The organism is Amycolatopsis samaneae (genome assembly GCF_039541975.1).
Taxonomy (GTDB): Bacteria; Actinomycetota; Actinomycetes; order Mycobacteriales; family Pseudonocardiaceae; genus Amycolatopsis; species Amycolatopsis samaneae.
Genome location: NZ_BAABHG010000028.1, coordinates 1 through 57,671, shown reverse-complemented (window position 1 = coordinate 57,671; position 57,671 = coordinate 1). Strand labels below are relative to the sequence as shown.

The following is a 57,671-nucleotide window of genomic DNA, read 5'->3' as shown; positions in this document are numbered from 1 at the left end:
GCAGCCTGCTGTCGGGGCTTTCGGACCAGAAGAAGGACCTCGGCAAACAGGTTTCCGACCTCGAGGCGCAGCGCAACGCGCTCAACGCGCGGCTGGCCGACGCGGACGCGTTCGCGGGCGCGACCGGCGCGAAGGTCGTCGCCGGCGCGCTGGACAAGCGGTCGGTCGTCCTGGTGACCACAGAGGACGCTCGCCCCGCCGACCGTGACGCGCTCAAGAAGCTCGTCGGGGAGTCCGGTGCCTCGGTCACCGGTGAGGTGCAGCTGACCGGCACGTTCACCGATCCGGCGAAGGCCGACCAGCTGCGGGACGTGGTGACCCGGTTGCAGCCCGCCGGCTCGAAGTTCCCGACCGCGGGCGACTCCGGCACGCTCGCCGGCGCGCTGCTCGGCTCGACATTGCTGCTCGACAAGGCCAGCGCCAAACCGCAGTCGACCCCGGCGGAACTGGCGGCCGCGCTCGGCGGGCTCACCGATGGCGGTTTCGTCAAGCCCAGCCAGGACGTCAAGCCGGCCCAGCTCGCCGTGGTGCTCACCGGGTCGCAGTCCACAGGGGACGGTGCGGGGGACCGGGCGGCCACCATCGCCCGCTTCGCCGCGCAGCTGGACCGCTCCGGCGCGGGCACGGTGCTCGCCGGTGACCCGGGGTCGGCACAGGGCGCGGGCGCACTCGGCGTCGCCAGGGCCGACACCGCCATCACGTCCATCCTGTCCACAGTAGACAACGTGGACGCGGCGGCGGGCCGGATCAGCACCATCCTCGCGCTGAAGGAACAGCTCGACGGCGGTTCCGGCCGCTACGGCATCGGGGGCAACGCCCAGGCGCCCGCGCCCGGCGTCGGCAACGGCAACGCCGCCGCGGGCGGGAACTGACCTTGCTCGTCCGCCCGGTTACTTCGCGGGCAGGTTGAGCGAGACGCAGGCCGGGCGCACCGGCCACAGGTCGCCGCCCGGGGGCGCGGGCACCTGCTTCAGCGCCTCGGCGGCCAGGGGGTCGTGGCCCTGCTCGGCTGCGGCGTGCAGGATGTCCACCGCGATCCACTGGTCGAACGGGCCGATGTCCTCGTGTGGCCAGGCGTTCTTCCCGTGGATCGCGGCGGGGACGAGGTAGTCGACGGCCTTGCGCAGGCTGCCACCGCCCGGCGCCTGGTAGGACCACAGGTCCACCCCGACATGCCTGCCGATCTCGGCGAGCCTGCCCAGCGCGGTCAGGTTGAAGTTCGAGTAGTGCCACGGTTTCGTGCGGGACAGCTCCAGCGGCTGGCGGCCGCCGGCGTCGATCTGCCGGTCGATCCGCTCGGTCCTCGCGGTGACCACAATGGACTTCGCGAGCCTTCGTTCGCCGAGATACAGCGCGATCGCGGCGTTCTGCATGTCGAGGAACGTGCCGTGGTTGTTGGTGGCGGCGAGCTCCTGCACCGCCTGCGGGCTGGTCCGCATCCAGTCGAGGTAGCGGCCGAGCCACCGGGTCAGGCCCGCGCGGTCCCGGCCGGTCCAGCCGGGCGCCCCGGCGTCGAGGACGGCGAAGGCGTCGACGACGGACGTGAACGACTGCGTCGAGTCGATGATGCCGGTGCCACGGACATCGGTGCGGCACGGGATCAGCTGCGCGTAGGTGAGGTTCGGGTTCATCCGGGTGGCCGGGTCGAGGAACCAGGCCCGCACCGCCGCCACCGCGTGCTCGGCGTACTTCCGTTCGCCGGTGTAGTACCAGGCCAGTGCCAGCGACGGGATGGCCTCGAAGACCCGGCCGCGCTCGGTGTGGTCGCTGATCGCGTCGGCCTCGGGATTGCGCTCGCCGTCGCGCTGGACGTACGGGCAGCCCAGCGGGTTGTCCGGCGTGGACGGCTTACTCGCCCACCAGTACGGCGCCTGGCTCAGGTAGTCGTGCTTGTCACCGCTGGGCGGGGTCCGGTTCTTGTGCGTCACCGCCCACGGGGCCTCGCCGAGAAAACCGTCCGCTTTGGACACCAGGCCACGAAGGGCGTCCCGCTGAGCGGGAGTCGCCGTGCCGGTCCTCAGGCTGGATCTGACCTTGGCGAGCTGCCCGCCGTCCAGCACCACCGTGTGGGGTACCGGTCCCGCCTCCGCCGTTCCGCTCAACGGTGTCAGCGCGAGGCTCGCGGTGACCACCGCCGCCCCCAGTACGCGTAGCTGCTTTCGCACCTGTGATCGCCCTTTCGCAACTTCCGGGGACGCCGAATCCCCACGAGCAGCCGGGCGGCGAGCGGCTGTGGCGGAAGGAATTCTGCGGTGCGCGGAACCCAGATGTCAACGAGGCGAGGACGGCGACCACGCCACGGGCGAACTCGCGTGATTGGACGCGGAACTCGCGTGATTGGACGGAGACCTCGCGTGATCAGCCGAGCATGGTGGTCCAGGTGCTGGTGAACTCGGGGAAGGTTTTCCCGACGGTGGCGGGGTTTTCCACGCCGACGCCCTCGACGCGCAGGCCGAGCACCGCGGCCGCCATCACCAGGCGGTGGTCCTCGTAGGTGTGGAAGAGCCCGCCGTGCAGGGGCGCCGGAGTGATCCGCAGGCCGTCGTCCGTTTCGGACACCGACGCGCCCAGCGCGGACAGTTCGGTGGCGAGCGCGGTCAGCCGGTCGGTCTCGTGCCCGCGCAGGTGGGCGACGCCGGAGATCGCCGAGGGGCCCTCGGCGAAGCACAGCAGCGCCGCGATCACCGGGGTCAGCTCGCCGACCTCGTGCAGATCCAGTTCGACGCCGGGAATCGCGCCGCCGCCGGTGACGGTGAGGCCGGCGGCGTCGAGCCGCACGGTCGCGCCGAGCGCGGGCAGCAGGGTGCGCAGCCAGTCGCCGGGCTGCGTCGTCCGCTCGGGCCAGCCCGTCAGCGTCACGGTGCCGCCGGTCAGCAGCGGCGCGAGCACGAACGGTGCCGCCGTCGACAGGTCCGGTTCCACCACGTACCCCGGGCACGAGAGCTTCGTCGGCTCCACCCGGAACTCGGTGCCGTCGCGCTCGACCACCGCGCCGAAGCGGCGCAGCATGTCCATCGTCATGGCGATGTGCGGCTCGCTCGGCGGGGTGCCGCCGACGAGCCGGACCGTGACGCCCTGCTCGAAGGCGGGCGCCGCGAGCAGCAGCGCGGACAGGAACTGGCTCGACGCCGAGGAGTCGAGGTTCACCGCCCCGCCCCGCAGCCCGCCCTCGCCGTGCACGGTGAACGGCGGCGCGCCGCGGCCGTCGTCGTCGATGCGGGCGCCGAGCGAACGCAGCGCGTCCAGCAGCGGCCCGATCGGACGTCGCCGGATGGCCTCGTCGCCGTCGAAGAGCACGGGGGCGAACCCCAGGGACGCCAGCGCCGGGGTGAACCGCGCGACCGTGCCCGCGTTGCCCAGCGTGACGGTGACCGGCTCGCCGCGGCCCGAGCCGCCCGCCGACATCGGGTGCACGAGGACGCCGTCGGTGGTCGCCTGCGAACGGGCGCCGAGCGCGGACAGCGCGCCGAGCATGAGCCGCGCGTCCCGCGAGTCCAGTGGCTGCCGGATGCGGGTCGGGGCTCCGGCCAGCGCGGCGAGCACGTAGGCCCGGTTGGTGATCGACTTCGAGCCGGGGACGCGCACCTCGGCGTCCAGCGGGCCCGTGGCGACCGGGGCGATCCAGCGGTCTTCGGCTGCGTTCACGTCTGTCACGGAAGCGAGCTTAGTAGGCCCGACACGCGCGGTGACGACGCGATCCGGGCGGTTCGCGCATGGCTGCCGAGCGGATCCGCGGGCGTGAGATAAGGTGGAGGCCCGTGGGACTTCAGTCGCGGGCAACCAAGTATGTCTTTGTCACCGGAGGCGTCGCCTCCTCTCTGGGTAAGGGACTCACGGCTTCCAGCCTGGGTCAGCTCCTTACCGCACGTGGGCTCCGGGTCACGATGCAGAAGCTGGATCCATACCTCAACGTGGATCCCGGCACGATGAACCCGTTCCAGCACGGTGAGGTGTTCGTCACTGACGACGGCGCCGAGACCGACCTGGACATCGGGCACTACGAACGTTTTCTCGACCGCGACCTCGACGGCAAGGCCAACGTCACGACCGGTCAGGTGTACTCCGAGGTGATCGCGAAGGAGCGCCGTGGCGAATACCTCGGCGACACGGTGCAGGTCATCCCGCACATCACCGACGAGATCAAGTCCCGGATCACCGCGGCCGCGCAGGCCGACGAGTCCGGCCAGGCGCCGGACGTGGTGATCACCGAGGTCGGCGGGACGGTCGGCGACATCGAGTCGCTGCCGTTCCTGGAGGCCTGCCGTCAGGTCCGCCACGACGTCGGTCGTGACCAGTGCTTCTTCCTGCACGTTTCGCTGGTGCCGTACCTGGCGCCCTCGGGCGAGCTGAAGACGAAGCCGACCCAGCACTCGGTCGCGGCGCTGCGCAACATCGGCATCCAGCCCGACGCGCTGGTCTGCCGGGCCGACCGGGAGATCCCCGAGGACCTCAAGCGCAAGATCGGCCTGATGTGCGATGTGGACACCGAGGCCGTCATCGCCTGCCCGGACGCCCCGTCGATCTACGACATCCCGAAGGTGCTGCACCGCGAGGCGCTCGACGCCTACGTGGTGCGCCGGCTGGGCCTGCCGTTCCGCGACGTCGACTGGACGGTGTGGGGCGATCTGCTCGACCGCGTGCACAACCCGTCCGAGACGGTGCGGATCGCGGTGGTGGGCAAGTACATCGACCTGCCGGACGCGTACCTGTCGGTCACCGAGGCGCTGCGCGCGGGCGGATTCGCCCACCGCGCCAAGGTGGAGATCGTCTGGGTCGCCTCCGACGACGCGCAGACCGCGTCCGGCGCGGCGTCCGTGCTGTCCGATGTGGACGGTGTGCTGATCCCCGGCGGGTTCGGCATCCGCGGCATCGAGGGCAAGGTCGGCGCGGTCGAGTACGCGCGCACGCACGGTCTCCCGCTGCTCGGGCTGTGCCTCGGGCTGCAGTGCATCGTGATCGAGGCCGCGCGGAACCTGGCCGGGATCGAGGGCGCGAACTCCGCCGAGTTCGACGAGAACACCACGCACCCGGTGATCTCGACCATGGCCGACCAGCGTGACGTCGTCGCGGGGGAGCGGGACATGGGCGGCACGATGCGGCTCGGCGCGTACCCGGCGAAGCTGAAGGCGGGCTCGCAGGTCGCGAAGGCGTACGGCGGCACCGAGGTCTCCGAACGGCACCGGCACCGCTACGAGGTCAACAACGCCTACCGCAAGCGGCTTTCCGACGCGGGACTGGTGTTCTCCGGCACCTCGCCCGACGACCGGCTCGTCGAGTTCGTCGAACTGCCCGCCGACACACACCCGTTCTTCGTCGGCACGCAGGCACACCCCGAGCTGAAGAGCCGCCCGACCCGGCCGCACCCGCTGTTCGGCGCGTTCGTCAAGGCCGTGGTGGACCGCAAGGTCGCCGAGCGGCTGCCGGTCGAGCTGCCGGAGACCCCGGTGGCGGCCCGGTGACCGAGCCGGGGACGCACGAGTTCACCGTCGCGGGCACCCGCGACGTCCACATCGGACGCGTCGTCGGCCTGCGGATCGACGAGGTCGTGATGCCGGACGGGACCTCCGCGACGCGCGAGGTGATCGAGCACCTCGGCGCGGTCGCGGTGGTCGCGCTCGACGACGACGGTCAGGTGACGCTGATCCACCAGTACCGCCACCCGATCGGGCGGCGGTTGTGGGAACTGCCCGCCGGGCTCATCGACCACGAGGGCGAGGACCCGGTCGGGACCGCGCGGCGCGAACTGGTCGAGGAGGCCGGGCTCGCGGCAGCGGACTGGTCGACGCTCGTGGACGTCGCGGCCTCGCCGGGGTTCACCGACGAGGTGGTGCGGGTCTTCCTGGCGCGCGGTCTGTCCGAAGTGGATCGTGAGGTGCTCGGCGAGGAGGAGGCGGATCTGGTGATCCGCCGCTTCCCGCTCGCGGAGGCGGTGCGGATGGCACTGGCCGGCGAGCTGGTCAACGGCGCGACGGTGGGCGGGGTGCTGGCCGCGCACGCCGTCGTCACCGGCGCCGCGGCGTCCCGCCCCGCCGACGCGCCGTGGCGGGACCGCCCGGCCCGTTTCGCCGCCCGTAAGGAGTCGTGAGCGGGATCAGTCGCGGAGGCGGCGGCCGTAGCTGTCGAAACCGCCGTTGGCGAGCAGGACGATGCCGTCGATGATCGGCCAGAGCGCGCCGATCCCGGCGGTGATGAGGACCACGAAGAACTGGAGCACCGCGATTCCGACGTGCCCGGTGTAGAGGCGGCCGCAGCCGAACGGGAGCACGATCTGCAGGATCCCGGCGACCGTCCGGGACTTCGGCGAGTACATCATCGGCGGTGGCTGCCACGGGACGGCGGCGGGCGGACCGCCCGCCGCCATCGGCGCGTACGGCAGCGGATGGTCCATGCGCAGCGGCGGGGCCAGGAAGGCCGGGTGCGGCATGGGCAGATCGGCGAACAGCGGGCGCAGATCGGCCCGTGTCGTGGCCTCGTACGCGCCGGCCACCCTGGTCTCGTACTCGCCGGAGGTCATCCTGCCCTCGCTGAAGTGCTCGGCGAGCAGCCGCGCCGACTCCTCCCGCTCGGCCGTGCCGATCCGCAGGTCGTCGTGGTCCATTCTTCACGGTACCTCGGGACGCGCCCGGCCGGTCGGGGCCGGAAGCGGCCTCCGGAGTCCTAGAGTGTCCCCGTGGCAGGCGCGGGCAGCAGAGCAGTGGCCGACGCGATCGCCGCGTACCTCGACCACCTGACCGTCGAGCGCGGCACCGCGCGCAACACGCTGGACAGCTACGCCCGCGACCTCCGCCGCTACGCCGATCACCTCGACCGCGCGGGCGTGTCGGGCTTCACCGACGTCACCTCGGCGCACATCACCGCGTTCGGCGCCGCGTTGCGGGAGGGCGACGCGGAGCACCGCCCGCTGGCGGCGTCCTCGGCCGCGCGGGCGCTCGTCGCCGTCCGTGGCCTGCACAGGTTCGCCTACGCCGACGGCATCAGCGAGCACGACCCGGCCCGCGAGGTCCGGCCGCCGACACCCGCGAAGCGGCTGCCCAAGGCGCTGCCGGTCGCGGATGTGCTGCGGTTGCTGGAAACCCCGCCGCCGGACGGGGAGCGCCCGCTGCGGGACCGGGCTCTGCTGGAGCTGCTGTACTCCACCGGTGCCCGGATCTCCGAGGCGGTCGGGCTCGACGTCGACGACATCGACGTGGCCGAGCGCACCGTGCTGCTCGACGGCAAGGGCGGAAAACAGCGGCTGGTGCCGATCGGCCGCCCCGCGCTCGCCGCCCTCGACGCCTACCTCGTCCGGGCCCGGCCCGCGCTGGCCGCGCACGGCCGCGGCACCCCGGCGATGTTCCTCAACGCGCGCGGGAGCAGGCTGTCACGGCAGAGCGCGTGGCAGGTGCTCAAGGACACCGCGGAGCGCGCCGGTATCACGGCGGTCGTCTCGCCGCACACGCTGCGCCACTCGTTCGCCACCCACCTGCTGGAGGGCGGCGCGGACGTCCGGGTGGTCCAGGAACTGCTCGGCCACGCCTCGGTGACCACGACGCAGGTGTACACGCTCGTCACGGTGAACACGCTTCGCGAGGTCTACGCCACCGCGCATCCGCGCGCGCTGGGCTGATCGGCCGAGAACGCGCGGGGCGCGGACGAAACCCGGCAGAGATCGCCCGTCGCGGTCGGCGAGCCGCTTTGGCAGCGCCGCGAATTCCCGCATAGGCTGCCGAGGACTCTGCCGAACGAGGAGCTTTTTCGCTATGTCGACACCGAACCAGCCGGAGCGCCCGGCCGCGTCCGCCGGTTCGGTCGCGGCGAACCTCACCCAGGTCAGCATCGCGACCCCTGCCGAGCACGAGGGCGACGAGGCCGCCGAGACCGAGGCCCCGGCCCGGCCGCGCGGCCGCAAGGCCCGCGCCAAGAACCGGGTGAAACCGCGCCAGGACGACGGGCTCGGCCCGACCGGCCGCCCGCGCCGCGAGATCCCGGAACCGCCACCGCTGGACAAGCACGGCCCGGCACAGGTCATGGCCATGTGCAACCAGAAGGGTGGCGTCGGCAAGACGACCTCGACCATCAACCTCGGCGCCGCGCTCGCCGAATGCGGGCGCCGGGTGCTGCTGGTCGACTTCGACCCGCAGGGTGCGCTCTCGGTTGGTCTCGGCATCCAGCCGCACGAACTGGACCAAACGGTCTACAACGTCATCATGGAGCGCTCGGTGGTGATCACCGACGTGATCCGCAAGACCCGCGTCGACGGCGTTGACCTGCTGCCGAGCAACATCGACCTGTCGGCGGCGGAGGTCCAGCTTGTCGCTGAGGTAGGGCGCGAACACACGTTGTTACGGGTCCTTCGTCCGGTCATGAACGACTACGACTATGTTCTTGTCGACTGCCAGCCCTCGCTCGGCCTGCTCACGGTGAACGCACTGACCGCCGCGGACGGTGTGATCATCCCGCTGGAGTGCGAGTTCTTCAGTCTGCGAGGCGTAGCGCTCTTGATCGACACCATCGAGAAGGTGCAGGAACGCCTCAACCCCAAACTGGACATAACGGGGATTCTCGCCACCATGTACGACCCGAGAACCCTGCACTCGAAGGAGGTCATGGCTCGCGTGGTGGAGGCATTCGGTGACGTCGTGTTCGACACGGTGATCAACCGCACCGTGCGGTTCCCGGAGACCACTGTGGCCGGGGAGCCGATCACGAGCTGGGCTCCCAAGTCCGCGGGCGCGGCGGCCTATCGCGCGCTGGCCCGCGAGGTGATCGCTCGGTGAGCAGGCGAGCTTCCCTGCCCGGAGCGTCGGAACTGTTCCGCATCACGACCAGCACCCCCAACCCCGCCCTCGACCCTCCCGCCAAGCCCGCCGCCGGGAACGGCAACGGCGCGGGCACCGGGAACGGGAGTGGCACCGGGAACGGCAGGACGAGCGGGAACGGGGACCAGGGACGGCTGTCCCGTGGCGGCGCCGCGCCGCGCGGGTCCGGGCGGACCAAGCACGACGCGAAGATCACCGTGTACGTCTCCGGCGACGAACTGCTGGCGATGGAGCAGGCCCGGCTGAACCTGCGGGCGAAACACGGCCTCGTGCTCGACCGCGGCAGGCTGGTGCGGGAGGCCGTCGCGGTGCTGCTCGCCGATCTCGACCAGAACGGCGAGGAGTCGGTACTGGTCCAGCGGTTGCGGGCGGCGGGCGACGAGAGCGAAGCCGAGGGCTGATGGACGAACCGGCATCGGCAGAACAGGCGCCGGAGCCGGACGATCAGGCCCCGCAGCCCGGTACGGACGACACCGAAGCGCCCGTGCACGAGACCGTGCACGGCGGCATGGTCCCCGAGGGGATGGCAGCCGAGGAACTGAGCACCTCGAAGTTCAAGGTGCGGCTGGCGAACTTCGAGGGCCCGTTCGACCTGTTGCTGCAACTGATCTCCCAGCACCAGCTCGACGTCACCGAGGTGGCGCTGCACCAGGTCACCGACGACTTCATCGCCTACACGCGGGAACTGGGCGACGAGTGGAACCTCGACGAGACGACCGAGTTCCTGGTCATCGCGGCGACCCTGCTCGACCTCAAGGCGGCGCGGCTGCTGCCCGCGGCCGAGGTGGAGAGTGAGGACGACCTCGCGCTGCTGGAGGCCAGGGACCTGCTGTTCGCGCGGGTGCTGCAGTACCGCGCGTACAAACAGGTGGCGGCGTTGTTCGGCGAGCTGGAGGCGGGCGCGCTGCGGCGCTACCCGCGGTCGGTCGCGCTGGAGGACCGTTTCCTCGGGCTCCTGCCCGAGGTGATGATCGGCGTCGACCCGGCGAAGTTCGCGGAGATCGCGGTCGCGGTGTTCCGGCCCAAGCCGCCGCCGACGGTGTCGATCGCGCACATCCACATGGGCCGGGTGTCGGTGCGCGAGCACGCGGCGCTGCTGCGGGTGAAGCTCGCCGAGCGCGGGCAGGCGACGTTCGGCGAGCTGGTCGAGGACTGCGAGCACACGGTCGAGATCGTCGCCCGGTTCCTCGCGCTGCTCGAGCTGTACCGCGAGTCGTCGGTGCAGTTCGAACAGCTGGAGGCGCTGGCGGAGCTGCACGTGCGGTGGACCGGCGGCAGTGTCGAGGAGGCGGCCGTCGCGGCCGAGCACGACCGGGCCGTGGCGGAGGACGAGGAGTACGGGTGAGCAACGAGGAGCACGAACCGGACGTCGCCGAGGCCGGTCCCGAACCGGTCGACTCGCGTACCCAGGCGGACGACTCGCCGTCCGACCCTCCAGGTACGCGAGACGACGTTCCGGGTACGCCGTCCGACCCTCCGGGTACGGCGGAAGAGGGGGAGGACGCCGAGTCGGGGCTGGTGGCGGCGGGGGACGCGAGCGATCTGCCCGACGTCACCTCGGACGAGACCCTCGAAGCGGCGCTGGAGGCGCTGTTGCTGGTCATCGACTCCCCGGCGAGCGAGGCGAGCCTCGCCGAGACCGTCGAACAGCCGGTCTCGCGGGTGACCGTCGCGCTGCGCACGATGGCGCAGAAGTTCACCGACCGCGGCAGCGGGATCGACCTGCGGCGCGTGGGCGAGGGGTGGCGGTTCTACACTAGGGACGTCTATGCCCCGTTCGTGGAGAAGCTCCTGCTGGACGGCCAGCGGTCGAAGCTGACCAGGGCCGCGCTGGAGAGCCTCGCCGTGATCGCGTACCGGCAGCCGGTGACCAGGGCCAGGGTCGCCGCGGTGCGTGGTGTGAACGTGGACGGCGTGATCCGGACGTTGCTCGCGCGCGGCCTCATCGAGGAGATGGGGACCGATCCCGAGACCACCGGCACGCTGTACGTGACGACCGAGTTGTTCCTGGAGCGGCTGGGGCTGTCGTCGCTGGCCGACCTGCCCCCCATCGCTCCTTTGCTACCCGAAGTGGACACGATCGATGACATCTAGCGAGCACCCCGATGGTGTCCGCCTCCAGAAGGTGCTTTCCCAGGCCGGGGTCGCCTCGCGGCGCGCGGCCGAGAACCTGATCGTCGAGGGGCGGGTGGAGGTGAACGGCGAGGTCGTCACCGAGCTCGGCCGCCGGGTCGATCCGCTCGAAGCGGTGATCCACGTGGACGGCACGCGCGTGAACCTGCGTGACGATCTGGTGTACCTGGCGTTCAACAAGCCCAAGGGCGTGCACTCGACGATGTCCGACGACCGGGGCCGCCCGTGCGTCGGCGACTACCTCCGCGGCCGGTACGAGGAGACACCCGGCGTCGTGCACGTCGGCAGGCTCGACGAGAACACCGAGGGCCTGCTGCTGCTCACCAACGACGGCGATCTCGGGCACCGCCTGATGCACCCGTCGTTCAGCGTGTTGAAGACCTACCTGGCCGAGGTCGACGGCCTCGTGCCGCGTGGGCTGGGCAAGGAACTGCGCAAGGGCTGGGAGCTGCCGGACGGCATCGTCAAGGTCGACCAGTTCCGGGTCAAGGACATGCATTCCGGCAAGACACTGGTCGAGCTGGTGATCCACGAGGGCCGCAAGCACATCGTCCGGCGGCTGCTGAAGGACACCGGTCACCCGGTGCTCAAGCTCGTCCGCACGGCCGTCGGCGAGGTCCAGCTGGGCAACCAGCGGCCGGGCTCGATCCGCAGGCTGACCCGCGGCGAGGTCGGCTCGCTCTACCGCTCGGTCGATCTCTAGGCCGTTCGGGCGGCGCCCGCCCGAATACCCACTTTCCGCTCTACCAAGCGGTGTCCCGCCTCTCCTAGCTTGAGCGGCCACGGATCCCGGGAGGGCGGACATGCGGTTCGGTGCGGCGGGTGTGCTCGCGACGGTCGTGGCGGTGACGGCGGCGCTGCTGGCGCCGGGTGGGGCGGGCGCGGCGCCCCGCCCGCGGGGCACCGAGCCGGTGTACGACTTCGCGGGCGCGATCCGCGAGACCGTCTGGGTGGACACCGGCCGCGACGGTGACGGCGACGGGCGGACCGACCGGGTGGCCGCGGATATCGTGCGTCCGAAGGAAACCGAGGCCAAGGGCGTCAAGATCCCGGTGATCATGGACGCCAGCCCGTACTACTCGTGCTGCGGCCGCGGCAACGAGAGCGAGCGGAAGACCTACGACGCGAACGGCCGTCCGGTCGGGTTCCCGCTCTACTACGACAACTACTTCGTGCCGCGCGGGTACGCCGTCGTGCTGGTCGACCTCGCCGGGACGAACCGCGCGCAGGGCTGCGCCGACGTCGGCGGCGTCTCGGACGTGCAGTCGGCGAAGGCGGTCGTGGACTGGCTCAACGGCCGGGCCGCCGGCTACCGCGCGAAAACCGGTGGCAGCGCGGTGCCGGCGAACTGGAGCACCGGGAACGTCGGCATGATCGGCAAGTCCTACGACGGCACGATCGCCAACGGCGTCGCCGCGACCGGGGTCGGCGGGCTCAGGACCATCGTGCCGATCGCGGCGATCAGCTCCTGGTACGACTACTACCGGTCCGACGGCGCGACGTTCGGGTTCGACCCGGTCGGCCTGGCGCGGACCGTCGAACAGCGCAACAGCGGCCAGGACTGCTCGGCACAGAACCGGAAACTGACCCAGGGCCCGCCCGCGAACGGCGACTACGGGCCGTTCTGGGCCGACCGCGACTACGTGGCGAAGGCGAAGAACGTCCGCGCCAGCGTGCTACTTTCCCACGGGGTGAACGACCTCAACGTCAAAACCATCCACTTCGGACAGTGGTGGGACGCGCTCGCGAAGAACGGTGTCGAACGGAAGATCTGGCTGTCGCAGACCGGCCACGTCGATCCGTTCGACTACCGGCGCGCGGACTGGGTCGACCTGCTGCACCGCTGGTTCGACCACTACCTGATGGGTCTCGACAACGGCGTCGAACGCGGCCCGATGGCGAGTGTCGAACGCCGGCCCGACCAGTGGGCCGACCAGTCCGCGTGGCCCGCGGCGGCCGCGTCCCCGACGGTGCTGCGGGGCAGGCCGGGCACCGAGCCGGGGCTCGGGTCGCTGACCACGGGCGCGTCCTCGGGTACCGCCGCGTTCACCGACGACCCGTCGCGGGGCGAGAACGACTGGGCGGCCGATCCCGGCACCGCGTCGGGTTCGCGGCTGCTCTACAGCACCGGGGAACTCGCGAACGACCTCCAGGTGTCCGGCACCGGTTCGATCACCGTGACCGCGACGCCGAGCACCTCCTCGGCCCGGCTGTCCGCGATGCTCGTCGACTACGGGCCCGCGACGATCCGGAACTTCGCGGGCCGGGGCGAGGGCATCACGACCGGCACCGAACGGACCTGCTGGGGCGCGAACGCGCCGGGGGACAGCGCCTGCTACAAGGTGACCACGGCCGACACGGCGAACGTGGACTACACGATCATCAGCAGGGGCTGGGCCGATCTGGCGAACTACCGCTCCCTGACGAAGGAAGAGCCACTCGTGCCCGGCAGGGCGTACACGATGACGTTCCGGCTGGCCAGCACGGACCACGTGGTGCCGCGCGGGCACACGCTGGCGCTGATCATCGGTGGCACCGACGGCGGGGTCGTTTCGCCCCCGGCCAGGACCCCCGAGCTGACGGTCGACCTCGCGAAGACGACGGTCACCGTGCCGCTGGCCGGTACGCCGCCGGAGTTCCGCGGTTCCGGCGTCCCGGCCGGTCGCGGGCCGCTCGCGCACGTCGACGCGGTTCCGCAGGCCCGGCTCGACCGGCCCTGAGCACTACCCTGGGCGCCATGACGGACAGCACGGACAGTACTGCCGCGCCCGCCGGGTTCGGGGAGCGCTACGCCCTGCGCGGCGGGGTGTCCAGCGTCCGGTTGTCCGACGGGAGGACGAGCCTGTTCTGCGACCGGTACGCGGAAACGCTCGGCGTGCTCGGCGAAGCCGATCTCGCGATCCTGACGGCGCTGTCGGATCGTCCGTACACGCCCGCGGAACTGGCGGAGATCGCGGGCCCCGGGGCCGGGTGGTTGCTCCGGGCACTGCGCGAGGGCGGGTGGCTGGTGCTTACCGTCACCCGGGACGGGACGGACCTGTACCGGATGCAGCCGTTGCGTCCGCCGCCCTCGCCCCCGCCCGGCGACGACGGCGGAGAGCCGCGGTTGTCCCGGTTCGCGGTGCTCAGGGCGGGCGGGACCGGGATGGTCGCGGAGTCCCCGCTGGCCTGGTGTGACGTCGAGGTCCTCGACCCGGCGGTGCTCGCGGAAATCGGCGGGTACGCGGGGCGGGCCGGCGGGTCCGCCTTCCCGGACGAGCTGCGGGCCCGCGTCCGGCGGGACCTGCGCTGGGCCGGGCTGCTGGTGGACGCCGGGGCGGAGGAGGACCTGAGGTCCCGGCAGTGGAGCCCGCACGAGCTGTGGTTCCACACGCGCAGTACCCGCGACGAACGGGCGCACCTCGGCGAGGGGTTCGCCGGGACGCACTGGGCGAAGGGCGTCCACGATCCGCTCCCGGCGCGTCCGGAGCCCTACCCCGGGCCCGCGGTCGCGTTGCCGGAGCCGGACACGGAGCGCATGGCCGACCCCGGGCTGACCGCGGTGCTGGCGCGCCGCCGCAGCGTCCGCGAGCACGACAACGAGCGTCCGCTGACCGCGGCGCGGCTGGGGGAGTTCCTGCACCGCGGCGTCCGGGTCACGGGGGAGACGGAGCTGGACGGGATCGGGTACGCGCGCAGGCCGTATCCGAGCGGGGGCGGCGCGCACGAGCTGGAGCTGTACCCGATTGTGTCCACTGTGGACGGTGTGGCGCCCGGGATGTACCACTACGACGCGCATGAGCACGTCCTGCGCCCGGTGTCGCCGATCGGCGCGCCGCCGGTACGGCGGCTCCTCCGGCACGTGCGGCGGGCGACGGGGGAGCCGCCGACCGAACCGCAGGTGGTGTTCGTGGTCGCGGCGCGGGTGGGCAGGGTGATGTGGAAGTACGAGCGGATGGCGTACGCGCTCACGCTCAAGCACGTCGGTGTGCTCTACCAGACCCTGTACTGCGTGGCGACGGCGATGGAACTCGCGCCGTGCGGGCTCGGCACCGCGGAGCCCGCGGCGTTCGCCGAGGCCAGCGGGCGGGACCCGCTGATCGAAACGATGGTCGGCGGCTTCCTGCTCGGGACCCGGCGCTAGGCCGAGCCGGATGTGGCGGCCCGCGCGGCCGCCTTGCGCCCCACGGCTTTCGCGACCGGTTCGACGACCCTGGCGGCGATCGGGCCGAGGATCGCCATGAGCAGCACGTAGGCCGTGGCGAGGGCGGCGAGGTCGCCGGTGACGGCGCCCGCGGTCACCGCGAGGCCCGCGATGACGATCGAGAACTCGCCCCGCGCGACCAGCGCGGCCCCCGCCCTGGCCCGGCCGAGCTTCCCGACGCCCTGCCTGCGCGCGGCCCACCAGCCGGTGCCGACCTTCGTCAGTGTCGTCACCACCGCGAGCACCACCGCCCAGCCGAGCACCGGCGGGATCGCCGCGGGGTTGGTGTTGAGCCCGAACACCACGAAGAACACCGCGGCGAACAGGTCCCGCAGGGGTTCGAGCATGTGCGTCGCGTTCTCCGCGGTGGAGCCGGAGATCGCGATGCCGAGCAGGAACGCGCCGACCGCCGCCGAGACCTGCATGGCCGAGGCGAGCCCGGCCACCAGCAGCGCGGCGCCGAGCACCTTGAGCAGGAACACCTCGCGGTCCGGGCTGTCCACCGCGGCGGAGACGTACCGGCCGAACTTCAGCGCGATCACCAGCACCACGGTGATCACCAGCAGCGAGATCCCGACGGCCTTCATACCGCCGAGCAGGCTGACGCCGCCGAGCACCGCCGTGAGGATCGGCAGGTAGAGCGCCATCACGAGGTCCTCGAACACGAGGATCGACAGCACCACCGGCGTTTCCCGGTTACCGAGCCTACCGAGGTCGCCCAGTACCTTCGCGATGATCCCGGAGGAGGAGATGTAGGTGACGCCGGCGAGCACGATCGCGCCGATCGGGCCCCAGCCGAGGATCAGCGCGACGATCGCGCCCGGCGCCGCGTTGAGCACGATGTCGAGCAGTCCCGCCATCCAGGACCGGCGCAGCCCGGTGAACAGCTCGGCCGCGGAGTACTCCAGGCCCAGCAGGAGCAGCAGCAGGACGACGCCCATCTCGCTGGCCAGGTGGGTGAAGTCGCCGATGTCGCCGAGCGGGATGAGCCCGCCCTGGCCGAAGCACAGGCCGCCGAGCAGGTACAGCGGGATGGGGGACATGCCGATCTTCCCGGCGAGGCGCCCGAGCGCGCCCAGCCCGAAGAAGACCGCCCCGAGTTCGATCAGGGACAGCGCGGTGTGATCCATACCGGGATCAGCCGAACTTGAGTATCTTCGCGGCGGCCTCGAGTCCCTCGGAGGTGCCGACCGCGACGAGCAGATCGCCCGCGGTGAAGGTGAAGTCCGGTGTCGGCGAGGGGTGCACCTGCCCGGCGCGCATCACCGCGACGACGGAAACGCCGGTGCGGGTGCGCATCGCGGTGTCGCCGAGCGTCCGGCCGTCGAACGGGGACACCGCCTTGATCGGCAGCTGCTTGGTGTTGATGCCCGGCAGATCCCGGTGCTCCTCGGTGAGCTGCGCGACCAGCTGCGGCGCGCCGAGCAGGTTGGCCAGCGCGCCCGCTTCCTCCGCGGTGAGCGGGAGCGAGGCGAGGCAGGCGTCCGGATCGTCGGTCTTGGACACGATCAGCTCGATGTGCCCGTCCCGCTGGGTGACGACACCGATGCGGCGGCCGTTGCGGGTGGCGAAATCCTTGCGGACGCCGATTCCGGGCAGGGGGGTCACTTCGACGTTCACCTCTCCACCGTAACCCCACTGTCCGGTTCGTGTTCGATCACCCGACCAGAAGCAGGACCGACGCGAGCACCATCACCACCGCGGTCGCGCCGTGGACGCCGAACGCGACGGCCTTCTTTCCCTTGTGCCGCAAGATGATCAGCATGTCACCGAACGGGATGAACGCTTCGGCGAGGATGACGAGGGCGAGCGCGTGCGGGTCGCCGTAGAGCATGAGCGCGATCGGCACGAGGCTGGTCCCGATGTCGCGGACGCCCTTGATGTTGTAGAAGGCGTCGCCGTTTTGGGGGAGCGTGCGCAGCCCGAAGCCCTCGGCGATCTTGGCGGGCGCGAACACGTAGTTCAGCCCGATGTAGATGATCCCGGCCGCGACGAGTCCGACGAGGACGTATCCGGTGACGAGCATGGCTTCCTCCAGTAATTTCTAGCGTCGCTAGGATTGCTAGCAACGCTAATCTATCAACGCTAGTTTGTCTAGCGGTGCTAGCCTGTGAGTCATGACGCAACAGCTGCGCCGGGAGCGCGACCGTGCCGAGCGGGAGCGGCGGATCGTCGCCGCCGCCCGCGAACTCGCCGAGGCCGAAGGATGGGACGCGGTCACCACCCGGCGACTCGCGGCCAAGATCGAGTACAGCCAGCCGGTGCTCTACAGCCACTTCTCCGGCAAGGGCGCGATCATGGCGGCGGCCGCGGTCGAGGGATGCGCCGAACTCGCCGAGCGGCTCGGCGCCGCCGCGTTCGACCCGTCCCCGCTGGCCGCGGTCGCCGAGGCCTACGTCGCGTTCGCCGACGCCAACCCCGCGCTCTACGACGCGATCTTCACCCTCGCCACGGAGCTGCCGTTCGCCACCGCCGAGGCGCCGCCCGCGCTGAAGAACGCGTTCGGGGCGATCGCCGCGGCGGTGGCACCGGTCGCCGGGGGAGACGGCGTCGGGATCCTCGCCGAGACGTTCTGGGCCGCGCTGCACGGCCTCGTCACCCTCGATCGCGGGCGGCGGCTGAGCCCCGGGTACCGCGCGGAACGGCTCGCGATCCTCGTCGCGCGTTTCGGCGACGGGGTCCCGGGACCGGCCGACTGATCGGCGTCGCGGGCCGCCGGGCAGAATGTGAGGCGGCCGATCGAGGACGAAAACGCGAGGAGAGTGCCGGTGTCGGGAGCCCTACGTGGTGTGGTCGCGCTGGACGGCCCGTCCGGGACCGGGAAGAGCACCGTCGCGCGCAAGCTCGCCGACCGGCTCGGCGCCGGCTACCTCGACACCGGCGCGATGTACCGGATGGTGACCCTCGCCGCGCTGCGCGCCGGGACGGACCCGGCCGACGCCGACGCGCTGGCCGCCCTCGCCGCCGGAGTCGAGCTGGAGATCGGGAGCAGCCCTCGGCAGCCGGAGTTCCGGCTCGGCGGCGCGGACGTGGCCGCCGACATCCGCGGGCCCGAGGTGACCGGCGCGGTGTCCGCGGTCTCCGCGGTGCCCCGGGTGCGGGAGCTGATCGTCGCCCGCCAGCGCCGGATCATCGCCGAGGTGGTCGAGCGGGTCGGCGGGATCGTGGTGGAGGGCCGCGACATCGGCACCGTCGTGGCGCCCGACGCGCCGCTCAAGGTGTACCTCACCGCCTCGGCCGAGGTCCGCGCCGCGCGCCGCAACAGCCAGGACACCGCCGCCGGGCGGCAGTCCACGGTGGCCGACGCGCGCGAGTCCGTCGAACGCCGCGACCGGCTCGACTCGAGCCGGGCCGTTTCGCCGCTGCGCGCGGCCGAGGACGCGGTGCCGGTCGACACCTCCGAGCTGTCCATCGACCAGGTGGTCGTCGCGCTCTGCGAGCTGGCCAGCCGGCGCGGCCTGCTGGCCGGGTGCTCCGCCGAGGCGTTCCGGTGAGCGCTGCCGGGCTGCCCGAGGGGGCCCGCGGTGGCCTGCACGACGCCGGGCGGGTGTTCGCCCGGTATCATCTGCGGTCGGCGTTCCGCATCCGGGTGCACGGGCGGGAGCGGATGCCCGCCACCGGTCCGGTGGTGGTGATCGCCAACCACAGCTCGTACATCGAGCCGCAGCTGCTCTTCGGAATGCTGCCGAGGCGGTCGGCGTTCCTCGTCAAGGAGGAGCTGTTCCACGCGGTGGGCGGCTGGGCTGGCCGCTTCCTCACCGCGATCGGGCAGATCCCGGTCAAGCGCGGGGAGGTCGACCGCAAACCGCTGATGACCGCGTCGTCGGTGCTGAAGGCGGGCGGTGTCGTCGGGATCTTCCCCGAGGGCACCCGCGGCGACGGTGACGTCGGGGCGGCCGAACGCGGCGCGGCCTGGCTGGTCCGGGCGTCCGGTGCCACGGTGCTGCCGATCGCGACGCGGGGGACGTTGAAGCCCGCCGACGGGCGGCGACGCTGGCGGCCACGGGTGGACATCCTGGTGGGCGAGCCGTTCACGCCGGGGATCGGCAAGGGACGGACCGGCCTCGACGAGGGCACCGAGCACCTGCGCGGCGAGCTGGCGGCGCTGGTGAAGACTTTGGACGAATGGCGTGCGGAACACGGGTTCTGAACGCGTACGGGAATGAGAACTGATGAGTGAGATCGAGACGTCGGCCGGGCTGGGCGAGGTCGACGGCACCTGGTCCGACGAGGCGGAGTTCGCCGCGCTCGACGCGCGGATCGAGGCCGAGGAAGCCGGTGCCGAGGCCGATCTCGCGCAGCCGGTGCTCGCCGTGGTGGGCAGGCCGAACGTGGGTAAGTCCACTTTGGTCAACCGCATCCTCGGCCGCCGCGAGGCCGTGGTGCAGGACGTGCCGGGCGTGACGCGGGACCGGATCGCCTACGACGCGTTCTGGAGCGGGCGCCGGTTCACCCTGCTCGACACCGGCGGCTGGGAGCCCGGCGCCAGCGGGCTGCAGGCGTCGATCACGGCGCAGGCGGAGCTGGCGATGGCCGCCGCCGACGCGGTGCTGCTCGTCGTCGATGCGTCGGTGGGCGCCACGACCACCGACGAGGCCGTCGCGCGGGTGCTGCGCCGCTCGAAGAAGCCGGTGCTGCTGGCCGCGAACAAGGTCGACGACGAGCGCCTGCTCGCCGACACCGCGTCGCTGTGGTCGCTCGGGCTGGGCGAGCCGTACCCGGTGAGCGCGCTGCACGGCCGCAACTCCGGCGACCTGCTCGACGCGGTCATCAAGGCGCTGCCCGCCGCTCCGCGCGAGCGCGAGGCGATCACCGCGGGCCCGCGCCGGGTGGCGCTGGTCGGCAAGCCGAACGTCGGGAAGTCCAGCCTGCTCAACAAGTTGTCCGGGGAGCAACGGTCCGTTGTGGACTCGGTGGCCGGGACCACGGTGGACCCGGTCGACTCGCTGGTCGAGCTGGACGGCGAGGTCTGGCGGTTCGTCGACACCGCCGGCCTGCGCAAGCGCGTCAACTCCGCCAACGGCGCGGAGTACTACGCCTCGCTGCGCACCAAAACCGCGATCGACGCGGCCGAGGTCGCGATCGTGCTGCTGGACGCGGCGGAGCCGATGTCCGAACAGGACCTCCGGGTGCTGACGATGGTGGTCGAGGCCGGGCGCGCCTGCGTGCTGGCGTTCAACAAGTGGGACCTCGTCGACGAGGACCGCAGGCTCGCCATGGTGCGGGAACTCGAACGCGGCCTGGTCCGGGTGCCGTGGGCGGAGAAGGTGAACATCTCGGCGCTGACCGGGCGTTCGGTGCGCAAACTCGCGCCCGCGCTGCGGACCGCGTTGCAGTCGTGGGACCAGCGGGTGCCGACCGGGCAGCTCAACGGCTGGCTGTCGGACCTCATCGCGGCCACCCCGCCGCCGGTGCGCGGCGGCAAGCAGCCCAAGGTGCTGTTCGCGACCCAGGCCGGGATCCGCCCGCCGACGCTGGTCCTGTTCACCACCGGTTTCCTCGAGGCGGGATACCGCCGGTTCATCGAGCGTAAGTTCCGTGAGCGGTTCGGCTTCACCGGAAGTCCCGTTCGGGTGAATGTCCGCGTCCGGGAAAAGAAACCGAAGACCGGTGGCGGCAAGAAACCCACCAAATCCCGGACCCGCTGACGCGAATCTCGCGTGATTGGATGGAGTTCTCGCGTGGTGGAACGGAGATCTCGCGAGAACTCCGTCCAAACACGCGAAATCTCCGTCTGAACACGTGAAATCGCTGGTAGGCCGGTGACGTCCGACACTCGGGCGTGACCCTGGAGATACCTGACGTTCATCTCCGGGTATCGTGGACGGTCAGTTGCGGGCGCCTCGACCTGGAGAGTGCGAGCCCGATGACACTCGCGGAAGGTGAGTGATGGGCTTGCGCCCCCGAACGATGTCCCAGCACGACCACAAACGGAAAACGACAGGGGTGAGCGGCCGATGACGCTCACCGCCGATCACCGTCCCCTCGCGTGCGTGGCCGAGGTCACCCACGCGCCCTCGCCCACGCCGGTCGCCGACCGGGCCCTGTTCTGGTCCGGGCTCGGCACCAGCGAGCGGACGCTGCTCGACATCCTCGCCGCCACCGCGGCGGCGCACCCCAACGCCGCCGCGATCGACGACGGCACCACGACGCTGTCCTACCGCAGGCTGATCGACGAGGTCGAGGCCTACGGGAAGCGGCTGCGCGCGCACGGCGTCGGTGTCGGCGACCGCGTCGGCATCCGGATCTCCTCCGGCACGGCCGAGCTGTACGTCGCCATCCTCGCCACGCTGTCGGTCGGCGCCGCGTACGTCCCGGTCGACGCCGACGACCCCGAGGAACGCGCCGAGCTGGTGTTCGGCGAGGCCGGGGTGGCCGCGATCGCCACCGACGGCGCCATCACCGCGCACGGCACGCTGGAAAACGCCAGGGAGGGCCGTCCCGCACCGGCCGACGACGCGTGGATCATCTTCACCTCCGGGTCCACCGGCAAGCCCAAGGGTGTGGCGGTCACGCACGCCTCCGCGGCCGCGTTCGTCGACGCCGAGGCCGAGCTGTTCCTCGCCGAGGAGCCGATCGGCCCCGGTGACCGTGTCCTGGCGGGCCTGAGCGTCGCCTTCGACGCCTCGTGCGAGGAGATGTGGCTGGCCTGGCGGCACGGCGCCTGCCTCGTCCCCGCCCCGCGCGCGCTCGTGCGCACCGGTGTCGACCTCGGCCCCTGGCTGGTCGCGCAGCGCATCACCGTCGTCTCGACGGTCCCGACGCTCGCCGCGCTCTGGCCCGCCGACGCCCTCGAAGACGTCCGCCTGCTCATCTTCGGCGGCGAAGCGTGCCCGCCGGAACTGGCCGAGCGCGTCGCCGTCGAAGGCCGCGAGGTCTGGAACACCTACGGGCCCACCGAGGCCACCGTCGTCGCGTGTGCCGCGCAGCTGACCGGCGAGGGGCCGGTGCGCATCGGCCTGCCGCTGATCGGCTGGCAGCTCGCGGTCGTCAACGAGGCCGGCGAGCCGGTCGGCATGGGGGAGACCGGCGAGCTGGTCATCGGCGGTGCCGGGCTGGCCCGCTACCTCGACGCCGAGAAGGACGCCGAGAAGTTCGCGCCGCTGCCCTCGCTGGGCTGGCAGCGCGCGTACCGCAGCGGCGACATGGTCCGCGCGGAGTCCGAGGGCCTGCTGTTCCTCGGCAGGCTCGACGAGCAGGTCAAGCTCGGCGGCCGCCGCATCGAGCTGGGCGAGGTCGACGCCGCGCTGCAGGCGCTGCCCGGTGTGCAGGGCGCCGCGGCCGCGATCCGCCGCACCAAGGCGGGCAACCAGGTCCTGGTCGGCTACGTCGTGCCCGCGTCCGGCGCGGAACTGGACCTCGACGACGCCGCGACCCGGCTGCGCGAGCAGCTGCCCGCCGCGCTGGTGCCGCTGCTCGCCGTCGTCGACGACCTGCCGACCCGCACCTCGGGCAAGGTCGACCGCGCCGCGCTGCCGTGGCCGCTGTCCACAGTGGACGCGAGCGCGACCGGCCTGTCGGCCACCGAGGCCTGGTTGGCCGAGGGCTGGGCGGAGATCCTCGGTGTGTCCGTGAAGGACCCGAAGGCGGACTTCTTCACCCACGGCGGCGGCAGTCTCACCGCGGCGCAGCTCATCGCGCGCATCCGCACCCGGCACCCGCAGGTGTCGGTGGCCGACATCTACCAGCACCCGAAGCTGGGCGCGCTCGCCGCGATGCTGGACGCGTTGAGCGGCCAGGAAACCGAGAGCCGCGAGATCGCGCCCACGCCGCGTCGCGCGGGGCTGATCCAGAGTGCGCTCATGGTCCCGCTGATGGGTCTCGTCGGGCTGCGCTGGGCGACCATCGCCGCCGCGCTGTCGAACGTGCTGGCGCTGCTCGGGTTCGCCTGGGCGCCGACGCTGAACTGGGGCTGGATCGGACTGGCGTGGCTGGTGCTGTTCAGCCCGGCGGGCCGGATCGCGATCGCCGCGGGCGGCGCGCGCGTGCTGCTCTCCGGCGTACGTCCCGGCAGCTACCCGCGCGGTGGCAGTGTCCACTTGCGACTGTGGACGGCGGAGAAGCTCGCCGAGTTCAGTGGCGCGGACAGTGTCGCGGGCGCGTCCTGGATGGCCACCTACGCCAGGGCGCTCGGCGCGCGGATCGGCAAGGACGTCGACCTGCACTCGCCGCCGCCGGTCACCGGGCTGCTCAAGCTGGGCCGCGGTGCCGCCGTCGAGCCCGAGGTCGATCTGTCCGGGCACTGGGTGGACGGCGATCTCGTGCACATCGGCAAGATCCGGATCGGCGCGGACGCGCGGATCGGTGCCCGCAGCACGCTGTTCCCCGGGGCGCGGATCGGCAAGGGCGCGGAGATCGCCGCCGGGTCGACCGTGCGTGGCGCGGTTCCCGCCGGTCAGCGCTGGGCGGGTTCGCCCGCCGCGCGGGTCGCCAAGGACGCGAAGGACGCGCTGAAGTGGCCGTCGAGCCGCCCGCCGCGTTCGCGGTTCTGGGCCGCCGTCTACGGTGCGACGTCGCTGGTGCTCGGGTTCCTGCCCGGCCTCGCCGCGCTGCCGGGCGTCGCGGTGCTCGGCTACGCCGTCGCGGGGGCGCCGACGCTGAGCGCGGCGGTCGTGAACGCGCTGGCGTTTTCGCCGCTCGCGACGATCGCGTACTTCCTGACCTACATGCTGCTCGTGCTCGCCGGTGTACGGTCGCTGAGCATCGGCATGGTCGAGGGTTACCACCCGGTGCACGGGCGGATCGCCTGGCAGGTGTGGGCGACCGAGCGGCTGATGGGGATGGCGCGCGAGGGCCTGTTCCCGTTGTACGCGAGCCTGTTCACCCCGGTGTGGCTGCGGATGCTCGGCGCGAAGGTGGGCCGCAACGTCGAGGCGTCCACCGTGCTCGCGCTCCCCAAGATGACCAAGGTGGACAGTGGCGCGTTCCTCGCCGACGACACCATGGTCGCCACCTACGAGCTGGGCCACGGCTGGCTGCACGTCGCGCCGGCGCGGATCGGCAAGCAGGCGTTCCTCGGCAACTCGGGGATGGCCGCGCCGGGCCGGTCGGTGCCCAAGCGCGGCCTGGTCGGCGTGCTGTCCTCGGCACCGCCGAAGGCGAAGAAGGGGTCCTCGTACCTCGGGATGCCGCCGCTGCCGGTGCGCCGCGCGGTCGGCGAGGCGGACACCAGCCGCACCTACACCCCGGCGTTGCACCTCAAGGCCGCGCGGGCGCTGGTCGAGCTGTGCCGCATCGTGCCGGTGATGTGCGGGGTCGCGCTGACCGTGCTCGTCGCGGGCGGGTTCCTCGCGCTGGCCTCGGCGTACGGTTTCCTGGTCGCGGCGCTGCTGGGCGGGCCAATGCTGCTGGCCGCCGGTGTCGTCGCCGCGCTGACCGCGACGGTCATGAAGTGGCTGCTGGTCGGGAAGTTCCGCGACATCGAGCACCCGCTGTGGAGTTCGTTCGTGTGGCGCAACGAGCTGGCCGACACGTTCGTCGAGGCGCTCGCCGTGCCGTGGCTGATCGGCTCGGTCGGCGGGACCCCGCTGCTGACCGCCTGGCTGCGCACGATGGGCGTCAAGATCGGGCGCGGGGTCTGGCTGGAGACGTACTGGCTGCCCGAGTCCGACCTGGTGCGGCTCGGCGACGGGGCGACGATCAACCGCGGCTGCGTCGTGCAGACCCACCTGTTCCACGACCGGATCATGAGCATGTCGCCGGTGACCCTGGACGAGGGCGCGACCCTCGGGCCACACGGTATCGTGCTGCCGGGCGCGAGCATCGGCGCGCGGACGACCGTCGGACCCGGGTCGCTGGTGACAAGGGGCGACGCCGTGCCGGCAGGCTCGCGCTGGCTGGGCAATCCGATTTCGGCGTGGCGAGGGTGACGAACGAGTGATTTCGAGGGCTTCCGCTCCCGGTCCGGGGGCGGACACCTCCGGAGATTCCTACCTTCCCCGCCACGGCAACGGTGGTTACCGGGTCCGGCACTACGAGCTGGACCTGGACTACCGGATCGGCCCGAACCGGCTGTCGGCCACCGCGGTGCTCACCTGCGAGGCCGGGCAAGCGCTGTCGCGGCTCACCCTCGACTTCGGTGAGTTCCGGATCGGCCGGGTGCTCGTCGACGGCAAGGCCGCCCGGTACGTCCACCGTGGCGGTAAGCTCCAGGTCAAGCCGGGCAGGTCGATCGCGCCGGGCGCGGAGTTCCGGGTCGAGGTGCGTTACGTCGGCAATCCGCGTCCGGTGTCGAGCCGCTGGGGCGACATCGGCTGGGACGAGCTGACCGACGGCGCGCTCGTCGCGAGTCAGCCGGTCGGCGCGCCGTCGTGGTTCCCGTGCAACGACCACCCCGCGGACAAGGCGTCCTACCGGGTGACCGTCTCGACGTCCTCGCCGTACCTGGTCGCCGTCACCGGAAACCTCGTCTCGCGGTACGACGCGGCGAGCACGACGAAGTGGGTCTTCGAGCGGCCCGAGCCGACGCCGACCTACCTGATGAGTGTCCAAATCGGACGGTACGACGACGTGGAGCTCGCGGCGGGGCCGGTCCCGCTGCGTGGCGCCGTCCCGCCCCGGCTGCGGCAGCCGTTCGAACGGGACTTCGGGCGCCAGGGCCGGATGATGGACCTGCTGCGGGAGTGGTTCGGGCCTTACCCGTTCGGGGAATACGTCGTCGTGGTCGCCGACGACGAGCTGGACGATCCGATCGAGGCGCAGGGGATGTCGATCTTCGGCGCCAACCACGTCGACGGCAGGCGCACCCACGAGCGGCTGGTGGTGCACGAGCTGGCGCACCAGTGGTTCGGCAACAGCCTCACCGTGGCCGACTGGCGGCACATCTGGCTCAACGAGGGGTTCGCGACCTACACCGAGTGGCTGTGGTCGGAGGAGTCCGGTGGCCAGTCCGCGCGGGCGCTGGCCGCCTCGTGGCACGCGCGGATGCGGGCCAAGCCGATGGACCTGCGGATCGCCGATCCCGGTGTGGCGAAGATGTTCGACGAGCGCGTGTACAAGCGGGGCGCGCTGACCCTGCACGCCTTGCGGCACCGGGTCGGTGACGCGGTGTTCTTCCCGCTGGTGCGGGCGTGGGCGACCGACCACCGGCACGGGACCGTGACGACGGAGCAGTTCACCGCGCTCGCGGAAGGGTACGCGGGGGAGTCGCTGGCCGGGTTCTTCGCGACCTGGCTGGACGCCCCGGCGCTGCCACTGTTGCCCGGCGCCTGACCCGCCGTCGCGAACGGTCCTTTCGCGACGGCGGGTTGTCCACAGTAGTGCTCCGGGGCTGGTGTGCGGTGGCGCCGCCGGTGACGATCACCGTGTGCGTAGGGGAGAGTGGGCGCGTGATCCGGACGCCCTGTACGAACAGAGCCGACGTGGCGCGATCACCGTCGCCCGGCTGGAACAGCTCGGCGTGCCACCGCGGACGAGCTATCGGCGGTGTGCACCCGGCCAGCCGTGGCGAAGGCTGCTGCCCGGTGTGCTGCTGCTGAGTTCCGCCGAACCGACGCGGAGGCAGCTGGTCGAGGCGGCGCTGCTCTACGCGGGGCCGGACGCGGTCGTCACCGGTGCCGAATCCTGTCGTAGACAGGGGATGCGCACCCTGTGCGACGAGGAACGGGTGCACCTGCTCGTGCCCGCCGGGTACAAGGTCGGCACCGTCGGCTCCGTGGTCGTCGAACGCACTACGAGGATGCCCGAACCGGTGGTGCGGGGTGAACTGCCGCTGGCTCCGCTGGGGCGGGCGGTGCTCGACGAGTGTCGCCGGATGCGGCGGACCGCGCCGGTGGCCGCGTTGCTCACCGAGGTCGTGCAGCGAGGCAAGGTGAGTCCGTCCACTTTGGCCGATGAACTCGCCTGCGGAAGCAGCCGCGGTTCGGCTCACCCTCGCTCGGTACTCGGCAAGGTGCTGGCAGGGGCGCGATCGGTGGCCGAGGTGGACGCGATGCGGGTCTGGCGGCTGACCGGTCTGCCGCGCCCGGTGTGGAACGTCGAACTTCGGGACTCCGCGGGCCGGTATGTCGCCATCCCGGACGCGTGGTGCGACGAGGTCGGGCTCGCCTGGGAGATCGATTCCCTGGAGTTCCACTACCGGCGCGAGGACTACGCGGCGACCCTCGAACGGAACGCGCGGTACGCGGCGGCCGGGGTGATCGTCGTACAGAGCCTGCCCGGCCGGTTACGTACCGAGCCGCGACGGGTCGCCGCGGAACTCGTAGCCGCCTATCGCGCCGCCGCGGCCCGTCAACGTCCCCGGGTCCGCGTGAGCGCCGGGTGACATTCGGGACGTGCTTAGGGGCGTTCACGAGCTTGAATGTGTGTCGGTCAGCGGGATACGTCGGATGTCTGGTCTAGGCAATCGCCGAGGCTGTCTGGAAACATGCCGTTCGCCGGGATGTGGTCCTGGTGAAAGATAGTATGAATCCGGGAGGCGCTCCATGGTCGAGGTGTCCCGTCGTGCCCTGCTGCGCACGGCGTCCGTTGCTGCCGGGGCGGCCGCGCTCGGGGGACTGTGGGCACGGGCGGCGCCGCCGGTGTTCGCGGCGACCGCGGACGGCCACGGTGGTCACCGTGACCTCCACCGGGAGGTCGCTACCGACGCCAACCTTCGCTGGGGCAAGCTCCCGACCGGCTGGCAGGACGCGCCGTTCCTGGCGAACGGCTACCTCGGCGTCCAGATCTACGGCGGGGCGACGCCGCAGACACTCAAACTGATGGTGAGCCACACCCAGGTCCAGGACCAGCGCGGGCAGTGGGAGGCCGGGATCGGGCTGTCGCGGCTGCCGGTCGGCTACCTGACGCTCACCTTCGCGGGCGCGGTCACCGCCGTCGACTGGACGCTCGACATCTACAACGCCGAGCTGTCCGGCACCGTGACCACCACGCAGGGCTCGGTCGCGTTTTCCGCGCTGGTGCACAACGATCTCGGTGTCCTGCTCGTGTCCCTCTCGCCGAGCGCCGGGGAGGCGAACGCGGCGTGGGGCTTCCAGCCGCTCGTCTCGGCGACCACGCGCACGATCCGCAAGCCCGCGGACTACGTCGCCAACCCGGATCCGAAGATCGGGGCCGGCGGTGGTGTCCAGTACGCCGAGCAGCCGCTGCTCGCCGGTGGCGGGTACACGACCGCGTGGCGCGAGCGGAAGTTCGGGACCAAGAGACTGCTCGCCGCCACGATCGCCTACGGCTTCCCGAAGCCGACCCACACCCGGGACGCGATCCGCGGGGTGCAGGAAGCGCTTTCCGGCAACCTCGACATCCTCGTCGCCCGTCATCGCCGGTGGTGGAACTCCTTCCACCGCAAGAGTTTCGTCTCGGTGCCGGACAAGTGGATCCAGCGGTTCTACTGGATCCAGCTGTACAAGATCGCCGCCTCGACCAGAGCGGACGCACCGGTGGTGTCCGAATGGGGGCCGTGGTTCCCGGAGGTCGGCAACAGCTGGACCGCGGTGTGGTGGAACCTCAACGTCCAGGTCACCTACCCGCTCGTGTACAGCGCCAACCACCCGGAACTCGACGCGGTCACCACGACCTTCCGCCGGGACCACGCGAACCTCGAACTCTCGGTGCCCCCGCAGTACCGCGACGGGGAGACCTACGCGCTCTCGCACCCCAGCGACTGGCGACTGCGGCCCGGCGGGACCAGGACCGTCGGCGTGCCCGGCACACCGAACAAGACCGACCAGACCGGGAACCTGTTGTGGGGCCTGCAGAACGTCTGGCTCTCCTACCGGCACAGCATGGACGAGCGGGTGCTGCGCGAGCTGTACCCCGCGCTCGCCAAGGCGCTCAACTTCTACCGGCACTTCCTCACCCCGGGCCCGGACGGCTTCCTGCACCTGCCGCTGACCCGGTCGCCGGAGTACGCCGACGCGGCCGACTGCACCTACGACCTCTCGCTCATCCGCTGGGTCGCGCGAACCCTCGTCGACACGGCCGCGCGGTTGCGGATCAACGACCCGCGTGTCAAGGCGTGGCAGGAGATCTCGGCGAAGCTGGTGCCGTATCACCAGGGCGCGGACGGTGTGCTGATCGGCGACGGCGTTCCGCTCGCCGACTCCCACCGCCACTTCTCGCACTTGCTGTGGCTCTACCCGCTGCGGGAAAAGGTGTGGGAGCGCAAGGAAGACCGCGACCTCATGCGCCGTACGTTCGACCACTGGACCTCGATGCAGTCCCTGTGGCACGGCTACAGCTACGCGGCGGCGTCCTCGATGTGTTCGGTGATGGACGCACCGGAGGAGGCGCTGAAGTTCCTCCAGGTGTTCCTGAACCGGACCGTCGTCGGCGACACCCAGCTGACCCCGAACACCATGTACCGGGAGGGCGCGAACTTCGCGATCGAGAGCCCGATCACCGCCGCGCAGTCCATTGTGGACATGCAGGTGCAGGGGGCGAACGGGGTGCTCAAGGTGTTCCCGTCGGTGTCGGCGAGCTGGCCGGAGGCCTCGTTCGCCGGCCTGCGCGCCGAGGGCGCCTTCGTGGTCGACGCCTCCCGGCGCGGCGGGTCCACCGAGTGGATCCGCGTCCGCAGCGAAGCGGGTGAGCCCCTCGTGCTCGACCACGGCATCCGGGGCGACATCGAGGTCAGGGACGGCTGGGGCCGTCCGCTGCCGTGGCGCGCCACCGCGCCCGGCCGGATCGCCATCCGGCTGTATCGCGGCGGCACCGCGGTGATCAGCGGGCGCGGCAGGCACCCCGACCTGGATCCGCGCGACGTCACCGCGCTCGGCTCGGCACCGGCCTGGGGGCTGCCGGGCTGAGGCGGAACACCGGACAAGGAGGTCTGCGAATGGACATCAGCAGGAGAACGATGCTCGGCGGCACGCTGGCCGGGCTCGCTGCCGCCGGGCTGCCGGGGGTGGGCGGGACGGCGTCGGTGGCGTCGGCCGAGTCGTTCGGCCGCGCGGACGTCGACTGGGCGCGCTTCCTCGGCTCGGCCGACCTGATCTGGCGCCGGATGCCGAAGACCTGGTACGAGGGCCCGTTCCTGGGCAACGGGTTCCTCGGCTCGGGGATCTACGCCGAGCCGGGCCGCAACGCCGTCCGGTTCAACGTCCAGCACAGCCAGGTCCAGGACCACCGGCCGGAGTTCGGCTCGCTGTTCGGCCTCGCCCGGCTGCCGATCGGGTACTTCACGCTGGAGCCGGTGGGGGCGATCACCACCGTGGACTGGCGGCTCGACCTGTGGAACGCCGAGCTGATCGGCACGATCACCACCGCCGCGGGCAGCCTGGCGTTGCGTGCGTTCGTCCACAGTGCACAGTCGCTGCTCGCGATCGAGGTCCGGCCGACCGAGGGGGAGCGGGACTTCCGCTGGGTCTTCCACCCCGCCGAGGCGGTGAGCCCGAGAACCGATCCTGCCTTCGGCAAGCCACCGCCGCCGGGGTACACCGCCAACCCGCCCGCGACGCTGGAGACGAGCGGTGACTGCCGGCTCGCCGTCCAGGGCCTGCTCGCCGGCGGGGAGCACGTGACCGCGTGGCGGGAGACGTCGTGGGTCTCGGCGCGCACGCTGCTCGCGTCCGTCGCGTGGTCCCATCCACAGCGGACGGCGAAGGCGGCGGCCCTGCGCGCGGTCCGGTACGCCGAGCCGTTCGGGCCGCTCGCCCACGGGCACCGCCGCTGGTGGCACGACTACTACCGGCGGAGCTTCCTGTCCATTCCGGACACCCGGTTGCAGAGCTTCTACTGGATCCAGCTGTACAAGGTCGCGTCCGCGGCCCGCGAGGAAGCCCCGGTGATGGCGACCTCGGGGCCGTGGCTGGAACCGACGCCGTGGCCCGCCACCTGGTGGAATCTCAACGTCCAGCTGGAGTACTGGCTCATTCACGGCTCGAACCACCTCGAACTGGACGCGGTCAGCCACACGCTCGGCAAGTACCGCGCCAACCTGTCGAACCAGCTCTCGGAGCCGTATCGCGCGGATTCGGCGGGGATCCCGCGTACCACCGACATGAGCCTGCTCAACGGTGTCTCCGGCGCCACCGGCGGGTACGCCGTCGGCGTTCCCGGGCAGGACCCGCCGACGCCGGAGGTCGGCAACCTCACCTGGGCGCTGCACAACGTGTGGCTGTCCTATCGGCACACGATGGACCGGAAGTTGTTGCGGGACACGCTGTTCCCGTTGCTGCGCCGGGCGGTCAACTACTACCTGCACTTCCTGAAGGAGGGGCAGGACGGCAGGCTGCACCTGCCCGCGACCTTCTCGCCGGAGTACGGCGTCAACGCCCCGGACTGCAACTACGACCTCTCGCTGATCCGCTGGGGCTGCCGGACACTGCTCGACTCGGCGCGTGAACTCCGCGTCGACGATCCGCTCGCGCCGCGCTGGCGGCAGGTACTGTCCACTTTGGTCGATTACCCCGCCGACGCCAACGGCTACATGATCGGCGCCGGGGTGCCGTTCGCGAAGTCGCACCGGCACTATTCGCATCTGCTCCAGGTCTACCCGCTCTACGAGATCACCTGGGAGCAGCCGGAACACCGGCGGATCATCGAAACCTCGCTCGACCACTGGGTCGGGTTCGAGGGCGCGTTGCAGGGGTACACGTTCACCGGCGCGGCGTCGATGTCGGCGCAGATGCTGCGGGGGGACAAGGCGGCGTACTACCTCGGCGAGCTGCAGAAGCGCTTCATCCAGCCGAACACGATGTACAAGGAGTCCGGGCCGGTCATCGAGACACCGTTGTCGGCGGCGCAGTCGCTGCACGACATGCTCGTGCAGAGCTGGGGCGGGGTCATCCGGCTGTTCCCGGCCGTCCCGGCGAGCTGGGGCGACATCGCGCTGTCGGACTTCCGTACCCAGGGCGCGTTCCTGCTCAGCGCGTCCCGCGAAGGCGGGAGGACGCGGTGGCTCAGGGTCCGGAGCGAGGCGGGCGCCCCGTGCGTGCTGCGGCCGGGCATCGAAGGAGACCTCGTCGTGCGGGACGGCTGGGGCAGGCCGATCCGCCGCCGGACGCTGCCGAACGGCGATCTCCAGCTCGACCTGCGCGCGGGGGAGGAGGCACTCGTGTACCGGAAGGGGGACCGGCCGGACTTCGCCGTCCGTCCGGTCCCGGCCACCGGCACCACGGCGCCCTGGGGGCTGCCCTGAGGCGGCATGAGGGCAGCGTGACGATCCAGGTCACCCGGGCGTTCGTCACCGTCACGCGGACGGCGGCTGCCCGGGACGCCCCCGCGCGGGCAGGGTGGCTGCGATGGGTACGGTCGGGCGGCAGCGGCATGTGAACCAGGCGCTCATGCGCATCCCGCGGCGCGCGGAGAGCACCGACAGAGCGACGCTGACGAAGACGTTCGTCACCGCGGGATCGTTCTCGGCGATGCTGCACTCGACCGACCACCAGATCATCTACGGCAGGCGCGGCACCGGGAAGACCCACGCGCTGCTTTACCTGAGCGACCTCGTCGACAACACCGGTGACATCGCGGTGTACCTCGACCTGCGGACGCTCGGTTCGGCGGGCGGGCTGTACGCCGACGGCACGCTGAGCGCCGCCACGCGCGGGACGCGACTGCTGATCGACACCCTGGAGGCGATCCACGAGGAACTGCTCGCGGTCGCGGTCGACCGGGAGGTCGGTGATCCGGGGGTGCTGCTGCCCGCGCTGGACGCGCTGGCCGAGGCGGCGACCGCCGTCGAGGTGGTCGGCGAGGTGGAACGGGAAACCCGCGCGGGGCTGGCGCACGAGGCCACGAACGGCGTCGAACTCGGGGTCCCGCTGAGCCTGAAGGCGTCGATGACGCACCGGCGGTCGGTGACCGGCGAGAACAGGCTGCGGCGCACCGGGACCGAGCGCAGTCATCTGGTGTTCGGCCCGCTCAACCGCGCGATGCGGACGATCGCGGGCGCGCTGGCCGGCAGGCGGGTCTGGCTGCTGCTGGACGAGTGGAGCAGCCTGCCGCTGGAGTTGCAGCCGCTGCTCGCGGACCTGCTGCGGCGCTGTGTCCTGCCGACGCCGGGGATGACGGTGAAGATCGCCGCGATCGAGCGACGGTCCCGGTTCCGTGAGCGGCTCGCCGACGGCGACCACGTCGGCATCGAGGTGGGCGCGGACGCGGCGTCGGCGGTGAGCCTGGACGACATCATGATCTTCGACGCCTCGCGGACGCGGGCGCAGGAGTTCTTCGCGCAGCTCTTCCACAACCACGCCGGGACGCGGCTGGCGTCGATGAGTTCCTCCCTCCTGCCCTCGGACCCGGCGGGCTTCGTGGCGGACGCCTTCCGCGGCACGGCCTTCGGTGAACTCGTCCGCGCCGCCGAGGGCGTGCCCCGCGACGCGATCAACATCGCGGCGCTCGCCGCGCAGTACGCCCACGACGGGCTGATCGGCCTGCGCGACGTCCGGTTGGCCGCCAGGGACTGGTATCTGCGGGACAAGCAGACCGCGATCAGCGGGAACGAGGAAGCGTTGCGCCTGCTGCGTCTGCTCGTCGATGAGGTGGTCGGCAAACGCCGGTCCCGTACCTTCGTGCTCGACCAGCTTTCCGGGGCGCGGCACGAGATGGTCGAGGACCTCTACGACGCGCGGCTGCTGCACGTGCTGCGGCGCGGGCTGGTGGACGCGCGCCGCCCCGGTACGCTCTACGACGGCTACGCCATCGACTACGGCTGCTACGTCGCGCTGCTGCTGGGCAAGGAGGCGCGGCGGACCCGCCCCCACTCACGCGGCGCGTGGCTCACTTCGGCGAAGGGCGTCCCGGCCGACGGCTTCAGCCTCGCCAAGGAGGTCGTCGACCTGGATTCCCTGGGGCGGCTGGAATCCTGAGCCGCGCTGCCCTGGTCCCGATGCGCCCCAATGTGGCGTTCGGTGCGTCCAACGCACCGAACGCCACATTCGCTGCGTCCAACGCACCCAATGCCACATTGGGGCGTTCGTCCGCCGGGATCAGCGGCCCTGCAACGACTTCGCGTTGTCGCCGAAGCTCCAGCCCCGCGAGCCGTCCCAGTTGATCGACCAGGTCATCAGGCCCTTCAACGCGCCGGAATACTTCCGCCACGCCTGGGAAACCAGGCCGGGCGACATGTAGCCGCCGCCGGCGCCGGGCTGGGCGGGCAGGCCGGGGACCTGCTTGTCGAACGGGACGCGGATCGTGGTGCCCTGGATGACGAGCCCCTTGTCGAGGCAGTCGGTCTGCCTGGTGAAGCCTTCGACCGTGCCCGCCTGGTACGAGTCACCGGAGCAGCCGTACATGCTTCCGTTGTAGTACTGCATGTTGAGCCACCACAGCCGCCCGTTGTCCGCGTACTTCTTGACGATCGGCAGGTACGCGCCCCAGATCGACCCGTAGGTGACACTGCCGCCGGTGACGTAGGCGGTTTCCGGCGCCATGGTGAGGCCGAAGTTCGACGGCATCTGGCCGAGCACGCCGTCGATGATGCGGATGAGGTTGGACTGCGACGGCGAGAGTTCGTTGATGCTGCCGCCACCGACGAGACCGGTTTCGATGTCGATGTCGATCCCGTCGAAGTTGTACTTCTTGAGGATCGGCACGATGGTGGCGACGAACCGGTCGGCCACCGCGGTGGAGTTGAGGTCGATGCCCGCCGCCGCGCCGCCGATGGACATCAGGATCGTGGCTCCCGCGTCCTTCGCCGCGCACATCTCGGCGGGGGTGGCCACCTTGACCGTCGAGTCCATCCCGTCTTCCCAGAGCACGGTGCCGTCGGACTGGATGACCGGGAACGCCGCGTTGATCACGTTGTAGCCGTGGGCGGCCATCCGGGAGTCGGTGATCGGGATCCAGCCCATCGGCGGGTGGACGCCGTTCGCGGCGCCGTCCCAGTTCTCCCAGTATCCTTGCGTGACCTTGCCCGAGGGCCTCGACTTCACCGCGCACGTGTCACCCCGTGCCGGCACGGTCGCGTCCGCCTGGCCCAGCACGACCAGCGACACGGCGGTGGTGGCCGCCAGTCCGAATCCGAGCACACGTGCTATCCGACCGAACATTTCCAGCTCCCATCTCGGTTCCTGCCGAAGCGGAGGGCGCGCGGCGGTTCGGCCCAATGTAGGCGCGGTTTCCCTGGCCTGACTACCTACTATCGGGTGGTCTAGACCAAGTTCGCGGCGATGGTTTCGGCGAAGGCGCGGGCGAACGGCGGAAGCGTTTCCCACCGGCGGACACCCCAACCGGCGGACAACGGGGGGAGCCCGGGGATCGGGACGAGCCGGAGCCGGGGATGCCGGGAGGGGTGCCAGCCGGGCAGGGTGGGCACGATGGCCCGGCCAACGCCCAGCTCCGCCAGCAGGACCACGGTGTCCCAGTCCGCCGCGCCGACCGCCGTCGTCCGCTCGACCCGGTGCTCGGCCAGATGCGCGTCCAGCTGTGTCTGCGCCGTCGAGTTCTCCGGCAGCCGGATGTGCGGAATTCCTTCCAGCTCGGCCGGATCGAGGTGTTCGCGGCGGGCGAGCGGATCGTCGGCGCTGACCGCGAGCGACCACGGGAGTTCGATGAACGGGCGCTGTTCGATCCCGCGGACGGGATCGCCGATCGTGATCAGGGCGAGGTCGGCTTCGTCGGCGAGCAGCGCGGCCAGGCAGGCACGGCTGGAGATCCGGGTGCGGAACTCCGGCCGTACTTCGGGAAAGCGTTTCCGGAAGGCGAGTACACCGTTCGCGAGGAAGTGCCGGACGGTGGTCGCGCCGGTGGTGACACGGACCTCGCCCGCCGTGCCCTCGGCGAGATCGCGCAGCCGGCGGACCGCCGAGTCGATGCCGTTGAGGCCGTCGCGGGCCGCGTCGTACAGGAGCCGTCCCGCCTGGGTCGGCACGACTCCCCTCGGCCTGCGCTCCACCAGCGCCAAGCCCGCCTCCCGTTCCAGGCGCTTGATGTGCTGGCTCACCGCCGGCTGGCTGCGGGACAGGTCGCGGGCGACGGCGCTCAGGCTGCCACGTTCGCACACGGCGATGAAGACGCGCAGATCCTCCAGGGTCATGGCATCCAAGCTAGAACTTGGGCATCTGCCAGTAAACCCGAGAATTGACCTGGAGCCGCCGCCGGGCACACGATGATGACGGCCGGCCAAGGGCGGCAACCCCGCCCCGGCGCGCGGGTGCGGGGTGCCGACCCGAAAGGGAGGGAACGGAATGGACGCGCGACGAGTCGCTGATGCGGTCGAGCTGCTCGAGCGGTACGACGCGGCGGCGATCGAGCACCCCGGCGGAACCCTGCTGGCCCATCTGATCCGGGTCGAGGAGCGACTGGCCCGCTGGGGAGCGCGGCCCACGGTACGGCTTGCCGGGCTGTGTCACGCCGCCTACGGGACGGACGGCTTCCCGACGGCGCTGATGCCGCTCGGCCGCCGCACCGAACTCGCGGGTGTCATCGGTGCCGAAGCCGAGGAACTGGTCTATCTGTACGGCGCCTGTGGGCGCGCGGCCTCCTACCCGCGGCTCGCCGAAGGCGCGCCGATGGTGGACCGGTTCTCGGCCGACGAGTTCATGCCCTCCTGGCAGCAGCGGAGAGATTTCGCCGAACTCACTGCCGCCAACGAACTCGATCTCGTCTTCGCGAGCGCCGAGTTCGCCCGGCGGCACGGTGCCGGGATCCTGGCGCTGTTGACCCGGTTCCGCCCGCTGCTCAGCGAGCACGCCTGGCGGGACCGGGTCACCGCGGAGTCCACTGTGGATAGTGGAGTGGGGCTCACAGTGGATTGAACTCGCCCAGCGGCGCGGTGCAGAACGGGCCCCCGACGTACTCGGCGGCGATCCCGGTGGGCAGCGGCCTGTCGGCCAGTTGCGCGGCGTACACCTCGGCGTCGTCGAGCGACTTGTAGCCCAGTGCCTCGGCTTCGGCCAGCGAGTAGATCCGCCGGGTGTTGTCCGAGACGCCCCAGACCAGCCGGTACCCGGGCGACGGCGCGCCGAGGCAGGCCTCGAAGAGCCGGGCGCCGTCGTCGGGGGAGAGCCAGGTGGTGAGGCCGCGCGGCCCCAGCGGCAGCGGCGTTTCGAAGCACGAGCCGATCCGGACGACGATGACGTCCATCCCGAACCGGGAGTGGTAGAGGCTGCCGAGCGCTTCGATCGCGGCCTTGCTGACGCCGTAGTAGGTGTCCGGGCGCGGCGAGGAGTCCGCGGGCAGACCGGCCTCGCCCGCCTCGTCGTTGCGGCGGAACCCGGCGGCGTGGTTGCTCGAGGCCAGGATCACCCGGGAGACGCCCGCCGCCCGCGCCGCCTCCAGCACGGTGTGCGTGCCGTTGATGTTGACCTCGAGGGTGGCCTCCCAGGAGTTCTCCCTGCTGTGCCCGCCGAGGTGGATCACCGCGTCGACGCCTTCGCACGCGGCCGCCATCGCCTCGGCGTCGGTGACCGAGCCGGTGCGCAGCTCGACCGCCTCGCCCGGCTCGGCGGCCGCCTGCGGGGCGAGGTCGAGCAGGCGCAGCACCCGGCCGTCCCGGCGCAGCCTCGGGCGCATCAGGGTGCCGACGATGCCCGCCGATCCGGTGATCAGCACGCGCTGGTCTGCCATGTGTGGAGATCCTTTCCAGGTGTGTCCGAAGTGGACGGTGAGGGTGGCGGCGGGTCTCAGCGGATACCGGCGCGGCGCAGCCGCTGGCCGAGCTCCGCGGTGGCCTCGGCCAGCAGCTCGCCGACCAGCTTGGCCTCGGCGTCGCTGACCTCGGTGATCGGCATCGAGCAGCTGATCGCGTCGGTGCCGGGGATGCGGTAGGGGATCACCGCGGCCACGCAGCGGACGCCGGGGGTGCCCTCCTCGATTTCCGAGGCGTAGCCGCGTTCACGGGTGGCGGCGCATTCGGCGTGCAGCGCTTCGCGTGTGGTGATCGTGTGCGGGGTGAGCCCGGGCAGCTTCGCGGGCATCAGCTGGTCGATCTCGTCGTGGGTCAGCTCGGCCAGCAGCGCCTTGCCCAGCGCGGTCGCGTGCGCGGGCAGCGTCCGGCCGACGCGGGAGACCAGATGGGTCGAGCGCTGCGCCTCGCGGGTCTCCAGGTAGACGACCTCGGTGCCGTTGCGGCGCGCGAAGTGCGCCGTGAAGCCGGTCTTCTCGCGGATCCGCTCCAGCGCCTCGGTCGCGTACGGGACGACGGCGTCACGGTCGAGGTAGGCGGTACCGCAGATCAGCGCGCGGACGCCCAGCCGGTACCGCGCCGTGTTCGGGTCCGCCTCCAGCCAGCCCGCGTCGAGCAGGGTCCGCAGCAGCCCGTGCAGGCTGGAGCGGGGGAAGCCGGTCCGTGCGTGGAGGTCCGAAAGGGACAGCCAGACGTCGTTGGCCGCGAAGGTTTCGATGAGGTCGACCGCGCGACGGGCCGACTTGACCCCGGCCGTCTCCTTGCCCTCGGCCGGGCTTTCGGGTGCGCGGTCAGGGGATACGGGGTTACCGGGCACCGTGGTGCCCGCCTTGTGCGGCATCCGCTCCTCCAACCGGCCGTCGACCGATGACTGTGTCTTGATTTGTGACTGTGGCCATATTAGCGTCCCGAACGACGTTCTCGTAGATGAACATAATCACTATAACAGACTCCGTTCATGGATGTGAATAGCGATCACGGAGGCCGCCTCACCGTGGCTCCACATCTCATGAACGCGGAAGGGAGTCAGTGGTGCACTTACTCGACTGGGCGATGATGTGTGCCTACTTCGGGCTGATGGTGCTGATCGGCTGGTGGTCGCACAAGCGGGTCGGCGACGTGAAGGACTTCTTCACCGCGGGCGGGAAGATGCCCTGGTGGCTGACCGGGATCTCGCACCACATGTCCGGGTACAGCGCCGTCCTGTTCGTCGCGTACGCGGGGGTGGCCTACACCGACGGCATCACCGTGTACTTCTGGGGCTTCGCCAGCATCGGTGTCGGCGTCGCGATCGGCAGCTGGCTGTTCGCGGCCCGCTGGAACAGGTTGCGCTCGAAACTCGGTGTCGCCTCGCCGCTGGAGTACCTGGCCAAGCGGTACAACGTGCCCACCCAGCAGGTGCTGGCGTGGAGCGGCAGCCTGCTGAAGATCTTCGACATCGCGGCCAAGTGGTTCGCGGTCGCGACGCTGCTGAACGTGTTCGCCGGGGTGGACTACAACCTGGGCATCCTCATCACGGGTGTCGTCACGCTCTTCTACTGCACCGTCGGCGGCCTGTGGGCGGACGCGCTCACCGAACTCGGCCAGTTCGTCATCCAGGCCATCGCCGCGATCGTGATGATCGTGGTCGTGCTGGGCAAGCTCGGCGGCGTCTCGGCGCTGTGGACCATGTGGGACAGGCTGCCCGCCGCGCACGTCAACCCGACCACGTCGAAGTACACCACGATCTTCCTTCTCGTCTACGTGCTGGTGAAGACGTTCGAGTACAACGGGGGCATGTGGAACCTGGCGCAGCGGTACATGGCCGCGCCGGACACCCACGCGGCCCGGCGCGGCGCCCGGCTCTCCTCGGCGCTGTACCTGGTCTGGCCGCTGGTGCTGATGTTCCCGATGTTCGCCGCGCCGCTGCTGATCCCGGGTGTCAAGAACCCCAACAACTCCTACGCGATCATGACCACGACGTTCCTCCCGCCCGGCCTCGTCGGGCTGGTGCTGGCGGGCATCTTCTCGCACACCATGGCGATGGTCTCCTCCGACGCGAACGCGATCTCCGCGGTCATCACCCGGGACATGATCCCGGTGATGTTCCGCAGGGCCCGGCAGTGGACCGACCGCCAGGGCCTCAAGGCCGCCCGGATCACCACGGTGACCTTCGTGGTGCTGACCATGATCGTGGCGACACAGGCGCAGAACCTCGGCGGCGTGCTGCAGATCGTGGTGAACTGGGTGGCGGCGCTGATGGGCCCGATCTCCATCCCGCTGCTGCTGGGCATGCTGCCCTGGTTCCGCCGCTGCGGGGCGCGGGCCGCGATCGCCTCGTGGGCGGGCGGGCTCATCGCGTACGGACTGGTCTACTACGTGTTCGACGTCAGCCAGACGGCGCTCATCGCGACCCCGGTCCTGGTTTCACTGGCCCTGTACGTCGGGCTCGGGCTGATCGCGCCGGAGCGCAGGGACACCACCGACGTCATCATCGACACCATCGGCCGCGACGACGAGGTCGCCCCGGCGGGCATCCGGAAGGACTCCGGCGTGCCCGCCTAGCACCGGCCGAATCCCGGCCGTAACCGACGAGGACGAAAAGAGCAGAAACTGATGGCACAGCCCAAGATCGAGCTGGACGGCCTGCTGGCCTTCCCGCTCACCCCGTTCACCGAGGACCTCGAGCTGAACCTCGACGCGTTCGCGGAGAACGTCGAGACCCACGTGGCCGCTGGGGCCGGCGCGGTGTTCGTCGCCTGCGGGACCGGCGAGCTCAGCTCGCTCTCGCCCGCCGAGCACGCGGCCGTGCTGGCGAAGGCGCGCGAGGTGGTCGGCGGCCGGGTCCCGGTCTGGGCCGGTGCCGGCGGCGGTGCCGCGGCGGCGCGGGCCGCGATCGCCGCGGCGGAGGCGGGGGGCGCCGACGGCGTCCTCCTCCTCCCGCCCTACCTCGTCTCCGGCCCGCCCGCCGGGCTCGTCGACTTCGTCCGGTTCGCGGTCGGCGAGTCCTCGGTGCCGGTGATCGTCTACCACCGCGGCACCGGCGTGTTCACCGCGCCGACCGCGCTGTCCCTTTTGGACATTCCGTCCGTGGTGGGGCTCAAGGACGGGCTCGGCGACGTCGAGCTGATGACCCGGATCGTGACCACGATCCGCTCCGTCGGCACCGACCGGGCACGGGACTTCCTGTTCTTCAACGGGCTGCCGACCGCGGAGGTCTCGGCGAAGGCGTACGCGTCGATCGGGGTCGCGCGGTACTCCTCGGCGGTGCACTGCTTCGCCCCGGAGATCGCGCATCGCTTCCACCGGGCGCTGGCCGAGAACGACACCGCCGTGATGGACGCCCTGCTCGGCGGCTTCTACCTGCCGCTGGTCGCGTTGCGGGACGAGACGCCGGGGTTCGCCGTGTCGCTGGTCAAGGCCGCGGCACGGCTGCGCGGGGACAAGGCCGGCCCGGTGCGCCCGCCGCTGGTGGAGCCGACCGTGGAGCAGATCGACCGGCTGGGGCGGATCGTCGAGCACGGTTTCGCCACGCTCAAGGCGCTGTGACGTGCGGCGGGCAGACATGCGGATCCGGGATGTGGTGCTGACGCCTGTGGCGTTCGCGGACGGGCCGCTGCTCAACGTGATGGGCGTGCACGAGCCGTTCGCGCTGCGCAGCGTCGTGCAGGTGATCTGCGAGGACGGCGTCGTCGGGCTCGGCGAGTCCTACGGCGACGCCGCCTTCCTCGGCGAGGTACGCAAGGTCCTGCCGCGGTTGCGCGGGCACGACGTGTTCGACCTGCCGGGGCTGCGGCGGATCGTGGCCGAGACCCTCGCGGGCACCGTGCTCACCGACGAGCACGGGCTGATCGGCGGGTTCTCCATCCGCAAGACCGTCTCCAGCGTGTTCTCGCTGTTCGAGGTCGCCTGCCTGGACGCCCAGGGGCACGCGCTGGGCCTGCCGGTCGTCGAACTGCTCGGGGGCAGGGCCCGCGACGCCGTCGAGTTCTCGGCCTACCTGTTCTACAAGTACGCCGAGCACGTCGACGGCACCGGGGACCGGTGGGGCGAGATCCTCACCCCGGAGCAGCTCGTCGGCTCGGCGCGGCGGATGATCGACGAGTACGGATTCCGTTCGATCAAGCTCAAGGGCGGGGTGTTCGAGCCCCGGCGTGAGATCGAGGACATCCGGGCGCTCGCCGAGGCGTTTCCCGGGCACCCGCTGCGGATCGATCCCAACGCCGCGTGGACGCCGGACACCGGCATCGCGGTGGCGAAGGAGCTCGACGGCGTTTTGGAGTACCTCGAAGACCCGACGCCGGGCATCGAGGGCATGGCGAAGGTCGCCGAGCGCGCGAGCATGCCGCTGGCCACCAACATGTGCGTGGTGAACCAGGGTGACATCGAACCGGCGTTCCGCGCCCGCGCGATCGGGGTCCTGCTCTCGGATCACCACTTCTGGGGCGGGATGCGGGCCACCCAGGCGCTGTCGGTGACCTGCGAGAGCTTCGGCGTCGGGCTGTCCATGCACTCCAACAGCCACCTCGGCGTCAGCCTCGCCGCGATGGTGCACGTCGCCGCCGCCACGCCGCATCTCACCTACGCCTGTGACACGCACTGGCCGTGGAAGGATGACGACGTGATCGCGCCGGGCGCGCTGGAGTTCCGCGAGGGCGCGGTGACCGTGCCGGACGGGCCGGGGCTCGGGATCGAACTCGACCAGGACGCGCTCGCGCGGGCCGGCGAGCGGTTTGTCCGATGTGGACTGACGAAACGGGACGATGTGACGTACATGCGTAAGTTCGAACCCGGCTTCGAGCCGAACACGGCGAGGTGGTGACCCGGTGAAGGTGACCGGATACGCGTATCCGTGGGACGTGCTCGACGCGCCGGGCTTCGGCGCCCGCGCGGCCGATCTGGAGGTCGACGAGGTCGCCGTCGCGCTGTCCTACCACAGCGCCCGCGCCGCGACCCCGTGGTCGGCCGACGGTACCTCCGTGGTGGCGCGGCACGCGGCGTTCTACCGCCCGGTGCGTGAACAAGCTTGGCAGGGCAGCGAACTCCGGCCGTCCACTCCGGACTGGGTGGCGCGGACCGACAGTGGCGGCGACGCCGTCCGGCTGCTCAACGAGGCCGGGATCCCGGCCGCCGCGTGGATCGTGCTCACGCACAACTCCCAGCTCGGCACCGCGCACCCGGACCTCGCCGTGCGCAACTGCTTCGGCGAGGTCTACCCGTGGGCGCTGTGCCCGGCGCGGCCCGCGGTCCGCGAGTACGCGGCGACGCTGACCGCCGAGGCCGTCGACGGGCTGGAGCTCTCGTCGGTCGTCCTGGAGGCGTGCGGCCCGCTCGGCGCGGTCCACCAGCACCAGCACGAGAAGACCGATGGGGTCTGGGCGCCCGGGGTGGCGCGGCTGCTGTCGGTGTGCTGCTGCGCCGCCTGCGCCGAAGGCTGGGCCGAGCGGGGCCATGACGCGGAGACCGTCCGCGAGCAGTTGCGCCGCGAGGTACGGCGGCTGATCGCCGCCGGTGACCTCACACTGACCGAGGACAAGCTGCTGCCGTCGGTGCGCCGAGGCGTCCTGGAAACGCGGCAGGCCGCGACCGACGCGCTGCGGCGCGCGGTGCTGGACCGGCTCCCCGGCGGTACCCGGATCGTGCTGCACGGCGCGCTCGACCCGTGGGTCACCGGCGCGCTGCCCGGACTGACGCCCGCCGCGCCCGCCGACGTCGACTCCGTCGTCCTGCAGAACTGGGCCCCCGGACAGTCCAGTGTGGACGCCGTGGCGGCGGCGCGGGCGAAGCTGCCCGAGGACGTCGCGGTCGGCAGCTACATCACCGCGGTGGCGGCCAGCCCGGTGCCCGACATCGAGGCCTACGTCACCGAACTCGGGAAGGCCGGTGCCGCGGAGCTGCACCTGTACCACCTCGGGCTCGCCGGTCCCGCGCGCTGGCCGGACCTGCTCGCCGCGACCGCCGCCGCCCACAGTCTTTCCTGAGACGCAGTCTCTGAAAAATCGTTGAGGAGCAAGAGAAGCATGAGCCAGGAAACCGACCCCGCCACGCTCGAAGCGATCCTCGCGGCCGCCGCCGCTGCCGCGGGTCCCGCGGCAGCGGCGACTCCGGCCGAGCGCGCGCGGTGGCTCGACGCGGTCGCCGACGCCCTCGACGCCGCCGCCGGGGAACTGGTCCCGCTCGCGCACGCCGAGACGCACCTGCCCGCCACGCCCCGGCTGGCCGGGGAGCTGAAGCGGACGACGTTCCAGCTGCGCCTGTTCGGGCAGGTCCTCGCCGACGGCGAATACCTCGGCGCCACCGTCGACCACGCGGACGCGGACTGGCCGATGGGCCCGCGTCCGGACATCCGCCGCGTGCTCGTCCCGCTCGGGCCGGCGCTGGTGTTCGCCGCGAGCAACTTCCCGTTCGCCTTCAGCGTCGCGGGCGGCGACACCGCGTCCGCGCTGGCGGCGGGCTGCCCGGTGGTGCTCAAGGCACACCCCGGCCACGAGGAGCTTTCCGCGCGCACCGGGCGGATCGTGCGCGACGCGCTCGTCGCCGCGGGCGCGCCGGAAGGCATGTTCGACGTCATCCACGGCGTCGAGGTCGGGGTCACCGCGCTGAAGGACCCGCGAATCGCGGTGGCGGCCTTCACCGGCTCGGTGCCCGGCGGCCGGGCGCTGTTCGACATCGCGGTGTCGCGGCCCTCGCCGATCCCGTTCTACGGCGAGCTGGGCAGCGTCAACCCGGTCGTGGTCACCCCGGGTGCGCTCGCCGCGCGCGGTGAGGCCGTCGCGAAGGGCTACGCCGGGTCGTTCAGCCTGGGCGCGGGGCAGTTCTGTACCAAGCCCGGCCTGCTGTTCCTGCCCGAGGGGCACGGCCTCGACGAGGTGCTGCGCGAGGCCGTGGGCGCGGTCGCGGCGCAGCCGATGCTCAACGACCGGATCGCGTCCGGATACGAGCACAAGCTCGGCGAGCTGCGCTCGGCGCCGGGCGTCGACGTGGTCGTGGCGGGCACGGCCGACGGCCCGGCCTTCACCCCGACCCTGCTGGCGACCACCGCGAAGGAGTTCCTCGCCGGGGGGACCGCGGTGCACGAGGAGTGCTTCGGCCCCGCGTCGCTCGTGGTCACCTACACCGACCAGGCCGAACTGCTGGACGTGCTGGCCACCCTCGAACCCGGGCTGACCGCGACGGTCCACGGGGAGGAGGACGAGACCGGCTTCGTCGGCGGCCTGCTGCCCGCGCTCACCCGGATCGCCGGGCGCCTGTTGTGGAACGACTGGCCGACCGGCGTCACGGTGAGCTGGGCCCAGCAGCACGGCGGTCCGTACCCGGCGACCACCGCGCCGACCACCACCTCGGTCGGCACCGCGGCGATCGAGCGGTTCCTCCGCCCGGTCGCGTGGCAGGGCTTCCCCGACGCCCTGCTGCCCGAGGCACTGCGCGAGGCCAACCCGTGGCGGCTCCCGCGCCGCACCGACGGCACCCGCTGATCCGGTAACTCCCCGTCCCCTCTCGCAAGCCAACGACGTCTTGGAGGCTTCGCCATGCCCGTAAACAGGAGAACCGCCCTGCGGGGCGGCGCGATAGCGGCCGCTTCCGTCGCGCTGACCGCTTCGGCCGGCACCGCCTTCGCGGCGAGCGCGCCCGGTGCTCCGGGGGAGGCCGCTTCGGCGTTCGCCACGATCGTCAAGGCGTATCGCGAACTCCAGACGGGAATCAATCGGCCGTCGCCGGAGCGGGCCGAGGCGCTGGCGAACCTCGGCCGGGTCGCCAAGGCGTACAACGCGGGCATGTCGGTCACCGGTGGTCCACTGTGGACGGACCTGCCGTTCGGGCCGGGCAGCGACTACACCACGTCGATGTACGCGCGGCTGCGGGCGATCGCGGTCGACTGGGGCACGCCGGGCGGGACCCTGTCCGGCGACCCGGTCGTCCTCGACCGGATCAAACGGGCGCTCGATCTGCTGTACACCCACCAGTACAACGAGAACACCGCCGAGCTGGGCAACTGGTACACCTACGAGATCGGGATCCCGTACTACCTCCTGCACACCCTGTCGGTGGTGGCGGACAAGCTCGACGCGGCCGAACTGGCGCGGTACCTCAAGCCGGTTCTGCGGTTCGTCGGCGACCCGAACCGGCGGGCCAACAACCAGGGCATCGTGGAGACCGGGGCGAACCGGGCGGACAAGTCGCTGATCGCGATCGTGTCCGGCGCGATGCTCGGGGACACCGCCCGGATCCACAAAGGACTCGACGCGCTCGTGGACGTCGAGGGGAACGGCGCGGCGAGCGTCGTCGCGAAGCTCGACAGGGCCGCGGGGGACGGGTTCCACACCGACGGCTCGTTCATCCAGCACGACTCGATCCCGTATCCGGGGCACTACGGCATCGTGCTGCTCACCGCGCTGGCCGGGACGATCCACGTCACTCAGGGCACGGAGTTCGCGCTGCCGGAATCGTTGCGGCAGCGGATCTTCGCGCTCGTCGCCGACAGCTTCGCGCCGTTCGTGTACGCGGGCGCGCTGATGGAGCCGGTGCGCGGCCGGATGCTGTCGCGGCAGGGGGAGACCGGGCACGACATCGGGCACCAGCTGACCGTCGCCGTCGTGCTGCTCGCGCGTTCGGCGACCGGTACGGTGCGGGCCGAGCTGGGCGGGCTCGCCGCGAAGTGGATCAAGGAGGGCACCTACGCGCCGTTCCTGAAGATCCCGGATCCGGAGCGGTTCGCGCCGGGGCCCGACCTGGTGGCGATCCCGGGCATCGAGTTCGCCCAGGAACTGCTCGCGACCCGCGTGCGGCCCACGCCGATCGTCGCCGAGCACCGGATCTTCGGCCAGCAGGACCGGATGGTGCACGTCACCGAGGGCTGGTCGGCCTCGCTCGGCGTCGCTTCGACGCGGATCTCCCGCTACGAGTCGGTCAACTCGATGAACCTGCACGGCTGGTACACCGGCGACGGTGTGCTGTATACGTTCCTGCCCAACGCGAAGGGCCACTACACCGACGCGTACTGGCCGACCGTCGATCCGCTGCTGCTGCCGGGCACGACCGCCAAGACCGGCCCGACCGGACCGCTCGGCCAGGTGCCGCTGACAAAGAACGCGCACACCGGCGGTGTCCGCTGGGATGCCCGGCACGGGGCGTACGCGCTGGACTTCGTCTCGGCGGACGGCACGCTGACCGCGAAGAAGTCGTGGTTCTTCACCCCGGCCGGGGTGGTGTGCCTCGGCGCCGGGATCACCGACGCCTCCGGCGAACGGGTCCGGACGGTGGTGGAGAACCGGGGTGTCGGCTCGGGCGTTCTCCTCGTCGACGGCAGGCCCTCCCGCGCCGCGCTGGGCGAGACGTCCACTGTGGACAACCCGCGCTGGCTGCACCTGGCCGACGTCGGGGGCTACGTCCTGCTCGGCGACGCGCGGCTGACGACGCTGCGCGAGGACCGGACCGGGACCTGGCGGGACGTCGACACCGGCGCCAACACCAAGGGCACCACGGTGCCCTACACCCGGCGGTACCAGAAACTGGTGATCGAGCACGGCGTCAAACCCTCGGACGCGCGGTATGCCTACGTCGTTCTCCCGACCGCGAGCCGGATCGCCACGGCGGCGTCCGTGTGGTCGTGGCGGGTGCGGGCGAACACGGCCTCGGTGCAGGCGATCCGCCTGTGGGACAACACCCTGCTGGCGAACTTCTTCGCCGCGGGCTCGGTCGACGAGGTGACCGCCTCGGGCCCGGCCTCGATCGCGCTGGGGCGCCGGGACGGCCGGTGGCGGCTCGCCGTGTCCGATCCGACCCAGCTCCAGGAGAGCGTGACGGTGACCGTGCGGCGCAGGAAGGTCGTGGTGCCGCTGAAGGGAACGTTCGGCGCCACGAAGGTGGTACCGCTCTAGCGGCTCAGCCGCGCAGGGCGTCGCCGGGACGTTCCTCGAAGATCAGCCAGGTGCGGGTGTTGCGGACGCCCTCGATGGCCTGGAGCCGGTCGAGCACGACGTCCCGCAGCGAGGTGTTGTCCGGCGCGCGGACCAGCAGCAGGACGTCGAAGTCGCCGCCGACGAGGGCGACGTGGTCGACGTAGGGGATCCGGCCGAGCCGTTCGGCCATCGTGCGCCAGGACGTCTGCTCGATGGTGATCATGATGTACGCGCTCGTGCCGAGCCCGGCCTGGCGCGGATCGATCCGCGCGCCGAAACCGGTGATCACGCCCTCGCCGAGGAGCCGTTCGAGGCGGCTGTAGGCGTTGGTGCGGGAGATGTGCAGCCGGTCGGCCAGCGCGCGGATCGACATTCGCCCGTCCTCGGCCAGCGCGGTGAGGATCGCCTGGTCGACGTCGTCGAGGACGGGTGCCGTTCGTCCGGCGGATCGCTCGGTGACCCAGGTCTCGTTGGACGTATTGCCGCTGGAAGTCGCCTTCTCGGTCAATCTGTCGCTCATTTCCCGCGATGCTTGAACACTGCTTCGGTCAGGGACACCATTCTCGCATCAGGTGTCACAGAGAGGTGGTGCTGCCGAATGACGCGGCGCGAGGACCGGCCCCAGGCCGCCGAGCTGATGCCGTCGGAGACCCCGGTGCGGTTCGTCGCCGAGGACGGCACGCGCGTGGACCGGCACGCGGGGTATGCCGAACCCGCGCTCGACCGGCTGCGGACGGCGTACCGGCTGATGGTGCGGGGCCGCCGGTTCGACGCGCAGGCGACGGCGCTCACGAAGCAGGGCAGGCTCGCGGTGTACCCGTCGAGCGCGGGGCAGGAGGCCTGCCAGATCGCGAGCGCGCTGACGCTGCGCCCGGACGACTGGCTGTTCCCGACCTACCGCGATTCGGTGGCGCTGGTGTCCCGCGGTCTCGAACCCGGCGAGGTCCTGACGCTGCTGCGCGGGGACGCGCACTGCGGTTACGACCCGGCGGCGGCGCGGGTGGCGCCGCAGTGCACCCCGCTGGCGACGCAGACGCTGCACGCCACCGGGCTCGCCCACGCACTGGCGCGGCAGGGCAAGGACTCCGTGGTGCTGGCGCTCATCGGGGACGGGGCCACGAGCGAGGGCGACTTCCACGAGGCGCTCAACTTCGCGGCGGTCTTCGACGCGCCCGTGGTGTTCTTCGTGCAGAACAACGGATACGCGATCTCGGTGCCGTTGGAGAAGCAGAGCGCGGCGCCCGCGCTGGCGTACAAGGGCGTCGGGTACGGGGTGCGTTCGGAGCAGGTCGACGGCAACGACGCCGTCGCGGTGCTGGCCGTGCTCGACGCGGCGGTGGAGCACGCGCGGCGGGGCGGCGGCCCGATGCTCGTCGAGGCGCACACCTACCGGATGGACGCGCACACCAACGCCGACGACGCCACCCGGTACCGCGACGCCGAGGAGGTCGAACGCTGGCGGGCCGCCGATCCGGTGCGCCGCCTCGAAACCTATCTGACCGGCCGGGAAGCGTTGTCCGCCAAGGACATCGAGGAGTTCCGGGCCGAGGCCGAGGAGTTCGCGGTGACCGTGCGCGCGGCGATGAACGCCGAACCGGTCCTCGATCCGCTGTCGATGTTCGACCACGTCTACGCCGAACCCACCCGGCAGCTCGTCGCGCAGCGCGCGCTGGTGGCGGCCGAACTCGAAGCCGCCGACCGTGAAACCCAGGAGGCCTGAGATGTCCCCGACGTCGATGGCGCAGGCGCTCAACGGCGCGCTGCGCGACGCGATGAAGGACGACGAGCGGGTGCTCGTCTTCGGTGAGGACGTCGGCGCGCTCGGCGGAGTGTTCCGGGTGACCGACGGGCTCACCGCGGATTTCGGCGAGGACCGCTGCTTCGACACCCCGCTGGCCGAGTCCGGCATCGTCGGCTTCGCGATCGGCATGGCCATGGGCGGGTTCCGCCCGGTGGTGGAGATGCAGTTCGACGCCTTCGCCTATCCGGCGTTCGAGCAGATCACCTCGCACGTGGCGAAACTGCGCAACCGCACGCGCGGCGCGCTGACGCTGCCGATGGTGATCCGCGTGCCCTACGCGGGCGGGATCGGCGGGGTGGAGCACCACTGCGACTCCAGCGAGGCGTACTACACGCACACGCCCGGCCTGCGCGTCGTCACGCCCGGGACACCGCAGGACGCCTACGATCTGCTGCGCGACTCGATCGACTGCGACGACCCGGTGATCTTCCTCGAACCGAAGTGCCGGTACTGGGCCAAGGACGAGGTGACCTTCACCCGGTCCGCCGCGCCGTTCGACCGGGCGGTGGTGCGGCGTCCCGGCCGGGACGTCACGCTCCTCGCGTACGGGCCGATGGTCGCCACCGCGCTGGAAACCGCGGAGGCCGCGAGCGAAGAGGGCTGGGACGTCGAGGTCGTCGACCTGCGCTCGCTGGCGCCGTTCGACGACGAGACCGTGACCGCCTCCGTCCGCCGCACCGGGCGCGCGGTCGTGGTGCACGAGGCGGCCGGGTTCGGCGGGTACGGCGCGGAGGTCGTCGCGCGGGTGACCGAGCAGTGCTTCCACCGGTTGCACGCCCCGGTCCTGCGCGTGACCGGGCTCGACATCCCTTATCCGCCACCGAAACTGGAAAGCCACCAGCTGCCCGGTGTCGATCGGATCCTCGACACCATCGCGCGGTTGCAGTGGAACGACGAGCCGATGGTGGTGGCCGGTGCCTGACTTCCTGCTCCCGGACCTCGGCGAAGGGCTGACCGAGGCGGCGATCGTGCACTGGCTCGTCGCGGTGGGGGACACCGTCGCGGTGGACCAGGCCGTGGTCGAGGTCGAGACCGCGAAGGCGGCGGTGGAGGTGCCGGTGCCGTTCGCCGGTGTCGTGACGGCGCTGCACGGCGAACCGGGGCAGTCGCTGTCCGTCGGCGCGCCGCTGCTGTCGATCGGCGAGGCCGCCGGATTCGCCGAGCCGGGCGTCGTGACCCCGTCGCCCGCCGATTCCAGCGGAAACGTGCTGATCGGCTACGGGACCGCGCCGGCGACCCGGCGCAGGCGGACCGTGCGGGCCAACGGTGTCGCGGCGGCTCCGGCGCCGGTGGCCGCGCCGGGCGTGATCTCGCCGTTCGTCCGGAAGATGGCTTCGGACAACGGGATCGACCTCAAGCAGGTCATCGGCACCGGCCCGGACGGGATCATCCGCCGTGCCGACGTCGAGACCGCGCTGGCGACGCGGCGGCCCGAGCCCGCCGTGCCTTCCGTCCCGGGCGCGGGGGAGCGCCGCATCCCGTTGCGGGGCACGCGGAAGGCGGTCGCGGACAAGCTGACGACCTCGCGCCGGGAGATCCCCGAGGCCACCGTGTGGGTGGACGTCGACGCGACCGGGCTGCTCGCCGCGCGGGCGACGCTCAACGCCACGGCGCCGGAGCGCCCGGTGTCGCTGCTGGGCCTGATCGCGCGGTTCGCCGTCGCGGGGCTGCGCCGGTTCCCGGAGCTGAACTCGCGGGTCGAGGGCGAGGAGATCGTGGTGCTGGAGACGATCAATCTCGGCTTCGCCGCGCAGACCGCGCGGGGCCTGGTCGTCCCGGTCGTGCCCGGCGCGCACGAACTGTCCACAAGGGACCTTTCGGCTGCGATCGCCGAGCGCACCGCGACGGCGCGCGAGGGCGGGCTGACCCCGGCCCAGCTCACCGGCGGCACGTTCACCGTCAACAACTACGGCGTGTTCGGCGTCGACGGATCGGCCGCGATCATCAACCATCCCGAGGCCGCTATCCTCGGCGTCGGAAGGATCATGGACCGCCCGTGGATCGTGGACGGCGAACTCGCCGCCCGGAAGGTCTGCGAGCTGACCCTGGCCTTCGACCACCGTGTGTGTGACGGCGGCACCGCGGGCGGTTTCCTCCGGTTTGTCGCGGATTGCGTCGAATCACCGGTCACGGCGTTGGGCGAGATGTAACTCTCCGTTCTCCCGCTGCCCCTCACGCGGTCACCACACGTTCACTGGCATGATCGATTTGGTGTATCCGTCATCAGGTGTTCACCTGGGGGAGGTAGCTGAATCGTGCTGTTCGATGTAGTCAACGGCCTGGCCGGGCAGAGTGCCGCGCTCGACGCGGTGATGAAGTTCGTCGCGGGCCCGTTGATCTACGTCCTGGTGATCGCCGGCGGCCTGGTCGTGCTGTGGTCGATGCGGGGCAGGGCGCTGGCGGACAACCTGTGGCTGGCCGGCGGGGTCGGCGCCGCGCTCGGGCTGGGCTTCGTGGTGAACCGGATCCTGCGTGCCTTCGCCGTGCACGAGCGCCCGTTCGAAACCCGCCCGGTGCACCAGCTCGTCCAGCACGAACCCGGGGTTTCCTTCCCCAGCAACCACGCCACCGCGGCGATGACCGTCGCGTTCGTGGTCGGCTTCTTCGTCGCGAAGCGGTGGGGCTGGCTGCTCGGCGTTCCGGCCGCGCTGATCGCGATCTCCCGGGTGTACGTCGGCGTGCACTGGCCGTCGGACATCATCTGCGGCGCGCTCGTCGGTCTCCTCGCGACCCTCGCCGTCCGGTGGGCGGCGCCCCGCGTGCGGGAACGCGTCGAGGAGCGCTTCGGGAAACCGTCGGAGCCGGTGGAATCGCCGGAGCCTTCGGTGCCCGAGCGCCGCCCGGCCGCCGAAGCCGAAACCATGGTCATTCCCCGGCAGCACGACGTCCCGCGACGGCAGGCGCCGCCACCCCGCCCCGCGCCGCCGCGACCGGTCGCCCCGCGCCGGCCTTCGGAGGCGGAAACGGTGGTGTTCCGCCGGGTCCGGCGCTGACGCCTCAGCCGTCCAGCAGGGTGTCCGCCTGGATGGTCCGCTGGTACAACATGAGCCTGCGGTCGCGGGTCGCGGTGACCAGCCCGGCCTCGCGCAGGATGCGCAGGTGATACGAAACCGTCGCCGGGGCCAGCCGGTGCCGGGTGCTGAGCGTGGTGGTCGAGCGGGCCACGCCGAGGTCGCGCAGCAGCGTCGCGCGGGTGGTGCCGACCAGCGCGTTCACCGGGTCGGGCGGCAGTCTCTCCGGCGCGGGCACCGCCGGGTAGCCGAGCACCGCGTCGTCCGGATCGCACAGCTGGCTGCGGACCTCGGGCCAGGCCAGCGCGGACGGGCTCAGCACCAGTTCGGTGCCGATCAGCGGGGAGTGCCGCTGATACGGCTTCTCGATCCGGAGTTCGCACCCGTTCCACCGCACCGACCGGTGCAGCGACGCCAGCGTGACGCCGATTCCGTGCGTGGCCATGCTGCGGGCACGCGCGGCGAGGTCCGCGTCCAGCCCGGCGCGCAGCCGGGGCCAGCCGTCCGCGAGCGTCGCGCGCCAGAACGAGGCCAGCCCAGCGGCCGCGGCGGCGGTGAGCCTGCCGGAGTCCAGCGCGGCCGCGACTCGCCGGGGCAGTGGCGCCTTCCCGTAGCGCTCGGTGAGCTGCCGATCGAGGAGCCCGTCCGGCGTGGCCGCGACCAGCTCCAGCTGCTCCGCCACGTGATTCGCGCGGCCTTTCGGTGGTTTCGGGGTCAGCAGGTCGGGGACGTAGCCGAGGCCGGTGGCCGGGATGAGTTCGGTGAGCACCGCGAGGTCCGGCCGGCGTAGCGCCAGCCGCGCGGCCGGTCCGGGGTCGCCGTAGAGCGGGTGACGGCGGCCGGCGACCGCGAGCCGTAGCCAGGACACCAGGTCGCTCAGCGGGGAAATCGCGAAGCGGGTCCTGGCAAGGGTTTCCGCGTCCAGATCGGCAACGATCACCTGGCAGAGCCTAGCGTGGCCGCGACGATTCGAGCGGTCTCGAATCAGTTCCGCTGGGTGCCAGGGCCCGCACAGGATGAGAGCCCACGCTCCGGAACCGAAAAGAGGGATGCCATGCGCGCCAGGACGATCGCCGTCGCCGGACTGCTCGGGCTCGGCCTGCTGACCGGCTCGGCGGCCGCCGACGAAACAGATGCGTATCGGGGCTGCCGGCACGGGTTCGACGCCGCGGTCCGGGCCTACGTGAGCGCGACCGACGCGAAGGATGTCGCCGCGATGGAACGGGTACTGCACCCGGGGGACACCATCGTGATGCCGGACGCCGTGGTGTATCCGGGCAAGGAGAAAGCGATGGAGTTCTTCCGCGAGTTCTTCGGAAACCCCAACTGGACGCAGAGTTTCACCCCGATCCGCACCGTGGTCGACGGCTGTGACACCGGTTTCGTACTGATGGACTCGCTTTACGCGCAACCGGACGGGTACCGCAGTCACCTGCTGATCGGCCTGACCTTCACCCGCACGCACGGCCGGTGGCTCGTGCTGCTGGACCAGAACACCCGGATCCCCGCGCAGTAGCCAGTTCCGAGGGGGATGCGGTGGTGTGGGGCCGGTCCGAAGCCGGCCCCACACCGGGTGTCATCGAGCGGGAGTGACGCTCAGTCGCGGAGGACCCCACTCCGCGACGCGGACCGGCATCGACTCACCGACCTGGGGAGCCCGGTTCCAGGAATCCTTGTGCAGCAGGCCATGGATTCCGGGCGCGAGTTCGACGAACGCACCGAACGGGACAACCGACACCACGGTCGCGTCGACGACGGTGCCGACCCCGTGATCGTTCTGGAATGTCTGCCAGACGGCAGGCGAAGCCTCAGGAGAAGACATACGGTTTCACCTCCTTCCGCGGTCCCGAGGATCATGGGGACGCGTCCGGAGGGCGGGCCTCTGGCCCGCGCCGCGCTCACCGCGCAGCCGGGAATCCTGTCTGTGCGCGGCTTACAGCCGACCCGGCAGTCACGGACGCCAGGGTAGCAGAACCAGGACGTCAGCTCCTTGCCCGAAAATTCTTGTTATCGTGTTTCTGGGCCGTGACTGGCGTTTGGAGATGGATCACCATCGGGGAGCGGCCTCGTCGATATGACGTCGTGCCGTGCGCCTGGGCTCTGGTGGGATCGCGATCCGGGAGACACGGCAATGGTTCATCATCTGGCCTCATCGGAAGTACCCTGGCGCCGGCCTCGGCTGGTGGGGATTGTCAACATCACCGCGGACTCGTTCTCCGACGGCGGCAGGTTCCTGGCGCCGACGGACGCGCTCGCGCATGCTCGCCGGCTGCTGGCAGCGGGCGCCGATGTCGTCGAACTCGGCCCCGCGGCCAGTCATCCAGGCGCTGAGCCGGTGACCGCCGACGAGGAGGTGCGGCGGCTGGACCTGGTCCTGGACCAGCTGGTCGACGCCGGCATTCCGGTGTCGGTCGACTCGTTCCAGGCCCGGACCCAGCAGTTCGCCGCCGCTCGTGGCGCGGCGTTTCTCAACGACATCCAGGGATTTCCCGATCCTGGGCGGTACGCGGAGCTGGCGGGCACCGGGTGCCGGCTCATCGTCATGCACTCGGTGCAGCGTCAGGGACCCGCGACCAAGGTGCGAACCGATCCGCGGACGGTACTGGCGGCGCTGGAGCGGTTCTTCGACCGGCGGCTGGCCGCGCTCCAAGCGGCAGGCATCGACAGCGAACGGCTGATCATCGATCCCGGGCTCGGGTATTTTCTCGGCGCCACGCCGGAACCGTCGCTGGCGGTCCTGGCCGAGCTCCACGCGATCAGATCCCGGTTCGGCGTCCCGATCATGGTCTCGCCGTCGCGGAAGTCGTTTCTCCGCGCGATCACCGGGCGGGATCTGGCAGACATCGGCCCGGCCAGCCTGGCCGCTGAGCTGTACGCCGCCAGCCACAGCGTCGACTTCATCCGGACCCACGACGTCGCCGCGCTTCGCGACGCACTCACCGTCCTTACCGCTTTGGACGCCACACGGGGAGCCAGCCGATGACGCGCCTCGACCTCGCTCGGATCCGGGCGGCTCGCCGGATGATCGACCCGGCCTTTCTCGACACTCCGCTGTATCGCTGCGAGGGACTGGAAACCGACCTCGGATGCGCGGTGAGTATCAAGCTCGAAACGGCGAATCCGGTCCGCAGCTTCAAGGCCCGCGGCACCGAGGTGGTCACCAGCCTGCTCGCCGGCAACCACTCGCCGGCCGTTGTGTGCGCGAGCGCGGGAAACCTTGGCCAAGCCCTCGCCTGGTCCGGTCGCGGCCGGGGGCTCGACGTCACCGTCGTGGCCTCCCGCCTCGCGCCCGCGGTCAAGCTTGATCGCATTCGTGCGTTGGACGCCAGGCTGGAACTGGTGGACGGCGACATCGAAGCGGCCCGCGAGCGGGCGGCGGCCATCGCGCGGCAGGACGGTATCCGGCTGGTCGAAGACAGCCTGGACCTCGAGACCTGCGAGGGAGCGGGGACCATCGGCCTCGAACTGGTGGACACCGTGTCCTCCTTCGACGCCGTTCTGATCGCTCTGGGCGGCGGGGCGATGGCGACCGGGGTGGGTCAGGTGCTCAAGGCCTGTGCGCCCGAGGTCGAGGTGATCTGCGTCCAGCCACTGGGCGCGCCGGCGATGACACGCTCCTGGCATCAGCGGCGCGTCGTCACGACCGACTCGATCGACACCATCGCCGACGGCGTCGCCGGCCGGCGACCCATCCCGGCCGTCCTGGACGACCTCCTCGTGGTCGCCGACGACGCCGTCCTGGTCAAGGAGGCGTCGATCATCGCCGGTATGCGGATACTCCTCGACCGCGCCGGCCTCGTCGTCGAACCCTCGGCCGCGCTCGGCGTCGCGGCGATTCTCGAAGATCGTGACCGCTTCGCCGGACGGCACGTGGTCACCATCGTCTGCGGCAGCAACGTCGACATGGACGCCTACCACCGCTGGGTCGGCGTGACCCCCGACCACAGGCCTTGACAGTTCTAGCGGCGAACTTCGGCAACACTAGACAGAAGGGCACACACTGGTGCGCAACATCTACGTCATCACCCATCCCGAGGCTACGCACCACGTCGAGGGGGTGGTGGGCGGGTGGCATGACTCGCGACTCACACCCGCCGGCATCCGGGCGGCAGTCTCCATCGCTGAGGCGTTGCGAGCCCGGGTGCCCGACGACGCCGAGGTGGAAGTGATCTCCTCGGACTTGCGACGCACCCGCCTCACGGCCGACGAGGTGGCGAAGTCATTCGGCGTGGAACCAATCGAGGACCGCCGGCTGCGGGAGAGGTCCTACGGCGTGGCGGAGGGACGGCCGCAGGAGTGGCTGGACCAACGGTTCGTCCCGCCGCCGGCCATCGGCGACCGGATGGAGCACGACGTGGGTGTGCAGGGCACGGAGACCACCAGGGCGTTCGCGCAGCGCGTCTACGCGGCCATGAACGAGGTCCTCCGACGCCCGTGCGAGCACCAGATCGTCGTGACGCACGGCGGCACCCTGACGTTCGTCGTCGCGTGCTGGATCGGCATGCCGATCGACTCGCTGGGCCAGGTGAACTTTAGGGCGTCCTCCGGCAGCATCACCACGTTGCGCGAAGACGATTACTTCCACAGCCGCGAGGTCATCAGCCTCGGCGACACCCGTCATCTCAACACGTGAGGTGACGTCCTAAAGATCTTCATCCAGGGGGCGTGACTGATGGCCGCTGGCTTCCGCGGCGTGCACCTGACCGTACAGCAAGGCGTTGAGGCGTCGCGTCACCGAGTTCGGTGATCGCCTTCTCGTCCGCGGCACGTCCCGCGGCCGCGGCGGCGTCAAGGACGGCTGGTCCGATGTGGACATCAGACCGGGCCCTTAAACAACAAGCTTAGAGCTTGTCTCATTTGGTGATTTTCTTGTAGCGGGTGAGGGTGAGGGAGGCGCAGAAGTGGTTGGCGTAGCGGTCGTATCGGGTGGCGAGTCGGTGGTAGCCGAAGGGCCAGGCGATGGATCGTTCGATGACCCAGCGGTGCCTGCCGAGTTTCTTGCTGGACTCGATGCCTTTGCGGCGATGCGTCGCGGGTCGGCGTGGTCGTAGGCCTTGTCGGCGTGCAGCTCGCCCGTACCCACCGCCGTGAACACGGCCCGATCCTCGACCGGCGCGCTGCCACCACCCTGCGGACGCGGCGAAACGACGGGATCAACGGCTCGGCCAGAACCCACAACTCATCCGGCACCAACCGCCAGGACAACGCACCACCACCAAATCCATACGGGACATGAGCTTCCCCCTGTTCGCCGGACACGGCGGGTGTGGGGTCAGGCGGTCACGTTGGGTGGCGTGTGGAGGGCCTCAAACGTGACCGGGGCGTGCATCCCGATGCTGGAATGACGCCGTTTGGGGTTG

49 protein-coding genes and 1 riboswitch (1 of these 50 running past the window's edge) are annotated in these 57,671 nt (G+C 71.3%); of the genes, 36 read left to right on the top strand and 13 right to left on the bottom strand.

The window, feature by feature from the left end; translation table 11 throughout:
• Positions 1-872: the 3' portion of a copper transporter gene (locus tag ABD987_RS42970; RefSeq protein WP_345408499.1), read on the top strand. Its footprint begins 91 nt before the window's first position; only the last 872 of its 963 coding nucleotides appear in the window; its start codon lies beyond the left edge, outside the window; its stop codon occupies positions 870-872.
• Between the two features lie 18 nt (positions 873-890).
• On the opposite strand, the gene ABD987_RS42965 is transcribed toward ABD987_RS42970, so the two are convergent.
• Entirely contained in the window at positions 891-2,165 is a 1,275-nt protein-coding gene (locus ABD987_RS42965; RefSeq protein ID WP_345408497.1) for an alginate lyase family protein, read from the bottom strand.
• Positions 2,166-2,358: 193 nt separating this feature from the next.
• Positions 2,359-3,654 carry a 3-phosphoshikimate 1-carboxyvinyltransferase gene (gene aroA / locus ABD987_RS42960; RefSeq protein WP_345408495.1) on the bottom strand — a complete coding sequence of 432 codons (1,296 nt, stop codon included), beginning with the start codon at positions 3,652-3,654 and terminating at the stop codon, positions 2,359-2,361.
• A 104-nt stretch (positions 3,655-3,758) separates the two neighbouring features.
• Between aroA and pyrG the strand changes: the two genes are divergently transcribed.
• Both pyrG and ABD987_RS42950 read left to right on the top strand, forming a co-directional pair.
• The gene (gene pyrG, locus ABD987_RS42955; protein WP_345408493.1) at positions 3,759-5,459 is read left to right on the top strand and encodes a CTP synthase; all 1,701 of its coding nucleotides are present in this window, start codon (positions 3,759-3,761) and stop codon (positions 5,457-5,459) included.
• Positions 5,456-6,085: an NUDIX domain-containing protein gene (locus tag ABD987_RS42950; protein WP_345408491.1), complete on the top strand. Its 630-nt coding sequence runs from the start codon at positions 5,456-5,458 to the stop codon at positions 6,083-6,085. The genes pyrG and ABD987_RS42950 overlap by 4 nt, the downstream gene beginning before the upstream one ends.
• Positions 6,086-6,091: 6 nt before the next feature.
• Here the strand turns inward: ABD987_RS42950 and ABD987_RS42945 are convergent, their stop codons facing one another.
• Complete coding sequence (locus ABD987_RS42945; protein WP_345408489.1) at positions 6,092-6,598, bottom strand: DUF1707 SHOCT-like domain-containing protein; 507 nt, start codon at positions 6,596-6,598, stop codon at positions 6,092-6,094.
• 72 nt (positions 6,599-6,670) lie between these two features.
• On the opposite strand from ABD987_RS42945, the gene xerD reads away from it, so the two are divergent.
• The 8 genes from xerD to ABD987_RS42905 all read left to right on the top strand — a co-directional run bounded on the left by xerD (position 6,671) and on the right by ABD987_RS42905 (position 15,054).
• Entirely contained in the window at positions 6,671-7,606 is a 936-nt protein-coding gene (gene xerD / locus ABD987_RS42940) for a site-specific tyrosine recombinase XerD (RefSeq protein WP_378214204.1), read from the top strand.
• 133 nt (positions 7,607-7,739) lie between these two features.
• Positions 7,740-8,756 carry a ParA family protein gene (locus tag ABD987_RS42935; protein WP_345408487.1) on the top strand — a complete coding sequence of 339 codons (1,017 nt, stop codon included), beginning with the start codon at positions 7,740-7,742 and terminating at the stop codon, positions 8,754-8,756.
• The gene (locus ABD987_RS42930) at positions 8,753-9,199 is read left to right on the top strand and encodes a cobyrinic acid a,c-diamide synthase (protein ID WP_345408485.1); all 447 of its coding nucleotides are present in this window, start codon (positions 8,753-8,755) and stop codon (positions 9,197-9,199) included. The genes ABD987_RS42935 and ABD987_RS42930 overlap by 4 nt, the downstream gene beginning before the upstream one ends.
• The gene (locus ABD987_RS42925) at positions 9,199-10,143 is read left to right on the top strand and encodes a segregation and condensation protein A (RefSeq protein ID WP_345408483.1); all 945 of its coding nucleotides are present in this window, start codon (positions 9,199-9,201) and stop codon (positions 10,141-10,143) included. Before ABD987_RS42930 ends, ABD987_RS42925 begins: the two co-directional genes overlap by 1 nt.
• Entirely contained in the window at positions 10,140-10,892 is a 753-nt protein-coding gene (gene scpB, locus ABD987_RS42920) for an SMC-Scp complex subunit ScpB (protein ID WP_345408481.1), read from the top strand. Before ABD987_RS42925 ends, scpB begins: the two co-directional genes overlap by 4 nt.
• Positions 10,882-11,634 (top strand): pseudouridine synthase, encoded by a 753-nt coding sequence (locus ABD987_RS42915; protein WP_345408479.1) that lies wholly within the window; start codon positions 10,882-10,884, stop codon positions 11,632-11,634. The genes scpB and ABD987_RS42915 overlap by 11 nt, the downstream gene beginning before the upstream one ends.
• A 100-nt stretch (positions 11,635-11,734) precedes the next feature.
• Positions 11,735-13,651, top strand: coding sequence for a Xaa-Pro dipeptidyl-peptidase (locus ABD987_RS42910; RefSeq protein ID WP_345408477.1), 1,917 nt, complete (start codon positions 11,735-11,737; stop codon positions 13,649-13,651).
• Between the two features lie 17 nt (positions 13,652-13,668).
• A complete protein-coding gene (locus ABD987_RS42905) occupies positions 13,669-15,054 on the top strand; it encodes a SagB family peptide dehydrogenase (protein WP_345408475.1) in 1,386 nt (461 codons plus the stop codon).
• Here the strand turns inward: ABD987_RS42905 and ABD987_RS42900 are convergent.
• The 3 genes from ABD987_RS42900 to ABD987_RS42890 are packed head-to-tail and all read right to left on the bottom strand — an operon-like array spanning position 15,051 to position 17,140.
• Positions 15,051-16,244, bottom strand: a complete 1,194-nt coding sequence (locus ABD987_RS42900) for a cation:proton antiporter (protein ID WP_345408473.1) — start codon at positions 16,242-16,244, stop codon at positions 15,051-15,053. The genes ABD987_RS42905 and ABD987_RS42900 overlap by 4 nt on opposite strands.
• A gap of 7 nt (positions 16,245-16,251) precedes the next feature.
• Positions 16,252-16,734, bottom strand: coding sequence for a cation:proton antiporter regulatory subunit (locus ABD987_RS42895; RefSeq protein WP_345408471.1), 483 nt, complete (start codon positions 16,732-16,734; stop codon positions 16,252-16,254).
• 37 nt (positions 16,735-16,771) lie between these two features.
• A complete protein-coding gene (locus ABD987_RS42890) occupies positions 16,772-17,140 on the bottom strand; it encodes a DUF4267 domain-containing protein (RefSeq protein ID WP_345408469.1) in 369 nt (122 codons plus the stop codon).
• Between the two features lie 91 nt (positions 17,141-17,231).
• Between ABD987_RS42890 and ABD987_RS42885 the strand changes: the two genes are divergently transcribed.
• The 10 genes from ABD987_RS42885 (at position 17,232) to ABD987_RS42840 (ending at position 33,863) form a co-directional block, all read left to right on the top strand.
• A complete protein-coding gene (locus ABD987_RS42885) occupies positions 17,232-17,813 on the top strand; it encodes a TetR/AcrR family transcriptional regulator (protein WP_345408467.1) in 582 nt (193 codons plus the stop codon).
• Between the two features lie 90 nt (positions 17,814-17,903).
• Positions 17,904-18,608, top strand: a complete 705-nt coding sequence (cmk, locus tag ABD987_RS42880; RefSeq protein WP_345408517.1) for a (d)CMP kinase — start codon at positions 17,904-17,906, stop codon at positions 18,606-18,608.
• The gene (locus ABD987_RS42875) at positions 18,605-19,264 is read left to right on the top strand and encodes a lysophospholipid acyltransferase family protein (RefSeq protein WP_345408465.1); all 660 of its coding nucleotides are present in this window, start codon (positions 18,605-18,607) and stop codon (positions 19,262-19,264) included. The genes cmk and ABD987_RS42875 overlap by 4 nt, the downstream gene beginning before the upstream one ends.
• A gap of 22 nt (positions 19,265-19,286) precedes the next feature.
• Positions 19,287-20,762, top strand: coding sequence for a ribosome biogenesis GTPase Der (gene der, locus ABD987_RS42870; protein ID WP_345408463.1), 1,476 nt, complete (start codon positions 19,287-19,289; stop codon positions 20,760-20,762).
• A gap of 309 nt (positions 20,763-21,071) precedes the next feature.
• Positions 21,072-24,983 (top strand): Pls/PosA family non-ribosomal peptide synthetase, encoded by a 3,912-nt coding sequence (locus ABD987_RS42865; RefSeq protein WP_345408461.1) that lies wholly within the window; start codon positions 21,072-21,074, stop codon positions 24,981-24,983.
• 7 nt (positions 24,984-24,990) lie between these two features.
• Positions 24,991-26,325, top strand: coding sequence for a M1 family metallopeptidase (locus ABD987_RS42860; RefSeq protein WP_345408459.1), 1,335 nt, complete (start codon positions 24,991-24,993; stop codon positions 26,323-26,325).
• 94 nt (positions 26,326-26,419) lie between these two features.
• Positions 26,420-27,376, top strand: a complete 957-nt coding sequence (locus ABD987_RS42855) for a hypothetical protein (protein ID WP_345408457.1) — start codon at positions 26,420-26,422, stop codon at positions 27,374-27,376.
• A gap of 160 nt (positions 27,377-27,536) precedes the next feature.
• Positions 27,537-29,858 (top strand): glycosyl hydrolase family 95 catalytic domain-containing protein, encoded by a 2,322-nt coding sequence (locus tag ABD987_RS42850; protein ID WP_345408455.1) that lies wholly within the window; start codon positions 27,537-27,539, stop codon positions 29,856-29,858.
• A 29-nt stretch (positions 29,859-29,887) separates the two neighbouring features.
• Entirely contained in the window at positions 29,888-32,191 is a 2,304-nt protein-coding gene (locus ABD987_RS42845; RefSeq protein ID WP_345408453.1) for a glycosyl hydrolase family 95 catalytic domain-containing protein, read from the top strand.
• Positions 32,192-32,294: 103 nt separating this feature from the next.
• Positions 32,295-33,863, top strand: coding sequence for a hypothetical protein (locus ABD987_RS42840; protein WP_345408451.1), 1,569 nt, complete (start codon positions 32,295-32,297; stop codon positions 33,861-33,863).
• A gap of 120 nt (positions 33,864-33,983) precedes the next feature.
• Here the strand turns inward: ABD987_RS42840 and ABD987_RS42835 are convergent, their stop codons facing one another.
• Complete coding sequence (locus ABD987_RS42835) at positions 33,984-35,045, bottom strand: chitinase (RefSeq protein WP_345408449.1); 1,062 nt, start codon at positions 35,043-35,045, stop codon at positions 33,984-33,986.
• Positions 35,046-35,146: 101 nt separating this feature from the next.
• A complete protein-coding gene (locus ABD987_RS42830; protein WP_345408447.1) occupies positions 35,147-36,031 on the bottom strand; it encodes a LysR family transcriptional regulator in 885 nt (294 codons plus the stop codon).
• A 151-nt stretch (positions 36,032-36,182) separates the two neighbouring features.
• Between ABD987_RS42830 and ABD987_RS42825 the strand changes: the two genes are divergently transcribed.
• Complete coding sequence (locus tag ABD987_RS42825; RefSeq protein ID WP_345408445.1) at positions 36,183-36,752, top strand: DUF6817 domain-containing protein; 570 nt, start codon at positions 36,183-36,185, stop codon at positions 36,750-36,752.
• On the opposite strand, the gene ABD987_RS42820 is transcribed toward ABD987_RS42825, so the two are convergent.
• Both ABD987_RS42820 and ABD987_RS42815 read right to left on the bottom strand, forming a co-directional pair.
• Positions 36,739-37,563 carry an NAD-dependent epimerase/dehydratase family protein gene (locus ABD987_RS42820; protein ID WP_345408443.1) on the bottom strand — a complete coding sequence of 275 codons (825 nt, stop codon included), beginning with the start codon at positions 37,561-37,563 and terminating at the stop codon, positions 36,739-36,741. The two genes, ABD987_RS42825 and ABD987_RS42820, sit on opposite strands and share 14 nt — an antisense overlap.
• A 56-nt stretch (positions 37,564-37,619) precedes the next feature.
• A complete protein-coding gene (locus tag ABD987_RS42815; RefSeq protein WP_345408441.1) occupies positions 37,620-38,462 on the bottom strand; it encodes an IclR family transcriptional regulator in 843 nt (280 codons plus the stop codon).
• Between the two features lie 191 nt (positions 38,463-38,653).
• Here ABD987_RS42815 and ABD987_RS42810 point away from each other — a divergent pair, with 191 nt between their 5' ends.
• The 6 genes from ABD987_RS42810 to ABD987_RS42785 are packed head-to-tail and all read left to right on the top strand — an operon-like array spanning position 38,654 to position 47,478.
• On the top strand, positions 38,654-40,165 hold the full coding sequence (locus ABD987_RS42810) for a sodium:solute symporter family protein (protein WP_345408440.1): 1,512 nt from the start codon (positions 38,654-38,656) through the stop codon (positions 40,163-40,165).
• A gap of 51 nt (positions 40,166-40,216) precedes the next feature.
• Entirely contained in the window at positions 40,217-41,149 is a 933-nt protein-coding gene (locus tag ABD987_RS42805) for a 5-dehydro-4-deoxyglucarate dehydratase (RefSeq protein WP_345408438.1), read from the top strand.
• Between the two features lie 16 nt (positions 41,150-41,165).
• Positions 41,166-42,422, top strand: coding sequence for a glucarate dehydratase family protein (locus tag ABD987_RS42800; RefSeq protein ID WP_345408436.1), 1,257 nt, complete (start codon positions 41,166-41,168; stop codon positions 42,420-42,422).
• A 4-nt stretch (positions 42,423-42,426) separates the two neighbouring features.
• Positions 42,427-43,581, top strand: coding sequence for an alpha-amylase family protein (locus ABD987_RS42795; RefSeq protein WP_345408434.1), 1,155 nt, complete (start codon positions 42,427-42,429; stop codon positions 43,579-43,581).
• 39 nt (positions 43,582-43,620) lie between these two features.
• Positions 43,621-45,075, top strand: coding sequence for an aldehyde dehydrogenase (NADP(+)) (locus ABD987_RS42790; RefSeq protein WP_345408432.1), 1,455 nt, complete (start codon positions 43,621-43,623; stop codon positions 45,073-45,075).
• A gap of 54 nt (positions 45,076-45,129) precedes the next feature.
• Positions 45,130-47,478: a polysaccharide lyase 8 family protein gene (locus ABD987_RS42785; RefSeq protein ID WP_345408430.1), complete on the top strand. Its 2,349-nt coding sequence runs from the start codon at positions 45,130-45,132 to the stop codon at positions 47,476-47,478.
• Between the two features lie 4 nt (positions 47,479-47,482).
• Here ABD987_RS42785 and ABD987_RS42780 read toward each other — a convergent pair whose 3' ends face one another.
• A complete protein-coding gene (locus ABD987_RS42780; protein WP_378214210.1) occupies positions 47,483-48,007 on the bottom strand; it encodes an Lrp/AsnC family transcriptional regulator in 525 nt (174 codons plus the stop codon).
• Between the two features lie 90 nt (positions 48,008-48,097).
• On the opposite strand from ABD987_RS42780, the gene pdhA reads away from it, so the two are divergent.
• The 4 genes from pdhA (at position 48,098) to ABD987_RS42760 (ending at position 52,293) form a co-directional block, all read left to right on the top strand.
• Positions 48,098-49,219 (top strand): pyruvate dehydrogenase (acetyl-transferring) E1 component subunit alpha, encoded by a 1,122-nt coding sequence (gene pdhA, locus ABD987_RS42775; protein WP_345408426.1) that lies wholly within the window; start codon positions 48,098-48,100, stop codon positions 49,217-49,219.
• Between the two features lies 1 nt (position 49,220).
• Positions 49,221-50,222 (top strand): alpha-ketoacid dehydrogenase subunit beta, encoded by a 1,002-nt coding sequence (locus ABD987_RS42770; RefSeq protein WP_345408424.1) that lies wholly within the window; start codon positions 49,221-49,223, stop codon positions 50,220-50,222.
• Positions 50,215-51,450: a dihydrolipoamide acetyltransferase family protein gene (locus tag ABD987_RS42765; protein WP_345408422.1), complete on the top strand. Its 1,236-nt coding sequence runs from the start codon at positions 50,215-50,217 to the stop codon at positions 51,448-51,450. Before ABD987_RS42770 ends, ABD987_RS42765 begins: the two co-directional genes overlap by 8 nt.
• A 105-nt stretch (positions 51,451-51,555) precedes the next feature.
• A complete protein-coding gene (locus ABD987_RS42760; protein ID WP_345408420.1) occupies positions 51,556-52,293 on the top strand; it encodes a phosphatase PAP2 family protein in 738 nt (245 codons plus the stop codon).
• 4 nt (positions 52,294-52,297) lie between these two features.
• Here the strand turns inward: ABD987_RS42760 and ABD987_RS42755 are convergent, their stop codons facing one another.
• Complete coding sequence (locus ABD987_RS42755; protein WP_345408418.1) at positions 52,298-53,251, bottom strand: ArsR/SmtB family transcription factor; 954 nt, start codon at positions 53,249-53,251, stop codon at positions 52,298-52,300.
• A 114-nt stretch (positions 53,252-53,365) separates the two neighbouring features.
• Here ABD987_RS42755 and ABD987_RS42750 point away from each other — a divergent pair, with 114 nt between their 5' ends.
• Positions 53,366-53,827, top strand: coding sequence for a YybH family protein (locus ABD987_RS42750; RefSeq protein ID WP_345408416.1), 462 nt, complete (start codon positions 53,366-53,368; stop codon positions 53,825-53,827).
• 60 nt (positions 53,828-53,887) lie between these two features.
• On the opposite strand, the gene ABD987_RS42745 is transcribed toward ABD987_RS42750, so the two are convergent.
• Positions 53,888-54,133, bottom strand: coding sequence for a S1 RNA-binding domain-containing protein (locus tag ABD987_RS42745; protein ID WP_345408414.1), 246 nt, complete (start codon positions 54,131-54,133; stop codon positions 53,888-53,890).
• A gap of 193 nt (positions 54,134-54,326) precedes the next feature.
• Positions 54,327-54,417, top strand: a riboswitch (ZMP/ZTP riboswitch).
• Positions 54,418-54,442: 25 nt separating this feature from the next.
• Between ABD987_RS42745 and folP the strand changes: the two genes are divergently transcribed.
• The 3 genes from folP to ABD987_RS42730 are packed head-to-tail and all read left to right on the top strand — an operon-like array spanning position 54,443 to position 56,944.
• Positions 54,443-55,294, top strand: a complete 852-nt coding sequence (folP, locus tag ABD987_RS42740) for a dihydropteroate synthase (RefSeq protein WP_345408412.1) — start codon at positions 54,443-54,445, stop codon at positions 55,292-55,294.
• Positions 55,291-56,265, top strand: coding sequence for a threonine ammonia-lyase (locus ABD987_RS42735; RefSeq protein ID WP_345408410.1), 975 nt, complete (start codon positions 55,291-55,293; stop codon positions 56,263-56,265). The genes folP and ABD987_RS42735 overlap by 4 nt, the downstream gene beginning before the upstream one ends.
• Before the next feature lie 49 nt (positions 56,266-56,314).
• On the top strand, positions 56,315-56,944 hold the full coding sequence (locus tag ABD987_RS42730; protein WP_345408408.1) for a histidine phosphatase family protein: 630 nt from the start codon (positions 56,315-56,317) through the stop codon (positions 56,942-56,944).
• Positions 56,945-57,671: the final 727 nt, after the last annotated feature.

What these genes read in the sequence shown, in the direction of transcription:
- ABD987_RS42835 (WP_345408449.1), bottom strand. Translation starts at nt 35,045, where the DNA reads ATGTTCGGTCGGATAGCACGTGTGCTCGGATTCGGACTGGCGGCCACC.
- ABD987_RS42820 (WP_345408443.1), bottom strand. Translation starts at nt 37,563, where the DNA reads ATGGCAGACCAGCGCGTGCTGATCACCGGATCGGCGGGCATCGTCGGC.
- ABD987_RS42840 (WP_345408451.1), top strand. Translation starts at nt 32,295, where the DNA reads ATGGGTACGGTCGGGCGGCAGCGGCATGTGAACCAGGCGCTCATGCGC.
- ABD987_RS42815 (WP_345408441.1), bottom strand. Translation starts at nt 38,462, where the DNA reads ATGCCGCACAAGGCGGGCACCACGGTGCCCGGTAACCCCGTATCCCCT.
- ABD987_RS42890 (WP_345408469.1), bottom strand. Translation starts at nt 17,140, where the DNA reads ATGCTCGTCACCGGATACGTCCTCGTCGGACTCGTCGCGGCCGGGATC.
- ABD987_RS42900 (WP_345408473.1), bottom strand. Translation starts at nt 16,244, where the DNA reads ATGGATCACACCGCGCTGTCCCTGATCGAACTCGGGGCGGTCTTCTTC.
- ABD987_RS42845 (WP_345408453.1), top strand. Translation starts at nt 29,888, where the DNA reads ATGGACATCAGCAGGAGAACGATGCTCGGCGGCACGCTGGCCGGGCTC.
- ABD987_RS42800 (WP_345408436.1), top strand. Translation starts at nt 41,166, where the DNA reads ATGCGGATCCGGGATGTGGTGCTGACGCCTGTGGCGTTCGCGGACGGG.
- ABD987_RS42750 (WP_345408416.1), top strand. Translation starts at nt 53,366, where the DNA reads ATGCGCGCCAGGACGATCGCCGTCGCCGGACTGCTCGGGCTCGGCCTG.
- ABD987_RS42925 (WP_345408483.1), top strand. Translation starts at nt 9,199, where the DNA reads ATGGACGAACCGGCATCGGCAGAACAGGCGCCGGAGCCGGACGATCAG.
- ABD987_RS42865 (WP_345408461.1), top strand. Translation starts at nt 21,072, where the DNA reads ATGACGCTCACCGCCGATCACCGTCCCCTCGCGTGCGTGGCCGAGGTC.
- ABD987_RS42790 (WP_345408432.1), top strand. Translation starts at nt 43,621, where the DNA reads ATGAGCCAGGAAACCGACCCCGCCACGCTCGAAGCGATCCTCGCGGCC.
- ABD987_RS42945 (WP_345408489.1), bottom strand. Translation starts at nt 6,598, where the DNA reads ATGGACCACGACGACCTGCGGATCGGCACGGCCGAGCGGGAGGAGTCG.
- ABD987_RS42825 (WP_345408445.1), top strand. Translation starts at nt 36,183, where the DNA reads ATGGACGCGCGACGAGTCGCTGATGCGGTCGAGCTGCTCGAGCGGTAC.
- ABD987_RS42735 (WP_345408410.1), top strand. Translation starts at nt 55,291, where the DNA reads ATGACGCGCCTCGACCTCGCTCGGATCCGGGCGGCTCGCCGGATGATC.
- ABD987_RS42905 (WP_345408475.1), top strand. Translation starts at nt 13,669, where the DNA reads ATGACGGACAGCACGGACAGTACTGCCGCGCCCGCCGGGTTCGGGGAG.
- pdhA (WP_345408426.1), top strand. Translation starts at nt 48,098, where the DNA reads ATGACGCGGCGCGAGGACCGGCCCCAGGCCGCCGAGCTGATGCCGTCG.
- folP (WP_345408412.1), top strand. Translation starts at nt 54,443, where the DNA reads ATGGTTCATCATCTGGCCTCATCGGAAGTACCCTGGCGCCGGCCTCGG.
- ABD987_RS42915 (WP_345408479.1), top strand. Translation starts at nt 10,882, where the DNA reads ATGACATCTAGCGAGCACCCCGATGGTGTCCGCCTCCAGAAGGTGCTT.
- ABD987_RS42805 (WP_345408438.1), top strand. Translation starts at nt 40,217, where the DNA reads ATGGCACAGCCCAAGATCGAGCTGGACGGCCTGCTGGCCTTCCCGCTC.
- ABD987_RS42745 (WP_345408414.1), bottom strand. Translation starts at nt 54,133, where the DNA reads ATGTCTTCTCCTGAGGCTTCGCCTGCCGTCTGGCAGACATTCCAGAAC.
- der (WP_345408463.1), top strand. Translation starts at nt 19,287, where the DNA reads ATGAGTGAGATCGAGACGTCGGCCGGGCTGGGCGAGGTCGACGGCACC.
- ABD987_RS42785 (WP_345408430.1), top strand. Translation starts at nt 45,130, where the DNA reads ATGCCCGTAAACAGGAGAACCGCCCTGCGGGGCGGCGCGATAGCGGCC.
- ABD987_RS42885 (WP_345408467.1), top strand. Translation starts at nt 17,232, where the DNA reads ATGACGCAACAGCTGCGCCGGGAGCGCGACCGTGCCGAGCGGGAGCGG.
- ABD987_RS42935 (WP_345408487.1), top strand. Translation starts at nt 7,740, where the DNA reads ATGTCGACACCGAACCAGCCGGAGCGCCCGGCCGCGTCCGCCGGTTCG.
- ABD987_RS42910 (WP_345408477.1), top strand. Translation starts at nt 11,735, where the DNA reads ATGCGGTTCGGTGCGGCGGGTGTGCTCGCGACGGTCGTGGCGGTGACG.
- ABD987_RS42850 (WP_345408455.1), top strand. Translation starts at nt 27,537, where the DNA reads ATGGTCGAGGTGTCCCGTCGTGCCCTGCTGCGCACGGCGTCCGTTGCT.
- ABD987_RS42830 (WP_345408447.1), bottom strand. Translation starts at nt 36,031, where the DNA reads ATGACCCTGGAGGATCTGCGCGTCTTCATCGCCGTGTGCGAACGTGGC.
- ABD987_RS42770 (WP_345408424.1), top strand. Translation starts at nt 49,221, where the DNA reads ATGTCCCCGACGTCGATGGCGCAGGCGCTCAACGGCGCGCTGCGCGAC.